Origin of the sequence: Planifilum fimeticola (assembly GCF_003001905.1) — a bacterium.
GTDB lineage: Bacteria > Bacillota > Bacilli > Thermoactinomycetales > DSM-44946 > Planifilum > Planifilum fimeticola.
This window is the reverse complement of record NZ_PVNE01000008.1, coordinates 1-57,671: the sequence shown is the minus strand read 5'-3', so window position 1 is coordinate 57,671 and position 57,671 is coordinate 1. Positions and strand designations below refer to the sequence as shown.

The following is a 57,671-nucleotide window of genomic DNA, read 5'->3' as shown; positions in this document are numbered from 1 at the left end:
GTCCGCCGATCAGGCGGTCGAGTGGGACATGGCCGACCGCATCGTCCCCTCCGAAAACGAGGTGCTTCCGGCGATCGGGCTGGGGGATGCGGAAGTGATCGAGGTGGAGCTGACGCCCGCCGAGAAGTTTGCCCGCTGGGTGACCAGTCCCTATGTGGTTCCCATCCTGCTTCTGCTGGGCCTGGGCGGAATCGCCCTGGAGCTGCTCACCCCGGGCTTCGGAGTTCCGGGAGCTGTCGGACTTTTATCCTTTGGTCTTTATTTCTTCGGACACTATCTGGCCGGTCTGGCCGGAATGGAGACGGTGCTGCTCTTTGTCGCCGGGCTCATCCTGATGGTGGTCGAGTTGTTTGTTCCCGGATGGGGGATCTTCGGAATATTGGGCCTGATCTCCCTGGGAAGCGCCGTGGTGCTGGCGGCTTATGATCCCGCCTTCGGCATCGTCTCCCTGCTGGTGGCGCTCGCCATCACGCTGGTCGGGGTGTGGATTGCCGTCAAGGTCTTTGGCATGAAGGGCGTTTGGGCCAAAATGATCCTGAAGGAGTCCCAAAAAAACGAATCGGGTTATACATCCTCCAGGGACTGGAAAGACTTGGTCGGGAAGAAGGGAATGACGCTGACGCCGCTCCGGCCTGCGGGATGGGTTGAGGTGGACGGCGAGAAATACGACGTGGTCAGCGAAGGGGGCATGATTCCCGCCAAAACGGCGGTCAAAGTGATTCACGTGGAAGGATCCCGCATCGTCGTTCGTCGAATAGATACCACCGAAGAAAAAACATCCGAGGAGGAAATGTGATATGGAAGCAGCAGGTTTGCTGACGGTGATCATCCTCGTGGTCGTAGCCATCGTCTTTCTTGCTGTTCTGTTTTCGTTTGTTCCCGTTATGCTGTGGATCAGCGCGATGGCTTCCGGCGTCTATGTCGGTCTGACCACCCTTGTGGGGATGCGCCTGAGACGGATTGCTCCGGCGCGGATCATCAACCCCCTGATCAAGGCGCGCAAGGCGGGATTGGACGTCACCATCGAACAGCTGGAAACCCACTACCTGGCGGGTGGGAACGTCGATCGGGTTGTGGACGCGCTGATCGCCGCCCAGCGGGCGAACATCGATCTCGTGTTCTCCCGGGCAGCGGCGATCGATCTGGCCGGACGGGATGTGCTGGAAGCGGTGCAGATGAGCGTGAACCCGAAGGTGATTGAAACGCCGATGGTTTCCGCAGTGGCCAAGGACGGAATTGAAGTGAAGGTCCGGGCCCGGGTGACCGTGCGGGCCAACATCGACCGCCTGGTCGGTGGTGCCGGGGAGGAAACGATCATCGCCCGGGTGGGTGAGGGGATCGTTACCACCAACGGTTCCGCCGACAGCCACAAGGATGTGCTGGAAAACCCGGACATGATCTCCCAAACGGTCTTGGACAAAGGGCTGGATGCAGGGACCGCCTTTGAAATCCTGTCCATCGACATCGCCGACGTGGACGTGGGGAAAAACATCGGGGCGGAACTGCAGACCGACCAAGCCGAGGCGGATAAGCGGATCGCCCAGGCCAAGGCCGAGGAGCGGCGGGCGATGGCCGTCGCCAAGGAGCAGGAGATGCGCGCCCGCGTGGAGGAGATGCGCGCCAAGGTGGTGGAGGCGGAAGCCCAAGTGCCTCTGGCCCTTGCCGAAGCCCTTCGTTCGGGCAAAATGGGTGTGATGGATTATTATCAGTTGCAAAACCTGCTGGCGGATACCGATATGAGGAAATCGATCGGGGAATTGACGAAAGACGAGGATGCCGACCAATGATTTTCCATCCCGATGCTGTTCGGCGGGAGAGGTGACGGCAGATGGAATTGCTCATTCTCATCGTGGCATTTGTGCTCTGGATCCTGCAAAAGGCGCTTTCGTCCCCGAATAAGGAGGCGGCCAAAAAACGGAAGAAGCGCCCTCCTGCGCCTACTCCCTGGAGAGATCCGTGGGGGGAGCGGACGGACACCATCCCCTTTCCGGATTTATCCGAGGAGGACGCTTTGGGGGAGCCGGTGCGCCCCCCCTCTCCCTCCGCAACCGGATCGGTCAAGGAGATCATCCAAAATCTCCCGGAGGAAATTCGGGACGCGGCAGAACAGGTGAAGACGGATGTTCAGGGGGCGATCTCCGAGGCGGAAAAACGGGTGGAAACCCTGAAGGAGGTACAACCTCCGATTCCTTCTTTGAAAAGAAAAAAGACAATCGGGCTCGAGAAGGGGCTGTTTACAAAAAACAGTCTGGTCCGGGGCATCATATTGCAGGAAGTGCTCGGGCCGCCGCCTTCCCGCCGCTATTGGCAGAGGACGCATCGCCGCGCTCCGTAAGTGACGGATCCCATTGGATCTGTCGCTTTTTTTCTTGGTCAACTTTACGGGAAAAGGTGTGAGGTATGGGCAAGGCTCTGCAAAAGCTGTTTCGACAGCCCCGATTTGTGAAGCTTTGGTTTTCTCAAATCCTTCAATCCCTCGCCAACGTTCTGCTGAATGTGAGCGTGATGGTAAAAGTTTACCAGCAGACGGATTCCGTATTCAGTTCATCTCTGGTATTGGCCGTCATGGCATTGGGATCGTTTTTCGGAGGAATCCTCGGGTCGAAGTACATCCATCGGTTTCCGCTGACCCGTCTGTTGACCGGGATCGAATGGTCTCGGGCGGGACTGACGGTTCTTTTGGGCCTTATACTGCTCCATGTTTATTCGATACAGCTGTTTCTGACGAGTGTCGTCCTCTTTGTCATCGCGCTGATCGGTGCGTGGTATCAACCCGCCCGCTTTGCGCTGCTTCCCCTGGTCGTGTCCAAAAAAGAGTACATGAAGGCCAACGGAATGCTCAACATGATTCATCAGCTGTTTTTGGTTGCCGGCTGGGGGCTGGGGGGGATCATTGCCGCCGTCCTTCCCTTTTATTCCGTCATCCTGCTGATTTTCATCTCTTTTTCGCTATCCGGTGAGTGCATTCGAAGGATCCAGCTGCAGGCCTCCCTGATCGCGGCGGAGACATCGAAACCGGAGCCGGCATGGCGAAGGATGATCCAGGTTCCCGTGATCCGCAATATAACATCGATGGACCTTTTGGAAAGCTTGGCCAATGTAGTGTGGGCCAGCGCGTTCATTTTGGCGTTTACACACGATATTTTGGGAAAAGGGAGCGAATGGTGGGGGTTTATCAATGCTTCCTATTGGGTCGGGGGAATCGTCGGAAGCTGGATGGCAGTGATGATTACCCCATTTTTGGAGAAGCGTGTAGGATATATGATCGGTCTGAGCGCCTTGTCGATGTCCCTTTTGACTTTTTTCTTTGCGCTCAATTCCAATGCCGTCTTGGCGCTCGTAATTTGCATGTTCATGGGGCCCCTTTATCAGGTCAGGGAAATATGCCAGGAAACCGTCTTGCAGGACGTGATCTCCCCGCAGGAAAGAGCCAATGTCATGGCGGCAAGAAATGCGGTGTTGACTCCCTGGTCGGCAATGACTCACCTGATGATGGGCTGGTTGGCGGATCGGATGGATATTCAGTCCGCATACATACTCGCTGCGATATTGTACGGGCTTACATTTTTGTTCGTCGCATTTCAGCCGCAGCTGAAAAATTATCAATATGATGTGGGGGAAAGAAAAACCGTCTGAAAGTCCCTTCGACCGGCAGTGGCACGGAGGATGTACGGAAGTGGAGAGCCGCGCGGCATTGATGCCATAGAAGGATTCCCCGTGATCGGCTGGCTTGGCTCCTCTGCCCGGAACCAATCGGTCGCATGGAAATGATTCACCGGAAGGAAATCCGGCCATCCACCCATACTAACACCAAAGGAGGTGAACCAAATGCCGCGTCAGAGCAATCGCCTTCTGGTTCCGGGGGCTGCCCAAATTTTGAACCAGTTCAAGGAAGAAATCGCCGCCGAATTCGGTGTCACTCTCGGTCCCGATACGACGTCCCGAGGAAATGGATCGGTCGGTGGGGAAATCACCAAACGCCTGGTGCAGCAGGCGCAACAGGGTCAATCGCAATGATCCGAGGGATGATTCCTTCCCAACCGGACCCCGGAAGGTTCAGGGGTCCGGTTTTGCAGTTTCAGGAGAAAAATGCTAACGACTTACCCCTTATTTTGGTCGCCGGGGAAGAAAACATTCCCTACAGCGGGGAGGCATGTCCATCATAATTGAAGTGATCGACGCATAAGGGTTAAAAAGAAGATGGAGGGCTTGTTCCATGCGCAAAGGGACCGTCAATTTTCATCGCCACCTCGCCCGATGGCTGGACCTTCCCCCCGATGTGACCGCCGATGTTCCCCGGATACAGATGGTCGGATCCTATCAGGTGATGGTGGAAAACCATCGGGGTGTGGACTTCTTCAGCGATTCCGAGATTCTTCTGAAGGTCGACGGCGGAAAAATTCAAATTCGCGGGGAGAAGTTGACGATTCGCTCGATTTTTCCGGAGGAGATCCGGATTGAGGGTCATATTGTCGAAATGAGGTTCACGGAGTAGGGGGAGAGGAACGTTGCTCGAATTCATCAAGGGAAAAGTAACCGTCGAATTGTCCGGCTCCCGGCTTACCCCGATCATCAATGAGGCCATCCAAAAGGAGATCATTCTGGGCGACATCCGTTTTTTGGACGAGGAACGGATACGGCTGACGGTTCTTCTCCCCGATTTTTTCCGTTTGGTGCAAATCGTTCGTCCGAGCGGCGTTCGGATGCGTATTTTGTCCAAGCAGGGCCTCCCCTTTTTGCTCTCCAAAATGTACAAGCGTAAGTTTTTTGCGGCGGGAATTGTCCTCTTCGTCTTTTTGCTGACGACGATGAGTTCCTTCGTCTGGAAGGTGGAGGTGGAGGGAAACGAGCGGATCCCCGAGGAGGAAATCCTGGCGTATGCCCGGGAGGCGGGGGTGTTTCCCGGGCAGCTGAAGTTTCGTGTGCCGGAAAGCGAGGAAATTCAGCACCGTTTGTCCATGCGCCTGCCTCAGGCGACCTGGGTGGGATTTCGCATGGAGGGAACCCGGGCGGTGATCACCGTTGTCGAGAAGCAGGAGCCGAAGGAAAAGAACGAACGTTCTCCGGGGCCGGTACACCTGGTGGCGCGACGGAACGCGCTGATTTATGACATGCGGGTGGAGCAGGGAAAGCCCGTGGTTCAGGTGAACGACATGGTGAAAAAAGGTCAGCTGCTGGTATCCGGAGTCTACGGGGATTCCGGTTCGGAACGGGTGGTCGGCGCCAAGGGAAAGGTGTGGGGGGAGGTTTGGTACGACTCCGATGTGGTGGTTCCCCTGGAACAGAAGCGGAAGGTTTATACCGGCAATCGCGACAGGGGCTATTATCCCTACGTGGCATCACGGGTCATCCGGTTGCCCTTTTTGTATCCCGTTCCCTTCAAGAATTATGAAACGGTCGAACGGGTGCATGTTCTCCGCCTGTTCAAGTGGCGCCTCCCCATCGGATGGGTGGAGGAGGAGCGGTTGGAAATGAAATGGGTCAAGCGCAGGATGACCCCTGAGGAGGCGATTCGTCTGGGGAAAGAGCGGGCCCGGGCGGACGTGAGGGAGCGGATCGGTCGGGACGGGCGCATTTTGATGGAAAAGGTTTTGCAACCCCGCGTAGATAATGGTAAAGTTTATATGAAAGTACACTTCGACGTTATTGAAAATATTGCGGTATCTCAACCGATTCTGCAAGGAGAATGAGTCCTTTGTCCGAAACGATCAAAATCGTGTTGCGTGATGCGGCGGAGGCCCTTTCCCTCTTTGGACCTCATGATGTTTTTCTCAAGCGGATTGAAGCCGAAACCTCCGCAAAAATCGTGACCCGTGGAGAGGAAATGGTGATCAGCGGTTCCCCGGAGGAACGGGAGATTTTGCACCAGCTGTTTCGCGTTCTTCTCGCCCTGGTTCGCAAAGGGGTTCATCTGAGCGAACGGGACGTGGTCTATGCCCACCGGCTGGCCAAGCAGGGTCTGGCGGAGGAACTCCTGGAGTTGTACAACGAGGAGATCGGCGTCACCTACAAAGGGAAGACCGTCCGGGCGAAAACCCTCGGGCAGCGCCATTATGTGTCGGCCATCAAAAAGGCGGACATCGTGTTCGGCATCGGCCCCGCAGGGACGGGAAAGACGTTCCTGGCCGTCGCCATGGGAGTGACCGCCCTGAAAGCCCACCGGACCAAACGGATCGTCCTGACCCGTCCGGCGGTGGAAGCCGGGGAAAACCTCGGTTTTCTTCCCGGGGATCTGCAGGAAAAGGTGGATCCGTACCTCCGCCCCTTGTATGACGCTCTGTATCACATGCTCGGTGTAGAGCAAGTGTCGAAAATGATGGAGAAAGGGATCATCGAGGTGGCTCCATTGGCCTACATGCGGGGGAGGACGCTGGAGGATGCTTTCGTGATCCTGGACGAGGCCCAAAACACCACGCCGGAACAGATGAAGATGTTCCTGACCCGATTGGGTTTCGGCTCGAAAATGGTGGTTACGGGAGACGTCACCCAGGTGGACCTTCCGAAAGGGAAGAAGTCGGGTCTTGTGGAAGCGGAGCGCATCCTTCGCGATATCGATGGAATCCGCTTTATTCACCTGACCCAGGAAGATGTGGTGCGACACACCCTTGTCCAGAAAATCATCGACGCTTATGCACGGAACGGCTGAGGCGTTTCCCCAAGGAGTCGGTCCTGGATGAAACCAAAGGTCAAGCAGATCTCCGCCAGCCGGAAGCAATCGCCCATGGCGTCCGGCTGGCGTTCAAGCACATGGGTGCGGTTTGCCTTTTATGCGTTGATCGGGATTGTCAGCTATTTTTTATTGCTCAATCCGGTCCTGCCGAAGCAATACGATCTCAAGCCCGGCTCGGTCAGCCCGGAAACGATCGTGGCGCCGGTGACAAAGATCGATCAGAAGGCGACGGAACAGGTCCGCCAGGAGGCGGCCCAGTCCGTTCCCTTGCAATATCGCAAAGACGAGCAGATCACCAGCCGTCAGATGGATCGGCTGGAACGGATTTATGATCAAATCCGGGGAAAAGCGACTGAATCCGTCTCCGAGAAGGAGAAAATCGAACAGCTCCGCGCGCTGATCCCCGCCATGTCCGACGATTTCTACAAGACCATGGTGCGGATCCCGGAAAAGGAGATCCCCGAACTGCGTTCCGTCAGCCGGGACGTTCTCCAGCAGGTGTTGTCGGAGGGCGTTCGCCCCGCCCAACTGGTTCAGAAACGGGAGCAGGCCGGCCGGCTGCTGGAGGAGTCCTATTCCCGGGGAAAGGCCCGTGATGCGGCTGGGGAACTGGTGCGCGCCCTGATCGTCCCCAACGTGGTCGTCGACAAGACGTTGACCGATGCCCTGCGGGAGACGGCCCGGGAGAGCGTCAAACCCGTGATCATTCAGAAGGGCGACGTGATTGTCGCCGCCGGAGAAGTGGTGACCGAAGAGAAGATCCGGGAATTGAAGGAATTGGGTCTGCTCAGGCACAATCTCAATTATAGGTTTTACTCGGGTCTGAGCCTTTTTCTGCTGATCTGGCTCGCCCTGCTTTACGTTTGCGTCCAGCGTTTTCATCCGGAGCTTCACGCCGACAACAGCAAAGTGTTGATGATGGCGGCGGTGTTCGTCCTCAACCTGCTGGCGATGAAGGTCGTTTCCCTGGGTCAGGATCTGGAATGGAGCACGGTGGGCTATTGCGCCCCCTTTGCCTTCGGGACGATGTTGATCGCCCTGCTTTTGGACACTCGTCTGGCCATATGGTTCGGCGTTCTGTTCAGCTTGGCGGCAGGGATTTTCTTCAACGATGAACGGCTCCTGCTTTTCGATTACCGATACGGTTTGGTCGCCTTGGTCAGCGGAACAGCAGGCGCCTTGGCCTTGGCTGGGGTGCGCAACCGACCCTCCATTCTCCGGGCGGGCCTGTTCGCGTCATTTGCCGCAACGGCGGCCATCGTGGCGCTGCACTTGCTCGTGCCGGCGGAGGGAGATCTGAGGGTGTTCCTCCAATCCGTCGGTTTTGGTCTTCTCTCCGGCGTGATATCGGCCGTGTTGACCATCGGTTTCCTGTCGCTGTTTGAAACAATCTTCGACATTCTCTCGCCGCTGCGCCTGTTGGAGCTTTCCAATCCCAACCACCCCCTTTTGCGCAAGCTGCTGGTGGAGGCGCCGGGAACCTATCACCATTCCGTCATGGTGGCCAACCTGGCGGAATCGGCGGCGGAGGCGATCGGGGCCGACGGCCTTTTGGCCCGGGTGGGTTCGTATTACCATGATATCGGCAAGCTCAAAAGGCCGCAGTTTTACATCGAAAACCAGATGCAGATGGAAAATCCCCACGATAAAATTTCCCCCCACCTGAGCAAGACGATTATCCTGTCCCATCCCAGGGATGGAGTGGAGATGCTGGAAGCGTATCGCATTCCCAAGCCGATCCGGGATATCGCCGCCCAGCATCACGGCACGACGCTGCTCAAGTATTTCTACCTCAAGGCGAAGGAGATAAGCGGCGACAGTCAGGTGTTGGAGGAGGATTTCCGCTATCCCGGTCCGAAGGCGCAGTTCAAGGAGGCGGCCATCGTGGGGATTGCCGATTCCATCGAAGCGGCGGTGCGCTCCCTGTCCCGTCCTACGCCGGGGCGGATTGAATCCATCGTCCGCAAAGTGATTCAGGATCGCCTGGAGGACGGTCAATTCAATGAGTGCGACTTGACGCTGAAGGAATTGGAAATGATCGGCCGTTCCATGTGTGAAACCCTTCAGGGAATTTTTCACGCACGGATCGAGTATCCCGAGGAGGTATCGGGGAAAGGAAAGGATGTCAAAAATGGGGTTGTCGGTTGATGTTCAGGTGGAGATCCCTTTGACGGAAGAGGAGCGGACCGTGCTCCGTTGGATCGATGCGAGCCTGCAGGAGGCGGCCTTGGTGGAGGGGTTGCCGCCGGCGGAGGTTTCGGTCACGATCGTGGATGATGAGGGCATCCGCAGGTTGAACCGGGACTTTCGCCATGTGGACCGGCCCACCGATGTCCTCTCCTTTCCCCAGTGGGAGCCGGGAGAACCGATGGAGGGCGCCGGAGATGGTCCCATCCCTCTCGGGGATATCGTCATCTCTTTTCCGCGCGCCCGGGAGCAGGCGGACGCCTACGGCCATTCCCTGGATAGGGAAATCGGCTTTCTGGCGGTTCACGGCTTTTTGCACCTGCTCGGATATAATCACGAAACGGAAGAGGAAGAACGCCGCATGTTTGCCCGTCAGGAGGAGATATTGGGGCGTGTCGGCCTCGAAAGGTAGGAGTGGTGGCCCATGTGGCTGACCAAACTGCTACATAGTTTCCGGTTCGCGCTGGAAGGATTAAAATATACCCTGGTGACCCAGCGCAACATGCGGATTCATTTTCTGACCGCGCTGGGGGTTCTTCTGCTGAGCCTTTATCTTCCCCTCAGCAAAATCGAGGTACTCCTGCTGTTCATCACGATCGTTCTGGTGTTGGTGGCCGAACTGTTCAACACCGTGGTGGAAGCCGTGGTCGACATGATCACAAAGGATTTTCATCCCTTGGCCAAGGTGGCCAAGGATGTGGCCGCCGGTGCGGTTCTTCTCTGCGCCGGTCTGGCGGTCGTGGTCGGCGTGAGCATTTTTTATCCCTATCTCGATCTGTTGAGGTTTCCCTACTTTGAAGAGGGTCCGGTGCCTCCCAATATCGGAATGGTGGCCATTTTGGTCTCCGACTTTTTCCTGACCCTGCTTCTCAAGAGCTGGTTTCACCGCTTGGGCCGTCCCCAGTGGGAACCCAGCATGACCACGTCCATCGCCTTCTGCATCGCCACTTCCGTCGCCCTGATGATTCACCATCTGATCATTGCTCTCCTGGTGTATCTGCTCACCGCTCTTCTCGTGGGAACGCGGCTGCGCATCAAGACGCGCAGGAGCCCCGTCGTCATCGGCTCCCTTCTGGGAACGGCCGTCGCACTCATCGGATTTGTTCTGCTGTGATTGAACCCGAAAGGAGAACCCAATCGCACATGTTCAAAGCAATCCGCAACTATCTCATCATCGGAACATTGGCTTTGCTTCCCGCCGTGGCCACCCTTTACGTGCTGAAGCTCCTCTTCCAGTTCATCGATCCCACTCTGGGGATCACCGTGGCCCGGATATTGGATTGGGTTGGTTTGGTGGAATTTCCCCTCCAGTTGGGCGGGCTCCGGTTTGAAACCCACATCCCCGGTGTCGGTCTGCTCCTCACCCTGGGGCTGCTCATCCTGGTGGGGATGCTGGCCAAAAGCTTTTTCGGCCGGCAGATGATCCTTTTCACGGAACGGATCTTCTCGCGGATTCCCATCGTCCGGGGAATTTACTCCACCGTCAAGCAGATCACCAACGCCTTCGGCCATGATGCCACTTCCTTCAAGCGGGTGGTGATGGTGGAATATCCGAGAAAGGGTTTGTATACCTTGGGGTTTTACACCGGTGTGAGCAATGACGAGATCTGCCGGCAGGCGGGGAAGAAAGTTCTCAACATTTTCCTTCCCACCACCCCCAATCCCACGTCGGGGTGGCTCGTGCTGATCCCTGAAAAGGACGTCATCTTTCTGGACATTACGGTGGAGGACGGATTAAAATACATCATCTCGGGGGGAGTGGTGGTCCCGCCGGCGAACGGACGCGGGGAACCGACGGGGGTCCCTGCCCTCCAACCGGGAGATTCGTCGGATGTGCGGATCCGCATCAAAGGACAAGGAGAGGTGAGGCCGTGAAAGACACGTTGCTCGCCGAAGCGCGAAGGGCGAGGGAGCACGCATATGTTCCCTACTCCCGCTTTCCGGTGGGGGCGGCCCTTTTGACCGACGACGGCGTGGTGTTCAGGGGGTGCAATGTGGAGAACGCCTCCTACGGGTTGACCAACTGTGCGGAGAGAACCGCCCTGTTCAAGGCCATTTCCGAGGGAAAACGCCGTTTTGTCGCCCTTGCGGTCATCGCCGACACATCCGGTCCCGTCGCTCCCTGCGGGGCTTGTCGCCAGGTGCTGGCGGAATTGTGCCCTCCGGACATGAAGGTGTACCTCGCCAATCTGAAGGGGGATTTGAAGGAAACCACCGTGGAAGAGCTGTTGCCCGACTCCTTTGGCAGGGAGGAACTCCGTTATGAGCCATAAATCGGGATTTGTTGCGCTGATCGGCCGGCCCAACGTGGGAAAATCCACCCTGATGAACCATGTGGTCGGCAAAAAAGTGGCGATCATGTCGGATAAGCCGCAGACGACGCGAAACAGGATCCGGGGCATCTTTACCGATGAGCGGGGGCAGATCGTTTTTCTGGACACCCCCGGCATCCACAAACCCAAATCAAAGCTGGGAGAACATCTGGTTCAAACGGCCCGGGCCACCCTGGAAGAGGTGGATTTGATCCTCCTTCTGGTGGACGCCGAGGAGGGGATGGGGCCGGGGGATCGCTTCATCATCGAGCATCTGAAGCAGGTGGAAACGCCCGTTTTTTTGGTGGTGAACAAGATCGACCGGGTGCATCCCGACGCCCTGCTTCCGCTGATCGATTCCTACCGCCGCCTCTATTCCTTCAAGGAAGTGGTTCCCATTTCCGCGCTGCAGGGGAACAACACGGGCACCCTCGTCGATCTGATCTTCAGGGAATTGCCCGAAGGCCCCGCCTATTACCCGGCGGACCAGGTGACCGATTCCCCGGAACACTTCATCATCGGGGAGCTGATCCGGGAAAAGGTGCTCTTCCTCACCCGGGAAGAGATTCCCCATTCGGTGGCGGTGATCGTGGAGGAGATGGTCCCCCGGGAGGATGGGGAGACGGTCTACATCCGGGCGACGATCTATGCGGAGCGTCCTTCCCAAAAGGGGATTCTGATTGGGAAGCGGGGGGCCATGTTGAAGGAAGTGGGCCGCCTGGCCCGGGAGGAGATCGAACGTTTGCTCGGCAACAAGGTGTTTCTCGACCTGTGGGTGAAGGTGAAAAAGGATTGGCGAAACGAGGAAGCCTATCTGCGCCGGTTCGGCTACGGGGAAGTGGACTAGAGAGGGCGGACGGATAGCAATATTTCCAAGTCATACTCCTGGGGCACCCGGTCATCCTAAGCGTATAGAAAGACAACCGACGTCAGGGAAAGGATGGGTGCTGGTTGCGCAATTTCTATTGGAATGTCTTTGCGGTAACTGGCAGTATCGATGCGTACCTGATGTATAAGGAAGTCGACGGGAACGAGAACGATTCCGCCGACGAGGACCGGGAGGAGCACGCCCAGGAGGAAGTCCATTAGGGGAAGGGCTTGGCCATGTTGATCAAAACCGAGGGAATCGTCATTCGGACCCGGGATTACGGGGAGAGCCACAAGGTGGTCGTCCTGTTCACGGCGGAACGGGGAAAGCTGCCCGTCATGGCCCGGGGGGCGAAAAAGCCGAGAAGCCGCCTGGGGGCGGTCACGCAACTTTTCACTCGGGGCCAATACCTCTGCTTTTTGGGCGGCTCGGGGATGGGCACCCTTTCCCAGGGGGAGCTGCTTTCCTCCCATCATGCGATCCGCTCCGATCTCCTGTTGACGGCGACCGCCGCTTACCTGGTGGAGCTGTTGGACCGGTTGACGGAGGAAATGGATCCATTGCCCGCTTTGTACCGCCTGCTTTCCTCCACCCTGGATCAGCTGGAGGAGGGCACCGATCCGGATATACTGGCGCGGATCTTCGAATTGAGGGTTTTGGAAGCTGCGGGGTACCGGCCTGTTCTCGACAAATGCGCCTTTTGCGGATCAAGAGACCGTCCCGTACGCTTCAGCGTCCGGCAGGGCGGTTTTTTGTGCTCCGACTGCCTTCATCGGGATCCGCATACCCTTCCCCTGTCGGAAAACGCCGTCCGCATATTGCGGCTTTTGCAGCGCATGACGCCGGAGCGCCTCGGGGAAGTGCACGTGAAGGAGGAGACCAAGGCGCAGTTGGAGCGGGTGCTCAGAGCCTTTATCGACGAGTATACCGGCATCGCGTTCAAGTCCCGCCCCTTTTTGGACCAATTGCGCAAAGATTGGTCCAAGTCTCCGGATCGTTGACAATTTGTGCTCTCGTTTGATATATATAAGACTACATATGAGGCGCGATTTGAAAGTGCAAACGAATATGGCCGCGCGATGACGGAAAGGAGTAACCGGCTCCTCCGTGATCAGCGAGTCGGGGAAGGTGGGAGCCCGGCCACGGAACCGGTGAAGGGCGTTCCTGAGTGCGATGGCAAAATGAGGGGGTCGGTCGTTGCCGACCAAATAGGGTGGAACCGCGGGAAAGCTCCCGTCCCTATGGCATGGGTCCATAGGGCGGGGGTTTTTTTAACGGAATCAGACAGGAGGTGCAGCAGGATGCATTTTCAGGAGATGATTCTAAGACTCCAGTCCTTCTGGGCGAAACAGGGATGTGTCCTCGTTCAGCCCTACGATGTGGAGAAGGGGGCGGGAACCCTCAACCCGATGACCTTTTTGCGCTCCCTCGGCCCGGAACCCTGGAAGGTGGCTTACGTGGAGCCCTCCCGCCGGCCGGCGGACGGACGTTACGGGGAAAACCCCAACCGGGTCTATCAGCACCACCAATTTCAGGTGATTCTCAAACCCTCTCCCGAGGATGTCCAGGAAGTGTATCTGGACAGCCTCCGGGCGCTGGGGGTGGATCCCCGCCGCCACGATATCCGCTTCGTGGAGGATAACTGGGAGCATCCCATGCTGGGAGCCGCCGGACTGGGATGGGAAGTGTGGATCGACGGGATGGAGATCACCCAGTTCACCTACTTCCAGCAGGTGGGCGGATTGGAGGCGGATCCCGTGTCCGTGGAGCTCACGTACGGTTTGGAGCGCTTGGCCCTTTACCTGCAGGACAAGGAGAGCGTCTACGATCTTCAGTGGGTGGACGGAGTGACTTACGGAGATGTGTTCCGCCAGGCGGAATATGAGCACTCCAAATATTCCTTTGAGGTGGCCGACACGGATTTCTTGTTCCGCCTCTTCGACGACTGCGAGCGGGAAGCCCTCCGCGCCCTGGAGGCGAAGCTGGTGCTGCCCGCCTACGACTGGGTGCTGAAGTGCTCCCATACTTTCAACCTGCTGGAAGCCCGGAGTGCGATCAGCGTGACCCAGCGGACGGGTTACATCGGCCGGGTGCGGAATCTGGCGAGAAGGTGTGCCAAGGCTTATGTGGAGGAGCGGGAACGGTTGGGTTATCCTCTGTTGAAAGGGGGAGAAAATCGTGGCTGAAAGGGAATTGCTGTTGGAGATCGGCTGTGAGGAGATACCGGCCCGGTTCGTCGGCGAAGCGGCAAAGCAATTGAAAGAACGGGTTGAAAACTGGCTCGAGGAGAATCGGATCGACTACCGAACCAGTCATACATATGCCACTCCCCGGCGGCTCGCCCTTCGGGTTGAAGGGGTGGCCGAACGCCAGCGGGATGTGCAGGAGGAGGTGCGAGGCCCCGCCAAGCGGATTGCCGTCAGGGAAGACGGAAGCTGGAGCCCCGCCGCGGAGGGATTTGCCCGGAAGCAGGGCGTTACCCTGGATGACCTCTATTTCGACGAATACAAAGGGGAAGAATACCTGTTTGCCCGGAAAGGGATGAAGGGGAAAGCCACCAGCGAATGCTTGCCGGAGGGACTCCCCGTCGTCCTGTCGTCCATCCACCTGCCGGGGGCGATGCGCTGGGGGAGCGGCCGGACCCGGTTTATCCGTCCGGTGCGGTGGTTGGTTTGCCTCTTCGGCGGAGAAACGATTCCCTTCACGTGGGCAGGCGTCACCGCCGGCAACCGGACGCGCGGCCACCGGTTTCTGGGGGAAGAGGTGGAGCTTTCTTCGCCGGAGGAGTATCCGGAAATTCTCCGAAACCAATGGGTGATCGCCGATGTGGAGGAGCGCAGGCGACGGATTCTCGATCAGCTGCACCGGCTGGAGGAGGAAAAGGGTTGGCGCATTCCCGTCGATGAGGGATTGCTGGAGGAAGTGACCCATCTGGTGGAATATCCGACGGTTCTCTCCGGTTCCTTCGATGAGAAATTCCTCGAATTGCCCTCCGCGGTTCTGATCACGACGATGAGGGAGCACCAGCGTTACTTTCCGGTGACGGACGAGGACGGGAGGCTGCTGCCTTATTTCGTCACGGTGCGGAACGGGGACGATGTCGCCCTGGACGTGGTGGCCCGGGGGAACCAAAAGGTGCTGAGGGCCCGTTTGGCCGATGCCCGCTTCTTCTTCGAGGAGGATTTGAAGCTTCCCGTCGACGAGGCGGTTTCCCGGCTCGACCAGATCGTTTTCCATGAGAAACTGGGGAGCATCGGGGACAAGGTGCGCCGCGTCCGTGCGCTCGCCCTCTCCATCGCGGGTTGGCTCGGGCTGGATGAGGATGCGGTCAAAAAAATCGACCGGGCCGCGCGAATCTGCAAATTCGACCTGTCGACGCAGATGGTTTACGAATTCCCCGAGCTGGAGGGAGTCATGGGCGAAGAATACGCCCGGAGGGCCGGAGAAGACCCGGAGGTTTCCCGGGCGGTTTTCGAACACCACTTGCCCCGCCATGCGGGGGACGAACTTCCCGGCTCCATTGCGGGAACCGTCCTCGCCCTGGCTGACAAGATCGATGCCCAGGCCGCCTTCCTCGGAATCGGCATCCAGCCCTCCGGATCCCAGGATCCCTACGGGTTGCGCCGCAGGGCCGCCGGGTTGATCCAGATCCTTCTGCACCGCGATTGGCCGGCGGTGACGTTGAATCGGCTGTGGGACCTCGCCCTCGACCTCTTGAAGGAGAAGGGGCTCGTCACCCAATCCGTGGAAGAAGTGAAGAAACAGCTGGAGGAATTCTTCGCTCTCCGCCTTCGGACGGTCCTTCAGGAGGCGGATATCCGTCACGACGTCATCGATGCCGTGTTGGCGGCCGGGGTGGGAGATCCCCGGTTGACGGTGGATAAGGCCCGTTTTCTGACAGAGCGGGTGAAGGAGGAAGACGAATTCAAACCGGTGGTGGAGGCATTCAACCGGGCCGCCAACCTGGGAAGGAAGGGAGATCCCGGGAAGGCGGTGGATCCGTCGCTGATGGAGGAGAAAGCGGAACGCCTTCTCTGGGATGCTTACCGGCAAGCGGCGGACCGCTTCGAAGCCGCCCTGTCCCGTCGGGACGTCTCCGGGATGTACCGGGCCCTGGCGGAGATGGCCCCCGCGATCCATCGCTTCTTCGACGATGTTTTCGTGATGGCCGAGGACGAAGCCGTCCGGGCCAACCGCCTGGCGCTTCTCCGACAGGTGACCGATCAGGTGAAGCGGTTTGCCCATTTTGACCGCTTGGTCGGGTGAGGGACAAAAAACCCTCACGCGCTTTTCATCCCGAAGGGCACTGCCTTCGGCAAAGGCAAGGTTCGAGGGCATTGAGACGGAATCGGCTCCGCAGGGCCGCGTTGGGGAATATCCCCCAACGCGGCCTTGCCGTTTAAACCCTTCCCTTATACGACGATCCCTAAATTTCTTATAAATGGGGCATTGATCTTTTTAACGAAATTCACTATAATGATAACCATTCACCAATTGCATGCTTGCATTGGTCTCCTAATTGCCCGCCGGGCTTTTTTCATTTTCCTTGGATATTTTCGGTGAAGGGGGGTAGGGATGTCCGCGCCCAAGCTTTGGGTTTCGATCTGGTTCAGTCCCCGAAAAGCCGCAAAGGCGATCATGAAAAGGGAGCAGGTTCCCCTTTTGCTGGTCATGATCAAAGGGTTGGTATTTAACCTGGATATTTCGGCCAGCAATTTTTTGGGAAGGTATTACGGCCTTTTGTGGATCCTGGGAGGATCATTGATCGGAGCTGTGGTTACGGGACTGATCCTGGTTGGGATTTGGAGTCAGATTTTGGCATGGGTTGGGAAATGGTTCGGAGGAATCGGCGATGTCGAAGATGTCCGGAAGATCTTTACATGGTCGGCTGTATTCGATGCGATCACTCTCCTGTTGTATGCGGTGTTGACGGTGCGCATGGGAAACGGGTTTTTTCAGATGGATGCCGTTGACATCACGTTCTTCGACTTCAGCCTGTTTATGCTGGGGACGGTGGTGAAATTCTGGTTTTACGCTTATCTCATCGTGGCCCTTAGTGAGGTTCACGCCTTTTCCAAATGGAGAAGCTTTTTCACCATCCTGTGCTTCCTCGTTCCCCTTGCGCTGTTGGGATTGAGTTGATTGGAAGAAAGGGAGTGGAGAAAATGAGTGACATCAGCGTCTTGATCGGACCGGGAATAGGTGGAATGCTGGCGTACTTAATCACGGACTACTATTTCAGCAAGGTCGCCACTTTGGGGGAGTACGAAACGGATTTCGCCACACAGCACGGGGAATACCGCGTACATATCGTCCGGATGGGTTCCATAAGGCCCTACATCAAGGTGAAGATCCAGGATAAAACGAGGAGTCGTCAACGCTCCAAGGCCTTCCGGCAAAAGGACCTCATCGAACGATACGATGCCGAGAAACTGGATGAAGTGGTCGATGAAGTCTTGCGGTGGTATGAGAATACCGCATTGAAAAAGTTGAATCGCTGAGGGGTGGGTGAAGGAAATGTTCCTGGTTAAGATAATTCTGTGGGGATTGATCGCCGTCATTTTTTATGTTCTGCTCGACAAGATATTCATCAAGGGGGAGTATGAATCGGATTGGAAAACGGAACACGGGGAATACAAAGTCCGAATTGAAAGGGTACGCACCTTCCGCGCCCCTTTCTGCAAGCCAAAATCACGGATTCCACAAGGAACAAAATGTTCGCCAAACGAATCGAGGATGCCGAGTTGGTCCGGAGCTTTGATGGTGGAAAGAGAGAGGAAGTCGCGGAGGAACTGGTAAGGCGTTATGAGGCGAGAGTCCTCCACTCAAAGGCATCTTAATCGACAGGAGTGGAATCTTCTTTTCCCGAGGCTGTTGACCTTTCCGGGTCAACAGCTTTTTCTTTTCCTGAAACAGACAACCCCGGGCCGAAATGACCCGGGGCAAAATGCCGACGACACGCGTGTTGACTCTAGAACATTGAATCGGGTTTTGAGGCGGCGCGACTGTGGGCCGTTTCACGATTCCACCACATACAGATCCGGCGACACATCGGAAAGGAAAGGGGTCGCTTTGCCCGCGCAATAAAGGTGGAGTTCGTGCATCGCCCGGGTGCAGACCGTGTAGAAGAGTTTCCGTTCATTTTCCCGGCCGTAACGCGCCTCTTGGGCGTCGAAAACGATCACCGCGTCAAATTCCAATCCTTTGGCCAGATACGAGGGGATGACCAGGGGGCCGGCTTCAAAGGAGGCCGTCTCCTTATCCATGAGCCGAAGCGCGGGACAGTGCTTTTTTAGTCCTTCATAGGCTTCCCGGCTTTCCCGGCCGGATTTGCAGATGATCGCGATGGTTCGGTGGCCGGCGGCCTGAAGGGACCGGATGCGCCCGGAGATTTTTTCATAAAGTTTCTCCCGGTCCTCCACCTGCGTCCACGTCGGCTTGGGGCCGTCGCGGTCAAAGGGTTCGATTCGGTCTCCGCCCTCGATCAGTTCCCGGGTGAACAGGACGATTTGCCGCGTGGAACGGTAGCTCCGCGTCAGGATGAAGGTGTCGGTTTCATCGGAGCCGAACAGGCCGGTCAGGAAATCAAAGCCCGATTCGGCGGAGATGAAGATCGCCTGGTTGAAGTCGCCGAGAACGGTCATGCTGGCCCTCGGGAACAGATGCTTGAGAAAAGCGAATTGAAAAGGGGAGTAGTCCTGGGCCTCATCGACAAACACGTGTCGGATGTGGGGGTTGGTGTGAAACCCTTCGATTTTCTCCGTCAGATACAGAAACGGGGTTGCATCTTCATAAGCCAATTCCTTCCGGTCGAGACGCTCCGCCGTCTGGGCGCAGATGGCCTCCCAACCTTGCGGCAGGCGGATATTCGGCATCATGCGCGGTACGAAATCGGGATCCGAAAACAGTCGCCGGTACAGGGCGGGAATGTCGACAAATTGGTATCGTCTGACGGATCTCTTCAGGGGACGGAACCGCTCCTTCACCACGAAGGAAGCCAGCCACTCCCGTTCCCTTTTGAAGTCATCGGCACAGTTTCCGGAGGATCCTTTTTGGCGCTGAAGCTCCTTGTAAGCGCGCTGATAGGTTTCGGCGTCGAGCAGCTCGATCTCATCCTCCACCCACGGTCGATCTTTCTCTTCATCCGCCAGTTCGTCCAGCCGATCCAGAAGCTGTTCGGCGAGCCGTTCCAATCTGCCGGGAATCGACCGCGAGGGATCGAGGGCATAAAACAGCCTTTCGATTTCTTCGGCGGAGATGAGAACCCGGTCGTTAAAGGTTATATTCCTGAAGATCAACCCTTCCCGTCTCAGCCGTTCGAGATATTGATCGATCACTTCCATGAAACGGGTCGAGGTCTTAAACCGGATGCCCTGAAGCCGCTCTTCATATCCCGGTTCCTTCAACCCCTGTAGCACGTACTCCATTTGATCGTAGGGATCCTCCAGGCGGAACCGTTTTCCCAGCCGGTGCTCCAGCATTTCTTGGAAAGTGGTCTGTTGCATGTTTTCCTCGCCCAACCCGGGAAGAACCGTCGAAACGTAGCTGTTGAACATCGGGTTGGGGGAGAACAGCACCACCTGCTTCGCCGTCAGCGATTTCCGGTAGCGGTACAGTAGCCAGGCCACCCGCTGCAGGGCCGTCGAGGTTTTTCCGCTGCCCGCCGCTCCCGATACCACCAGGAGCCGCTTCCCTTCGCTGCGGATGATGCGGTTCTGTTCCTTTTGGATGGTAGCCACGATGTTTTTCATCTGCGTGCCCGAATGGCGGCCGAGGACCTCCTGAAGCAGTTCGTCGCCAATCGTGACGCTGGTGTCGAACATGCTCCGGATCCGGCCGTCGCGGATGATAAACTGGCGTTTCCGCTTCAGGTTTCCCGAGATCTCGCCCGCGGGGGTTTTATACCGCACCGGTCCGGGAGAGCCTTCGTAATACAGACTGGCGATCGGGGCCCGCCAATCATAGACCAGAGGCAGTTCGTCCCCCTCATCGCGGACCGTGGCGATTCCCAGATAGATGGCCTCGGCCTTCGATTCCCCGTCTTCGACGAAATCGATCCTTCCGAAGTAGGGGGAGTCCTTCATCCGGACCAGCGTCGTCAGGCGCCTCCGGGCGTGTCGGAAGCTTCGCTCCCGTTCCGCCATCACCCTCGCTTGTTGATTGATGCTGGCGATGGTTTCGAGGGTGTCGTGGGGGTCGCTGAAGTTGAGGGTCACATCATCCCAAAAATTCCTGCTTATTTCCAGAATGTTTTCTTTGATCCCTTCCGTTTGTCGGCGAAGTGCTTCGATTTGGCGGTCGATCTTCCGGACGACGGCATCGACCCGCTTTTGTTCCTGTTCCCATTCTCGATCCATCGCCATGGGTTACCTCTCCTTTTTTTAGGGATAGGGTGTTGACAAAAGGCAAGCGATGTAGTATTATATAATTGGATACTTGTTTGTTTTTGTATTATTTGAGGGATGCACTTTATTAATTTATCATGGAAATCGTTCGCAAGTCAACTGTACATTGAATCGGGCACGGAGGATTCGTATGCGGTCCAAGGCGGGCCCTTTTTTATTGCCATTTTTTCTTATGGACGGCCCAAATAAAAAGGCTTGCAGAAATAGAATGGCCAATATAGTATATACTATATGAGATATCTGTTTATACAGTATGACACAATCTACCTTCGCCCGTTGGAGGGGGTGTGGGGCGATCGAACTGACCAAACGACAGGAGATGATTTTGCAGATCGTCAAGGATGAGGGGCCGATCACGGGCGAGCAGATTGCCGAAAAGCTGAACCTGACGCGCGCAACGCTTCGTCCCGATCTCGCCATCTTGACGATGGCCGGCTTTTTGGATGCCCGTCCCCGGGTTGGATATTTTTATGTCGGAAAGACGGCCAACCAACTCTTCGTGGAACATGTCCGCAAGCTGAAGGTGAAGGATTACAAATCGAGGCCCGTCGTCGTGACGGAGGAACTTTCCGTGTACGACGCCATTTGCACCATGTTTCTGGAGGATGTGGGGACGCTGTTTGTGGTGAAGGATGGAGGACGGCTGGCGGGGGTGGTTTCCCGGAAGGATCTTTTGAAAATCGCTCTGGGCAAGCAGGATTTGCAGGCGATTCCCGTCAGTGTGGTGATGACCCGAATGCCCAACATCATCACGTGCAGTCAGGAGGATACCCTGTACGAAGCCGCATCCAAACTGATGCGCAATCAGGTGGACGCATTGCCGGTCGTTCGCCCCATGGAAGATGGTGAAGGCCTGGAAGTGGTGGGCCGCATCACCAAAACGACCATTACAAAGGCTTTTGTCGAGTTGGGGCAGGAATCCGTCTTATAAGACGCTTGTCGGGTTGAGGGGAGGGGAAGTACCATTACGAACGATACGCATCATCCGGTGGTATATGTTGTTTCCGATTCCGTGGGGGAGACCGCCGAATTTGTCGTGCGGGCGGCTTCCAGCCAGTTTAACGGGGATCAGGTGGAGATTCGCCGGGTTCCCTACGTGGATGACCAGGAGACGATCGCCGAAACGGTTCAGGCGGCGAAGGAAGTCCGGGGGATGATCGCCTTTACCCTGGTCATTCCCGAACTGCAGACCTTTTTGATCGAAGAGGCCAGGCGCCACCAGGTGCCCGTCGTCGACATCATGGGCCCGATGATCGATGAGCTGGCCAGGCTGTTCCGGCGCAATCCGAAGCGGGAGCCGGGCCTTGTGCGCAAAATGGACGAGGAGTATTTTCGGCGGGTTGAGGCGATCGAGTTTGCCGTCAAATACGACGACGGCCGGGATCCCAGGGGGATTCTCCGGGCGGATGTCGTGTTGATCGGGGTTTCCCGCACTTCCAAAACCCCCTTGTCCATGTATTTGGCGCACAAGAGGCTGAAGGTGGCCAACGTTCCGCTGGTGCCGGAAGTGGAGCCGCCTGAGGAGCTGTTCCGCATCCCGGCGCACAAATGCATCGGTTTGACGATCGAGCCGGAGTATCTGAACACCATTCGCCGGGAGCGACTCAAATCCCTGGGGCTGACGTCTCAGGCCAGCTATGCCAGCATGGAACGCATCCTCGAGGAGCTGGAATACGCCGAGGGGATCATGAAAAAAGTGGGCTGTCCCGTCATCGACGTGTCCCGCAAGGCGGTCGAAGAGACGGCCAATATCGTGCTGGACATTCTTCGCAGGGGAGGTCGTCAATCTTGAGCAAAAAGGTGGTTTACCGGTTTGATGAGGGTCGCGGCGATATGAAGCGGCTTTTGGGCGGAAAAGGGGCCAATCTTGCGGAGATGACCCGGCATGGCCTGCCGGTCCCCCCGGGTTTCACCATCACGACGGAGGCTTGCCTCGACTATTATGCGGCCGGACGCCGGCTGACCCAAGAGGTGCTCGACCAGATGGAGCAGGCGGTTGCGGACCTGGAACAGCGGACCGGCAAGGGGCTCGGGGATCCGGAACGGCCGTTGCTCGTCTCCGTCCGTTCGGGAGCGGTCATTTCCATGCCGGGAATGATGGATACGGTGCTCAACCTGGGTCTGAACGACGAGACGGTGGAGGGGCTTGCCCGCATGACGGGAAATCCCCGCTTCGCCTACGATTCCTACCGCCGATTCATCCAGATGTTCGGCGATGTGGTTCTGGGCATCGATCATTATCTCTTTGAACGGATCATCGACGAGCGGAAAGAGGAGAGGGGTCTCAAGCAGGATCCGGAGCTTGCGGCGGAAGATTGGCAGTGGGTGATCGAGCGTTACAAGGCCCTGGTCAAAAGGGAAACGAAGGAATCCTTCCCTCAGGATCCCAAGGAGCAGCTGCGACGGGCGGTCATCGCGGTCTTTGACTCCTGGAACAACCAGCGGGCCGTCATCTACCGAAAGATTCACAAGATCCCGGACCACCTGGGTACGGCGGTCAATGTGCAGATGATGGTTTTCGGCAATATGGGGGAAGATTCGGGGACGGGAGTGGCGTTCACCCGAAATCCCTCCACCGGTGAGAAGGTCCTGTACGGGGAGTTTCTGACCAATGCCCAGGGAGAAGACGTGGTGGCCGGCCTCCGCACCCCCGAGCCGATATCCGCCCTGAAGCGGCGGATGCCCGGCATCTACGAGCAATTCCGGGAGATTACCGATCGATTGGAACGCCATTACCGGGACATGCAGGATATCGAGTTCACCGTGGAGCGGGGAACGCTGTACATTTTGCAAACCCGCTCGGGGAAACGGACTGCCCACGCCGCCGTCAAGATCGCGGTGGATCTGACGAAGGAGGGCATCATCGACAGGGAGACGGCTCTCCTGAGGGTGGACCCCGATCAGCTGAACCAGCTCCTCCACCGGCGCATCGATCCCGAAGCGCAGCTGGATGTGTTGACCAAGGGATTGCCCGCCTCGCCGGGAGCGGCGTCGGGAAAAGTGGTGTTTGATGCGGATACGGCGGAGCAGCTCGCCCGGGACGGGGAAAAGGTGATCCTCGTCCGTCCGGAAACCACGCCGGAGGACATTCACGGCATCCTGGCCTCCCAGGGGATTCTCACCAGCCGGGGAGGCATGACCAGCCATGCGGCGGTGGTGGCCCGGGGGATGGGGAAACCGTGCATCTGCGGCTGCGAGGAACTTCGCATCGACCTGCGCAAGAAGGAGTTCCGAGTCGGGGAAACGGTGGTTCGGGAAGGGGATCTTCTCTCCATCGACGGCGGAACCGGGCAGGTGATACGCGGGGAGGTGCCCCTGATCGATCCGGAACTTTCCGGGGAGTTTCAAGAGATCCTTGCCTGGGCCGACGAAATCCGCACCCTGAAGGTCCGGGCGAATGCGGACAATCCCGAAGACGCGGCCAAGGCTCGCCGGTTCGGCGCCGAGGGGATCGGGCTGTGCCGGACGGAGCACATGTTCATGGAGGCGAGCCGCGTTCCCATCGTCCAGGAGATGATCCTGGCGGAAACGCCGGAACAGCGGCAGGAGGCCCTGGACAAGCTGCTGCCGATGCAGTTGGAGGACTTTAAGGGCATCTTCAGGGAAATGGCGGGACTGCCGGTCACGATCCGCCTTCTGGATCCGCCCCTTCACGAGTTCCTCCCCAACCTCGAGGATCTGCTGGCCGAAGTGACCCGGCTGCGGTTGGATCCCGAATCGGATCCGCAGGAGTTGAAAAGCAAGGAAACTCTGCTCGGCAAAGTGAAAGCCCTTCATGAATTCAATCCGATGATGGGGCATCGCGGTTGCCGCCTGGGTTTGAGCCACCCGGAGATTTACGCGATGCAAGCGGAAGCCATTTTCCGGGCCGCGGCCGAACTGATCAAGGAAGGGGTCTCCGTTCAGCCGGAGGTGATGATCCCTCTCGTCGGCCATGTCAACGAGCTGAAGGAGCTTCGCCGCCTGGTGGAGGAGACGGCCCGCCGGGTGATGGAGGAGACCGGGTGCCAGATTTCCTATACCGTCGGCACCATGATCGAAGTGCCCCGGGCCGCGCTCACGGCGGATGCCATCGCCGAGGAAGCCGAGTTCTTCTCCTTCGGAACCAACGACTTGACCCAGATGACCTTCGCCTTCAGCCGGGACGACGCCGAAGGCAAGTTCCTGCACTCCTATCTCGACCGAAAGCTTCTGCCGGACAATCCCTTTATGACCCTGGATACCGAGGGTGTGGGCAAGTTGGTGCGGATGGGCGTCGAATTGGGCCGAAGGGTCAAACCGGAGTTGAAGGCGGGAATCTGCGGTGAGCACGGCGGTGACGCGCGTTCGATCGCTTTCTGCCATGAGGTGGGGCTTGATTATGTCAGCTGCTCCCCCTTCCGCATCCCGCCGGCCCGCCTGGCGGCGGCGCAGATCGCCGTTCAATCGTCCAGGAAGGCGCAACAAGGGTAAGGGGACGGCATGAAAATTGTCGACCGTTCGCGGACCGAAGCGACCGGGGAACCGGCGTTTCGGTCCCGCGCGTTTTTGACCGCCTGCGGGGCTGGAGCATAAAAATGGATTTTGTCAAGGGAACGAAGAGGATTTTTTTGGTTTAGACGCGTATAATACTACAGAATCGGGAAATAAACCAACGGGATAGTCCAAAATAACCAGTTTTCAACGGATTTCAGATCTGGAAGGAAAACCACTTTCCATTGTAGAATAGATAGAATGAAGAGAGCTTCGGATGGTTTTTCCCTTTTCCACCTCTCTCCGTTTTTTCCTCTAAAAAACTCTGTCCTTCGGCAGGAGTTTGACGAATTTTGGCGAATAACATCAAGATGATGGGGCAACTGCCCGGTTTGATTTTCCCATAGGTCCAGGTTTGCGGAAAGCGGTGGTATCGGTGAAGGGGGGGCCGATTCCCGAAGAAGTCATCGATCGCGTGCGGGAGCATTACGACATCGTGGATGTCGTGGGTCGATACGTGCAGCTCAAGAAAAGCGGCCGAAACTTTTTCGGCCTGTGCCCCTTTCATTCCGAGAAAACCCCTTCCTTTTCCGTTTCCCCGGAGAAGCAGATGTACTATTGCTTCGGATGCGGGGCGGGAGGAAATGTCATCAAATTCGTGATGGAGATGGAACAGTTGTCCTTTGTGGAAGCTGTTCGCCGCCTTGCGGAAGAAGCCTCCATTCCCCTTCCCCGGTCGGGAATGCTCTCCGATCCCGAGGACGGGCCGAGGAAGCGGATGCGTGAAGCCCTCGACTGGGCCTGCCGGTTGTACCATCACATCCTGCTGAACACGGATCAGGGCCGCGCCGCCTTCCGGTATCTCCAGGATCGCGGGGTGTCGATGGAAACGATCAAGGAATTCCGGCTGGGTTTCGCACCTTCTTCCGGCAATGTTCTCCTCCGCTTTTTAAGGCGAAAGGGCTTTTCGGAAAAGCTTCTGGAAGAGGCGGGTCTGGTGAGCTCCTCCGATTCTGACCCCCCGCGGTTTTTTGACCGCTTCCGCGGACGCGTCATGTTTCCCATCCACGATTCCCAGGGCAGAGTGATCGCCTTCGGCGGTCGCATCCTCGGCGACGGACAGCCCAAATATCTGAACAGCCCCGAAACGCCGCTCTTTCACAAAGGGCAGCACCTGTTCAATCTGCACCGGGCCCGCAGGGCGATCCGGAAGGAACGGCAGGCGGTGCTGTTCGAGGGGTACATGGATGTCATCGCGGCATGGCAGGCCGGCATTCAAACCGGGGTCGCCTCCTTGGGAACCTCCCTTTCCGAAGGCCAGGCTCGGGCGATTCGGCTGTGCGCCGAAAACGTGGTGATCTGCTATGACGCCGACGATGCCGGTCAAGCGGCGGCCGACCGGGGGCTGGAAATGTTGAAGGGGCAGGGTTGTCTCGTCAAGGTGGCTCAGATGCCCCCCGGGATGGATCCGGACGACTTCCTCCGCAAGCGCGGAGCGGAGGCCTTCCGGGAGGAAGTTCTTGCCGAGGCTCTTCCCCTTCCCGCCTTCAAGCTGGAATACCTGAAGAAGGGCTTCAACCTGCAGGATGAAGGGGAACGGATGAAGTATCTGACCCGCGCGCTCGAGGTGATCAGCGATCTTTCCCTCGCCATCGAGCGGGATCACTACCTCCGCCGCCTCGCCGACGAGTTTCGGTTGTCCCTTGATGCGCTGAAACAGGAGCAACAGCGCATATGGCGGCGCAAAAAGGAAAAAAAGAGGGATAAAGGGGGGGCGAAGTGGAATACTGAATATCACGATGCCAAACACATGGTCGCACAACGGCGCAGGCCGTCCGCCCACGAGGAGGCGGAAAGACAGCTGGTGGCCTTGATGATGCGCGATCGAAACGTGGCCGAACGGGTTCGCGAAACCGTCGGCGCCGAATTTCACGTTGAAGAGTATGCGGCGATTGTGGCATACCTGTACGCCTATTACGCCGAAGGCCATCCGGCCGATCCGTCCCGTTTCATTCATTATGTGAAAGACGAGCGTCTGATGAGTTGCATCAGCCAACTGGCGATGATGGATTTCCCGGATTCCTTGTCGGATGAAGGGGTCGAAGACTGCATCCGGACCGTGCGCAATTATCCTCTTTATATGGAGATGGAATCCGTTAAGCGCCAGATCGAGCAGGCAGAACGTGCCGGAGACATCGCGAAGGCCGTCCGGCTTGGTGCGGAGCTGTACCGGTTGAAAAAAAGAGTACAGGTGCGGCCTTGAAGCGGTGCAACGAGGAAGGAGGGAAAGAATTTGGCCAACGAACAATATATGGACGCTGAACCGGATCTTTCGCTGGAGCAGGTGCAGGAGCAGCTGATCGATCTCGGAAAGAAGCGGGGCGTTTTAACCTATAAAGAGATCATGGAGAAGATGTCTTCCTTCGAACAGGATTCGCAGCAGATCGATGAATTCTTCGAGCGTCTCGGCGAGCAAGGGGTCGAAGTGATCAACGAGAACGAAGTGGATGATGACGAGGATATTCTCTTCTCCCATGAGGAGGAATCCACCGGGGAAGATAGCGAGCTGTTGGACGATGACCTCAGCGTGCCGCCCGGGGTGAAGATCAACGACCCGGTTCGCATGTACCTCAAAGAAATCGGCCGTGTTCCTCTGCTCACCGCCGAGGAGGAAGTGGAGCTGGCGAAGCGGATCGAACAGGGCGACGAGGAAGCGAAGCGCCGTCTGGCAGAGGCCAACCTGCGTTTGGTGGTGAGCATCGCCAAGCGGTATGTCGGTCGGGGCATGCTGTTTTTGGACCTGATCCAGGAAGGGAATATGGGCCTGATCAAAGCGGTGGAGAAATTCGATTACCGCAAAGGGTACAAATTCAGCACCTATGCCACGTGGTGGATTCGCCAGGCGATTACCCGGGCGATTGCCGATCAGGCTCGGACCATTCGCATCCCCGTCCACATGGTGGAGACCATCAACAAATTGATCCGCGTTTCCCGCCAGCTGCTGCAGGAGCTGGGGCGGGAACCCACTCCGGAAGAGATCGCCAAGGAGATGAATCTCAGCCCCGAGAAGGTGCGGGAAATCATGAAGATCGCCCAGGAGCCGGTCTCCCTGGAGACCCCGATCGGGGAAGAGGACGATTCGCATCTCGGGGATTTCATCCCGGACGACGACATTCAGGCGCCTGCCGATGCCGCTGCCTACGAGCTGTTGAAGGAACAGCTGAAGGAAGTCTTGGACACCCTGTCTGACCGCGAGGAGAACGTCCTTCGCCTCCGGTTCGGGTTGGACGACGGGCGCACCCGCACGCTGGAGGAAGTGGGCAAGGTGTTCGGCGTCACCCGGGAGCGGATTCGCCAGATCGAAGCCAAGGCCCTGCGCAAATTGCGCCACCCCAGTCGCAGCAAGCGCCTGAAAGATTTTCTGGAGTGAGTAATGTTTGAAAAGCATCCTTTCGATGGGTGCTTTTCTTTTTTGTTGAAAAAATGGGCAGGGTTGACTGGGGTGATCTTCCTCTTACTTGACAGTGTACACGAAAATTTATGTCAATACAAATGTGGACAAGCTGCATTTTTCAGGGAACGGACCTTCAGGGGTCGAAAGGCGACGCGGGGACCGGCGACGGTTCGGGCGCTTTAACCGGGTCGCTTGAAGGATGAGGTTTTTTCCGCCTATAATGGGAGTGTAAGCGCAATCATGCGGGTTCCTTGGGAGGGAGTGGAGGGTAAATGAATTTCGACCTTACAGAAGAGCAAAACATGATTCGCAAATTGATGCGGGATTTTGCCGAGGGGGAAGTGGCTCCCGGTGCCGATGAGCGGGACCGGAAGAAGGAGTTCCCCCTGGAAGTGATAAAAAAGATGGCGAAGCTGAACCTGATGGGTTTGCCTTTTCCGGAGGAGTACGGCGGCGCCGGAGCTGACACGGTCAGTTTCGCCATCGCCGTCGAGGAGCTTTCCCGGGTGGACGCTTCGGTGGGGATCACCTATTCCGCCCACATTTCCCTGGGTTGCGCTCCCATCTACCTTTTCGGGACGGAAGAGCAGAAGCGGAGATACCTGGTACCGCTCTGCCGGGGAGAGACCCTGGGCGCCTTCGGCCTGACGGAGCCGAACGCCGGGTCGGATGCCGGGGGCACGCGGACGAAGGCGGAAAAAGACGGGGACGAGTGGGTGATCAACGGAACCAAATGCTTTATCACCAACGCGAGTTACGCCGATTTCGTCTCCCTGACGGCGGTGACGGGGCGGAATGGGGACAAGCGTGAAATCACGGCCTTCATCGTCCCCACCGACGCGGAAGGATTCACCGTCAACGCCAACTATGTGAAAATGGGACTTCACAGTTCCAACACGACGGAACTGGTTTTGGAAAACGTTCGGGTTCCCTATGAAAATGTGCTGGGGAAAATCGGCGAGGGCTTCAAGCAGTTCCTGGTCACCCTGGACGGGGGAAGAATCGGCATCGGCGCCATGGCGGTCGGCATCGCCCAGGGAGCCTATGAGGCCGCCCTCCGCTACGCCAAGGAACGGGTGCAATTCGGCCGGTCTCTGTCCAAATTCCAGGCGATTCAACACAAACTGGCGGACATGGCGATGAACATCGAAGTGGCCCGCAACATGGTATATAAGGCCGCATGGCTGAAAGACCAGGGGCGACGCTTCACCAAGGAGGCGTCCATGTGCAAATTGTTCGCCTCGGAGATGGCGATGCGCGTCTGCGACCAGGCGGTGCAGATCCACGGCGGGTGGGGATACATGCACGACTTCAAGGTGGAACGCTTTTTCCGGGACGCCAAACTGACCGAGATCGGGGAAGGGACCTCGGAAATCCAGCGCAACATCATCGCCCGGGAAATCGGGTGTTGACGATAAATGGGGGAATCGGACAGGGAGCGCTTTTGGCCCCGTCTCGCCCCTTTCTCCATTAAAATGACCGAATATTGGGGAGGTTTTGGATATGGCCCGGCTGATTCACAAGACCGTGGGAGATTTGCTGGACGAGACCGCCGAGCGATACGGGGAACGGGACGCCGTCGTGTATTCCGAACTGGGCATTCGCTGGAGCTGGTTGGAGTTTCAGAAGCAGTGCGATCGCGCGGCCAAGGGATTGATGCGTCTCGGTCTCGAGAAGGGGCATCACCTGTCGATCTGGGCGACCAATTTGCCGGAGTGGCTGGTCACCCAGTTTGCCACGGGGAAGATGGGGGCGGTCATGATCACCGTCAACACCCAGTATCAAACCCGCGAGCTGGAATATCTGCTCCGGCAGTCGGACACGGAGACGCTGATCCTGATGGAAGGGTTTCGGGGGAACAGCTATTTGGACATGATCTACGAAATCTGTCCCGAATTGCACGAGTCGAAGCCCGGAGAGCTCCGCTCCGCAAGGCTCCCCCGTCTGAAGAATGTCATCTTTATCGGTAACGAGCGGAAGCCGGGGATGTTTTTGTGGGAGGACATCCTGGCGTTGGGGGACGAGGTGAGCGACGAAGAACTTCGTCGTCGTCAAGCATCCCTCCATCCCGACGACGTGATCAACATGCAGTACACGTCCGGGACCACCGGCTTTCCCAAGGGAGTCATGCTGACCCATTACAACATCGTCAACAATGCCCGCAACATCGCCGAATGCATGAAACTGTCCCATGAAGACCGCATGTGCATCCCCGTCCCCTTCTTCCATTGCTTCGGATGCGTTCTGGGCACTCTGGCGTGCGTCAACGTGGGTGCGACGATGGTCCCGATCATCGCCTTCGATCCCCTGAAGGTGCTGCAGGCGGTGGAACAGGAGCGTTGTACGGCTCTTCACGGGGTTCCCACCATGTTCATCGCGGAGCTGAATCATCCCGATTTTCACAAATACGATTTGAGCTCCCTTCGCACGGGCATCATGGCCGGGTCCAACTGTCCCATCGAGGTGATGAAACGGGTGGTCGGCGAGATGGGAGCGAGGGAGATCACCATCGCTTACGGACAGACGGAATCCTCCCCGGTGATCACCCAGACCCGGACCGACGATCCCATTGAACTGCGCGTTTCGACGGTGGGGAGGGTGCTTCCCAACGTGGAGGCGAAAATCGTGGATCCGGCGACGGGGGAGGAGGTCCCGCCGGGCGTCCAGGGGGAGCTGTGCACCCGAGGCTATCATGTCATGAAGGGATACTACAACATGCCCGAAGCCACCAAGGAGGCCATCGACGATGAGGGATGGCTCCACACCGGCGATCTGGCGGTGATGGACGAAAACGGCTACTTCCGGATCACGGGGCGGCTGAAGGATATGATCATCCGGGGAGGCGAAAACATCTACCCCCGGGAGATCGAGGAATTTCTTTATACGCATCCGAAAATTCTGGATGTGCAGATCGTCGGCGTTCCCGACGAGAAGTACGGGGAGCAGGTGGCCGCATTCATCCGGGTCAAGGAGGGGGAAACCCTCACCTTTGAAGAAGTGCGCGCCTTCTGCGAAGGGAAGATCGCCCGGTACAAGATTCCGCGCTATGTCTTCTTCGTGGAGGAATATCCGATGACGGCCAGCGGCAAAATCCAGAAATTCCGATTGCGGGAGATGGCTGCCAGGGAGTTGGGCATGGTTGAGAAGTCGGAAGAATCCGTCTGATTCGTGTCCTCCTGCGAAAGGAGCGTTTCCGAAGGATGGGAAGGCCCCGATTCCCCGCCGACGACCTCCCATGGAGCCGGTGGGAAAATCGCCTCCCGTTTCCGGGATTTGAGGTTTGTCAGCGGCCTCGAGCGTTTCCGAAAATACGGGAACGCTCTTTTTTCGTGCCAATTGCCGGAGCGACGCCTCCGTCCATCATGAATTCACCCCTGATTGGAAACCCTAGGATCGGAAGGAATTCAGAAAGGAGAAATGGGTGAATGGATGGATGAGACGCGCCATGGTGGAGCTCCGCTTTTGGGTTTGCCTGGGTTTTTGCCTGATTTTGGCCCTGATCGCTTTGATGGGACAGCTGGATCGGCAGCAGGCATCGGGGGCGCATGCCCGTTTGTCGATGGGGAAAGCGGCTGTCCAATCCGTATCCCGCCCCGTGTACCGGATATGGGCCGATTACGATGACGAAGCCCGCACGGTCTCCGGACGGATGGAAGTGACGCTGCCGGCGGATCGCCCGGAAACATGGAAAGAGGTTTATTTTCACCTTTATCCCAATGCCTTTCGCCGGTGGCAGTGGGGGGAGCATACCAAGCCGAAGGAGCCGGGCTATCTGGATGTATCGGATATCAAGGTGAACGGTCGGAAGGCGACGTCGCACATCGACGGAACCGTCATGAGGGTGAAACTGCCCGAACCCCTTGCGCCGGGACAGTCCGCCCGGATCAAGATGACTTACCGGCTGAAACTGCCCAAGGGAGGAAGCCGGCTGAACGCCTTCGGTCAAACCGCCTTCCTCGCCCAATGGTATCCGATGCTGGCCGTGAAGGATGAGGACGGATGGCATACGGAACCCTACACCACCGTGGGGGACCCCTTCTATTCCCAGATGTCGGATTTTGAGGTGACGTTCCGGGTGCCGGAAGGTTACCGGGTGATCACCAGCGCCGATGATGATCTTTCGCATCCGGTGAAGGGGGCTGTGACCCTCCGCCAGGAAAACATGCGGGATTTTGCCGCCGTCATCACCAAGGATTACGAGGTGATCCAAGGTGCGGCGGGAGATGTGGAGGTCAACCTCTGGTATCAGAAGGGGATGGAAAGGGAGGCGAAAAAGCTGCATCAAGCCGCCGTTTCCGGCATGCAGTTCTTCGGAAACTTGTTCGGCCCCTATCCCTATCGCGAAGTGGACGTGGTGCTGGGAGAGACGGGATACGGAATCGCGGGCATGGAGTATCCCGGTCTCGTCACTTCCATTCCCAAATATCCCACCCGGGAGGGGGAACGTCCCGCAGTCAACGTCGTGGTGCACGAGCTGGCCCACCAGTGGTGGTACGCCGTGGTCGGCAACAATCAGGTGAAGGAACCCTGGCTGGATGAGGGCTTGACCACCTTTTCCGAGCTGCTGTACATGCATGACAAGATGGGGGAAGATCAGCGGGACCTGCTGGCGAGGGCCGCGGAAGTGAGCGATGAGATCCACGAGAAGCAGGGCGTGACCTCCGTGGAGCCCTTGTACAAGTACTCCGACTCGATTTACGGGTTGATGGTTTACACCCGGCCCGCCGCCATGTTGTGGGAGCTGATGGATGAGATCGGAAAAGAGAAGGTTCTGGAGATCCTCCAAACCTATTATGACCGGTACAAATTTCAGGTGGCCACGACAAGGGATTTCATTCGGGTGGCCAATGAGGTGGCCGGCAAGGATCTCACATCCTTCTTCGATCGCTGGCTCTTTTTCAAGGAGAATATAAAGAAAGCGGGCTAGCATAACATGATGCCGGAGGTTTCTCCTCCGGCTTTTCTGTTTATCGACCTTGAACCCGCACACAATCTGCGGAGGTGGGTCCGGTGCTGGTGATGTCGTACAACATCCGCCACGGGTTGGGCTGTGACGGGGTGTTGGATCTGGAGCGGATCGCCGCGGTGATCGAATCGGTCTCTCCCGATGTAGTGGGTTTGAACGAGGTGGATGTTCGCTTTCATCGGCGCAGCGGTTGGGAGGACCAGCTCGGATGGTTGTCCCGCCGTCTGGGGATGGCGTGTTGTTTTGGCCCCACCCTCCGGAGGCGGCGGCCCGGGGCTTTCCCCGCGGGAGGATACGGAAACGGCCTGTTGACGAAGGATCCGATCCTCAGCCACCACCATCTCACCTTTTCCATAACAGGCGGTGAGCCCCGCGGGATTCTGGTGGCCGACCTGGAGCGGGAAGGGAGGCCGGTGCGCCTGGTCGTGACCCATCTGGGATTGACATCCGTGATGCGTATGCGGCAGGTGGAAGCCCTTCGCGAGCTATGTCAAAAGTGGACGGGTCCGATGGTGGTGATGGGGGATTGGAACGTAACGCCGGAACAACCGGAGGTGACCCTTCTCCGCCCCTGGCTGACCGATGCCCTCTCCTTTTGCGGCGTGACCGGGGGAACCTATCCGTGCCTGCGTCCCCGCAAGCGGATCGACTACATCTTTTGCACCTCCCATTTTCGGGTCCTGGAGGCGTCCGTAGTGGCGGTGGAGGACTGCGCTTCCGATCATCTGCCCGTAAGATGCCTGTTGGACTGGTCGAAAGATGAGGCCGGTTCCGGTATAATGGGTACGAACCGGCGTGCGGAACGGGATTGAGGGGGAAAGGTCCCGGCGTCGGCCCTTCTTCGGATTGATCTCGTTGCTCATGGGAGGGAAATCGATTGTCCCTAAGACCGATCCCTTCGGGGGGTGTGAAATGTTCTGAGCGGCTTCAGGCCGTTGCCCGCTGGGTTCCTGCGGGAGCGACCGTGGCGGATATCGGAGCGGATCACGCGCATCTGCTGATCCATCTGGTTCTCCGGGAGCGGATCAAGAAGGGAGTCGCCGGAGAATTGAACAAGGGTCCTTACGAAAACGCCCGATCCCAGGTGGAGCGCTCCGGCCTTTCGGAACGGATTGAGGTGCGCCGGGGAGACGGGCTCTCCGTTCTGAAAGAGGGAGAAGCGGATGTGATTGTCATCGCCGGGATGGGCGGGGCCCTCATCGCGAGTATTTTGGATAGGGGAAGGAAGAAGCTTTCCGGTGTTCGTCGGCTCGTCCTTCAACCCAACACCGGAGGAGAGAGGGTGCGCCAGTGGCTCAGGCAAAACGGCTGGGTGCCGGTGGGGGAGAGCCTGGTGGAAGAGGGGGGAACCCTGTATGAAATCATCGCGGCTGAGCGGGGGGAGAACGAGGCGCTGTACCGACAACCGCCCGCAACGGAGGAACAATTGCTCCTCCTGGGTCCCCTCCTCTGGAAGGAGAAACACCCCTTGCTGACCAAAAGATGGCTTCAGGAACTCGCCGCCCGCGAACGCATTTTGGATCGGGTCCGGGCGGGACGGACGGAGGAGGCGGCCCGGCGGGCGGCGCAGCTGGAACAAGAAATCGCCCAATGGAGGAGGTTGAGAAAGTGGCTGTTCGAGGAGAATCCCTGATCCGCGCCCTGGAGGAATGGGCACCTCCTGCCCTGGCGGTAGAAAAGGATCCGATCGGCCTTCAGGTGGGGGATCCCGGGGCGGAAGTCACCGGGGTGCTGGTCACGCTGGATGTGACGGAGGAAGTGGTTGACGAAGCCTTGCGCCTCGGGGCCAACTGGATCGTCAGCCATCACGCGTTCATCTATCGCCCCTTCCGCCATCTGCGCGGGGACCGGCCGAACGGTCGGCTGGCGGCGAAACTCCTGAGCAACGGCATCAACGTGTATGTGGCCCACACCAACCTGGACACCGCGGTCGGAGGGGTCAACGACGTCCTGGCGGAAAAGTTGGGACTGGAACATGCGGAGGTGCTGGCTCCCCATGTCCGGGAGCGGTTGAAAAAGATCGTCGTGTTCGTCCCCGAGGATCACCACATGCAGGTTTTGAATGCTATGTGCGAAGCGGGGGCGGGATGGATCGGCAACTACAGCCACTGCACCTTCAATCTGAGGGGAACGGGCACTTTCCTTCCCGGAGAGGGAACGAATCCCTACATCGGGCAACAGGGCAAACTGGAGCAGGTGGAGGAAGTGCGGCTGGAGACCGTCGTTCCCGAGTCCGCCCAAACCCGGGTGGTGCAGGCCATGTTGAAGGCGCACCCCTACGAGGAAGTGGCCTATGACATCTATCCCCTGGAACTTCCCGGTCGATCCTTCGGGCTGGGACGGATCGGGCGCTTGCCGGAGAGAACCCGCTTGAAAGTCCTGGCGGAAAGGGTAAAGGAGGCTTACGGAATTCCCGCCCTTCGCCTGGTCGGAGATCCGGACCGTCTCGTATCCACCGTGGCGGTCCTGGGCGGGTCGGGCGGCCGCTACGCCTGGACGGCCCTGGAGCGCGGGGCGGATGTTTTCATCACCGGCGACATCGACTACCATACGGCCCTGGATTCCCTGGCCGCCGGACTTGCGCTGATCGATCCGGGCCACCATGTGGAGCGGCTGGTCCTGGAGCGGGTGTGCCGGGTCCTGCGGGAAAAGTGGGCTCCTCCGGAGGTGAAGGTTGTCCCGACGACCGTTCATCGGGATCCCTTTCAGTTCCTTTGAAGAAATCCCAACATGTTCCTCTTGTGTTTGGCCGCAAACTTTGTTACAATACAAAGTCCGTAGATGAGGAAAGTAAACCAGGCAACCGCCGGTGGAGCGCCGCAAGGCCCCACGGGAGGAAAGTCCGAGCTCCACAGGGCAGGGTGCCGGCTAACGGCCGGTGGGGGCGACCCTAAGGCTAGTGCCACAGAAATGCAGACCGCCGATGGAAGCGCTTGGCGCTTCACAGGCAAGGGTGCAACGGTGCGGTAAGAGCGCACCAGCAGCATGGAGACATGCTGGCTAGGTAAACCCCACCCGGAGCAAGACCTAGTAGGGGATCGGCACGTCGTCGAACGTGCAGCTGTGGCCCGCAGCGATCCCGGGTAGGTCGCTGGAGCCGTGCAGCAATGCACGGCCTAGATAGATGGTTGCCACTCCAAGGGGTGGGAGGCGGGGCAAGCCGCCGCGATACCACTCGGAGTACAGAACTCGGCTTACGGTTTGCTTTCCTCACGAGCTTGCCGAAAGACGCGTAAAGGCGCGTCTTTTTTGTTTTGTTGCAGTTTCCATTATAAGGAATAAACAACTGTAATCATAACAAAATAGAGGTGTAATATGTGTTCGGTACGATAAGGATGAATGGTTAAAACCATTGGGGTGAGTGTCGTGAACAAACGCAGGGTGATTGCGATCGGGACCTGTCTGCTGGTGGCGGCGGTCTTCATTGTCCTGTGGGTTCCGGTGCACAATCCGCCGAAACCTTCGAGCACCGAGCAGGAGGGAGGATTCCTTCAGGCGTTGAGAAGGATCGCGTCCGAGGACGGCAGGCTGGATTATCTGGTCCTCGGCGATTCGGTCGCCTTGGGGAAGGGTTCGAAAAAGGAGGCGGGTTACGGTTACTGGGTTGCGGAATATCTGAAGGGCGAAGGGATTGATGTCCATCTGGACAACCGGGCCGTTTCCGGACAGACTTCGGACCAACTGCTGAAATCCCTTGACGATCGCGATCTCTTGGCAAGCGTTCGGCAGTCGGATCTGATCTCCATCACCATCGGAGGGAACGATCTGCTGAAGGAAGTGCTCCGAAGCGGCAATCCCGTCAAAGCCCTGAGGAATTTTTGGCACATCCAAAAGCGGTATACGGATAACCTGGAGGCCATCCTGGATAAGATCCGGAGGAATAATCCCCATGCACCGGTATTGATCACTTCCCTCTATAATCCGGTGGAGCCTGAAGAACCCTATTTTCAGACGGCCCGGAGACTGCTGGATCGATGGAATGAGGAGATGAAGAAAGTGGCCAGCACTCACCCCGCCACGGAAGTGATTGACGTCGACCGCCTTCTGCTCCCCGATGAGCGCGACTGGTTGGCCGACGAGATTCATCCCAACGACCGGGGTTACCAGCTGATGGCGGAGGGCTTGCTGGAAATCATCCGCGGAAAGGTATCCGGGGCTGTCCAGGTGCGGTGAAGATGGAAAAACACGAGGCGGATAGGCGGCGGCGGTTTGCGGAAAGCTAAAGGAAAAGTCCTTCTCGGGAGATGAAGGCATGATTAAAGATTTTTCCTCTTACGAAGCCTATCTGGAACGCTACAGGATGTTTTGGTCGGAGGAAGGGGACGGCCGCCCGCCGATGCTGTCCCCGGAGGAGTTCCGGGAGAAGTTCCAACTGCTTCGGGAATGTTACCGGACCTATCGGGAGATGGTTCAGGACGGTCGGGAGGACAAAGCGGCCGATTATTACGTCAACGTAATCAATTCCCTGGAAAACGAGCTGGCCATCGCGGACGGTTCCGACAACTTCCTTTTCGAGGATCGCAAACTTTGATTCAAAAAAGCGGTCATCCTCTTCTTTTCGGGGAACGGAATCCGCGGAGTTTTGTTTCGCCCATTGACAAATCCGACGGGGGGCGATATCTTTTAAATAGACCGGTCGTCATAATTGCGCGGAGGAAATTCCCTTGATGAAGAATACAATGACTGCCCGAGAACGATTGATTCAAGCGACGTTTGAGTTGCTGGAAAGACAGGGATATCACGGAACCGGATTGAACCAGATCATTAAGGAGAGCGGTGCTCCGAAAGGCTCCTTGTACTATTATTTTCCAAACGGGAAAGAAGAGCTTGTCTCCAGAGCGATCGGTGAACAGGGAAAAGCTTTGGCTGATCGGATTCGCCGGGCATTGGAAGGGGCGCAAGATCCGGCCGAGGCCGTCTACTCCATGATGCTCCATCTTGCAGAGAAGTTGGAACAATCCAAATGTACGAAAGCTGGATCCTTTGCGGCTGTCGCTTTGGAGACCTCCAACACCAGCGAAATGCTCAGGGAGACGATCAACAAAACCTATGACGCATTTATAAGCGCTATTCAAGGGATGTTGCTGGCCCACGGATTTTCCGAAGCCCGTGCCGTGCAAATCGCCACTCTGATCACTGCTTCCATGGAAGGTGCGGTGGTCCTGTGCCGGACAAAGAAAAGCACTGAACCATTGAGACACATCGCACAGGAGATGAAACATTTGTTGCGCTCGGCGATTGCAGAAAATGACGCGGGAAGTTAGAGGAGCCTGTTCTTGTTGACCGATATGAGGGTATACACCGGCGAAAGCCGCTCCTTCTTTTTGGTCTTCTATATCGACCGGTCTAAATAATGGGGATGTTTGTTTTCGAATGACCGGCAACGCCGGAGGAAAATTTGTGAAGGAGGAATGAAAAAAAGATGGTCAGTCGGCCGCAGGATGAAAAATTGATCCGTGAATTGTTTGAGGCTCTTTGCACCGCGTGGAACCACGCCGATGGGGAGTCCTACGGAGCTTGTTTTTCAGAGGATGCCGATTATGTCACTTTTAATGGGCAGCATTTAAAAGGACGGAATGCCATTGCCGAAAGCCATCAGGAACTGTTTCAGGGGGTTTTGAAAGGATCAAGCCTGAGTGGTGAAATCGTTAATCTCCGTTTTTTGACGCCGGAAGTGGCCGTCTTTCAAGCGGTTGGTGCCGTCAAATTGAGATGGCAAAAGAAGGTGCCCGAAAGCAGAAAATCCATCAACACCAATGTGGTGGTCAAGCAAAACGGGGAATGGAAGATTGCCTCTTTCCACAATTGCCGTATTCAAAAGCCCGGCATCCTTATGAAACTGTTTTCCCGGTTCATGGGATTGAACAAAACAGCGGGTTGATGAAAAAAACCGTTTTTCCGCATGCGTACGCACGGAAAAACGGTTTAACGGTTTTCGGCTGTTTGTGTTTGATTGGAGGCGGGGGGCCATGACATCCCCCGCTTTCTCAGAGCAACCCGCGGGTCTTGTCCGTCGCGGAGTCGTCTTTTTCGGGCGCCATAAACAGCCCTTTATACCGGCTGTACACATACGAGACGCCGATCAGAATCAAGCCCAGCACGATGAAGGAGATGATGCGGTAAAGCGTCTCGAGAAAAGACAGATCGAAGAGAAAGAGTTTCAGGATGGTCAAGCCGAACAGTCCGAAGGCCATCATCCGGGCCCCTTGTTTTCTCCGCCAGATTCCCACGGCCATCAGCGCGAGGGAGTAGAGAATCCACACCATGGATAAAGTCAGTTGTAGCCGGTTTGACAGGCGGATGAGTTCCTCCCGGGGCGCCCCCTGTTCCTCCAGCAAGTATACCGCCTGGCGGTAGTAGTCAAGGGTTTCGGCCGTCAGCATCTGGAACAGGATGAAACCGATCACGAAGGAGATGACGATGGGCAGCCCCTTGAAATGGAATTTCTTCTCTCCGCGCAACCAGCGACCCATGAGATAGACGGCCAGGGCGCTGAGTCCCAATAGGAAGAAACGGACATTGAACAGCGGCGTGTAAAGGGCGATGGGGTAGAAGAACCAGCCGAGGATCAAACCGGCTCCGAGAGCAAGCATCATCGCGCCGAATCCGACGAAGACGAGGGGGGAATTCTTTTTTCGCAAACCGATCCGGGTGAGAAGAAGGGCGTAAACCAGCCAGGCCCCCACGATGCTCCAGATCTGCCGAATCTCGAAAAGTTGCCGGTCGATTCCCGTTTTTTCCAGCATCAACATTTCGAAAAACTGATGGACTTCCCCCGTGAGCCAGACGAAGAGCACGATGCACCAAATCAGATGGAGGATGCTCGGGACTACCGCCCATGTTCCCTTCAGCCGCCGGTAAATATAGGCGCCTGCGCCGAGCGCTCCCGCCGTCGCCGCCGAGGCGAGCGCCCTTCCGTTGAGCAGCGGGGTAAAGTCGGCGGGGGGAATCGGTTTGACTGCGGCGCTGTAGGCAAGTTGCAGCGGGATCAGCCCGAACAGCCCCAACGCCGTGAGCCACAGGGAACGCTGTTTCTTGTAAATGCCCCAAAAGGCCATGAGACAGGCTTCCAACCCCCAGAGGACCGTCAGGGTGTACCCGGAAAATTGGTCCAGGGTGGCGAGGACGACCAGGGCGGCGGCGATGAACAGACACTGGGAAAGCTGCCCCCGGATCGGTTTGGGGAAGGGTTTCATCCGTTCCGTCATCAGGAAGGAGCCCCCGTATGCCATGCCGATGAGCAAAAGGGCTGCGGCCGTCCAGTCGCTCGCCTGAAAGTTCATCAGGTCGTAAACAATGATGGTGAAGAACAGGGCGTTGAAAAAGCTGACGACACGTCGAATCACCGCGTGGGATGTCACCCTTTTCAGCCAGCACCAAAGATCCAGTCCGTGAAAAAGTCCCCAATAGATCGCGATAAAGGCGAGCGCAATTCCGGTCTCTTCCGCGGAGAACATCTCTGAGCGCCAGAAGGTGAATACCAGGTACGTGGCGATAAAGGTCAGGGGCAAAAGGACGATCCACTGTTCCCTTTTGCGGATGACCAGCAGCAGTCCCGCCGTCAGCAGGGCGAGATAGGTGAGAAGTCCCAGCGACTGGGCTTCTCCCGTGCTGAGGAGAAAGGGCGTCAGGTAACCTCCGGTCCAGCCCAGCAGAGAAACGGCCAGGGAGTGGTGACGCATCGCCTGTTGAAAGGCGAGGACGGTGACTCCCGACATGCCCAGCAGGGCGACCGTTTGCGGGACCAAGTGGTAAAAGTTGAAGGATGCGTATACGGACAGATATAAAATGGCGATCCCCGCACCCACCAGCCCTTGGGCGAAGATAGGCAATCCCCTTTTTGAAAAGCGGCCACCGGCGCCCAGCAGGGCGGCTCCGACGAGAAAACCGATCAGCACGCGCATCCATTCCGGTATCAGGTTGTTGTCAAAGGCGTATTTGAGGAAAAATCCGATGCCCAGAATCAGGGCGAAAGCCCCGATCCGGTTCAGCCATTTCCCCCCGATCAACTGTTCCCACTCGGACCGGGAGCGGCGGGGGGCAGGGGCAGGTGCGGATTTTCCGCCGACCGGGGCGGGTCGAAGGGGCGCCGCCGGTTCGGATTTTTTGACCGGATCGGGGGATGGGGAAGTTTTCTTCGCCTGCGTCTCCAGGGAACCCGAAACCGGATGGGGAGGCTTGGCCGCGTTTCCGGCGGTCCGTTGCCGTCCGCCCTCCGGAAGGTTTTCGGCGTGAACGCCGGGATCCGACTGATGCCTGTAAGCGGCGAGCTCCCGCTTCAACTCCTCTATTTCGCGTTCCATGCGGTCGGTTTTACGCCTGTCGTGGATTAAATAAAAAATGAGTCCGATGATGACCAGCCATTCCAACTTCCGGTCCCTCCATTTGTTCATGTTCAATGGCCGATTCCCTGTTATGGCCCGGGGTCTTCTTTCAATACGCCATCGAGGCGCGATTTCCCTCCTTTTACCATGTTACAAGATGCGCGCGGTCCCTGCCAGTTCGGTAAAACAAATAACCGTTTTTCCCGATTCGGGAAAAGTTTTTCCCGATTCGGGAAAACGGTTCGATTTTTGTGTCGCGTTCAACGGGGAGCGCCGATGGAAGATCCGGAATCCCTCGAAGTCGGCGGGGAGGATTCTTCCGCCTTTCGCGGGGGACGGACGATGCGGGGGAGGATGACCGCCGCGGCCATGACGGCGGCGATGACGTACAGGGCGATGGTGTAGGTGCCTGTGAGCTCCCGGATGCGCGCGATCATCAGGGGGCTGGGCACGGCGGCCAATCCCCAGGCCAGGAGCATCCAGCCGTATATGCCACCGACGTTTTTCGTGCCGAAGTAGTCGGCGCAGAAGGAGGGCATGGTGCCAAAACCCCCGCCGTAGCAGAGGGCGATCAGCGCGGTGGTGGCGACGAACAGACCCACCGTGTTCAGATTGGGAAGGAACAGGAACAGAAGCGCCTGGAGCAGGAACATGATGATGAAAACCCCGCGCCTGCCGATCCAGTCGGACACCGCCGCCCAAAAGATTCGGCCGAAGGCGTTGAACAGCGATATGATCCCCACCACCAGGGCCGCCGATTCCACCGCATCCAGATTGATGATCTCCTGTCCCATCGGCGAGGCCTGGGAAATGATCATAATTCCGGCGGAGACGTTGAGGAACAGCATGAAGAAGAGCATCCAGAACTGACGGGTCCGAAGCGCTTCCCGAACGCCGAAATCCCGGGCGGCACGGCTTTCCATCTGCTTTTCCGTGGGAGTCCATCCCGGCGGGCTCCATCCCTCCGGAGGGTTGCGGTAAAACTGAGCCGCGCCCGTCACCATGATCAGGTAGGCGACGCCCAACAGGGCGAAGGTGGCGGACAGGCCGTAGGTTTCGATCATCCATGCGGCGATCGGGCTCATCAGGAGGGCTCCCGCTCCGTATCCGCATACGGCCAGCCCGGTGATCAGCCCCCGTTTATCCGGGAACCACTTGACCAGGACGGCCACGGGGACGATGTACCCCATCCCCATCGCCACGCCGCCGATCACCCCGTAGGTCAGGTAGAGCACCGGCAGGGAGGTCGCCAGGGCTGTCAGGATGTAACTCAAGCCGTAGAAGATGCCGGCGATGGTGGCCACCAGGCGCGGCCCCTTGCGATCCTGCAACAGTCCTCCCAAAATGGTTCCGAAGCCGAGGAAGAGGATGGCCAGGGTGAAGGCCAGCGTCACTTCCGAGCGGCTCCAACCGTATTGTTCCATGAGCGGATTGACGAAGACGCTCCATCCGTAAACGGCGCCGAGGGCGATTTGCATCAGGATTGCCGCTGCCACGATCGCCCAGCGATTGGGCAGCTCTTGCTTTCCTGTGGTCACGTTTTTTCCCCCTTTTTGTCGGCGGAGGACCTTTCCTGTGTCCCCCGCCGATGTTCGAGGTGATCAGCTTCCCGTCGCGGAAGCGGGAGCGTCGTCGGCTTCGGTTTCGCCTCCGGTTTCTTCGTTGCGAAGGGGTATCGCTTCCACCACCGCGTTGTAGTCCGGTTCGCCGCTGTCGGGATCGAACCGCTCGTAGGGGATGAGCACGTTCCCCTCCGGCCAATGCACCTGCAGATTTCCGGGGCGGATGCGGGCGATCTTGACCCTGCCCCGGTATTCTCCGGATTCGGACCGGAGAAGGACCGGATCCCCTTCCTTCAGGCCCAGCCGATTTGCATCCTGCCGGGAGAAGAAGATCTCGTCGCGCTTGGCGCCGGTCAGGGAATCGTGTTCTCCCCACACGATGCTGTTAAACTGTTTGCCGCGCCGCGTGCTGAGGATGAACCGGCCTTCCGGGAGGGACTCCTCCGGCAGCCGGGCGATGTGGAAGCGGGCCCGGCCGTCCGGCGTGTTGAACTTGTATCCTTCGCAGAGCAGGGGGCCTCCCCACTGGAAGTTGTCCCCTTTTTCCCTGAGGCGTTGAATGCCGTCATAGGCCGGAACGGTCCGGCTGATGTCCTCGCGGATCTGTGCGGTGTTGTCGAAGTGGATCAAGTGGGCCCGGTCGGGATGGACCCGCTCGGCGATCTGCATGGGGATCTCCCATTCCGTCCGGGTTTCGCCGATGCGCGGACCGGGGATTTCCGGGCTGAAGATCACCCGCCGTTCGGTGGTCGTCTCCGTGACGCCTCCCGGCGTTTCGTAGCGGGTCCTTCCGGGAAGCAGGAGGACCAGCCCTTCCGGATCCCCGGGTTCCACCAGCATCTGCGGGTTTAAGACGATGTCCTGGTGGATGCGCAGGGGCACGCGGGCGATCGCTTCGCGGACATATTGCGGATCGGGAAGCGTTTCCAAAAAGTTGCCGCCGATGGAGTAGAGGACGTCCAGCTTTCCGCCATGGGCCGCCTGGATCATCGAGGACGCTTTCATTCCCGGTTTGTCGGGCACCGGGAAGCCCCACAGCTTCCCGATCGCTTTCGCCGTCTCCTCATTGACCGGACGGTCCATGCCGTAACTGTCGGGAGCCGCCCCCATTTCGGCCCCTCCCTGAACACCGGAATGGCCGCGGATGGGGCAAAGGCCCGAATGGGGCTTGCCGATCCGCCCGAGGGCCAAGGCGAGGTTGGCGATGGACAGCACGTTGTTGGTCCCGTTTCGGTGCTGGGTGACGCCCATGCTCCATACGGTGACGGAGCTGTTCGCATCGGCGTAGATTTCGGCGAATCGGCGCATCTCTTCCCGGGTGGTTCCCGACGATTTCTCCAGTTCCTCCCAAGGGAGCTCCGACACGAAACGCCGCACCTCTTCAAATCCGGCGGTGTGCTCGCGGATGAAGGAATCGTTCAATTTTCCCGTCTCCACGAGATGTTTCAGCGCGCCGTTGAAAAAGGCCGCGTCCCCGCCGGTGCCGATTTGGAAAAATTCGTCCATGATCCGGGTGCCGAACAAGGCGCTTTCCGTGACCGAGGGAATCCAGTACCGCTCCAACCCTTCTTCCTTGTAGGGGTTGACCACGATCACCCGAGTGCCTGCCTTTTTCGCGTAGTAAATGTATTTGGTGGCCACGGGCTGGTTGTTGGCAAGGTTGGTTCCGACGAGAATCAGCAGATCGGTTCCGATCCAGTCGGAGTAGGAAATGGTGGTCGCCCCGTAGCCGATCGCCTTTTTCAGGGCTACGGTGCTGGGTGCGTGACACAGGCGGGCGGCGTTGTCGATGTGGTTGGTCCCCAGGAAGCGGGCCACTTTATTGGCGACAAAGTAGACTTCGTTGGTCAGACCCCGGGAGGTGAGATAGAAGGCGATCCGTTCCGGATCGGTCCGGCGGATTCGCTCCGCCGCCAGATCCAGGGCCTCATCCCAGGTGATGCGGCGAAATCCCTTTTCCCCTTTGCGGCGGACCATCGGATAGGGCAGGCGTCCAAGATTCCTAAGTTCCCGTCCCGATTTTCCCTCGAGGCGGGAGATGTCCTCTAGCAGGGTGTGGTCCAGCGCCGGCATGGTGTTCATCCGCAGCAGGTTGAGGCGAATCATGCACAGATGGGTGCCGGGCATGGTCCAGTCCTTCATCCCCGTGGTGCCGAGGGCGCAACCGTCACAGCAACCGTCCCGAAGGATCCGCCAGGCGTAGCCCAACTGATCCCGGTTTTCCCAGGCGGCTCGAAACATTTCGCGAAAGTGATGGGGTTTCACTTCGCCCAGCCCGGTGGGGACGAGATTGACCCAGTGCTTTGGATTCCAACCTCCGGGAACCGATTTGGCCATGTGGTTTCCTCCTCCGTTCAGCGTATTTTCGAGGATACCGCTTTTCCGGACGGGGGCGGGGAGATTTGGATCCGCTCCGTGCCCGTGTAGATATTGAAGCGGTTGTCGCGGGCGAAGCCGATCAAGGTGATCCCGAATTCCCGGGCGACTTCCCGGGCCAAACTGGAGGGGGCGGAAACGGCGACAACCATGGGAACGCCGGCTACCGCCGCCTTTTGCATAATTTCGAAGCTCGCCCGGCCGCTCACCATGAGGATTCCGTCGGAAAGGGGGCATTTCCGCTCCAGAAAAGCGTATCCCAGCAGTTTGTCCACGGCGTTGTGTCTCCCCACGTCCTCCCGGATTGCCAACAGCTCACCCCTGGGAGTGAACCAGCCGGCGGCGTGAAGGCCTCCCGTCTTCTCAAACACATCCTGTTCAGCGCGAAGGCGTTCCCCCATCCCGTGGATGACGGAAGCGGGCACCGTCCAATCGGCACGGATTTTGGGAACATTTCGGACGCGGATCGCCTCCAGGGAGGCCTTGCCGCAGACTCCGCAGCTGGAGGTGGTGTAAAAGTGCCGCTTGAGCTGTGCGGGGTCAAAGTCGGTTTCCGAACGAAGAAACACGTTGACGATGTTGTACCGTTGCTCGCCGTCCACCTCGGGATCGGTGCAATAGGTGATCCGGTGAATCGCTTCCGGCGTCTTCAGGATTCCTTCGGTAAAGAGAAAGCCGGCGGCCAGCTCAAAATCGTTGCCGGGCGTACGCATGGTGACCGAGATGGAGACAGGCTCCTCCATGCGGGGAAGGACCAGGCGAATTTCCATCGGCTCCTCCACCGCCAATAAATCCTGGCGGTAGCGGAAGGTATCCCCTTTCACCGATTGCACCCGTAACCGGGATGCCCTCGACCGTACGGATCCGTCCACGGCGATCGCCTCCGGGGAACCAAATCAGAATAAAATATATAATTCTACAATTAACAATATATGTGGTTGAGAAAATGATCAATACAACCCGGGGTGTATTATTCTTCGGCGGGGAGATGGGACGAGCGGGGCGGGGGAGAAATGGATACAGCGGAATCCGCCGGAGACCGGTGCGTCCGGAGGATTTTCATTTTTGCCAATCGAGAGACCTTTCCGGTCGGATCGAGGAACCTCTTTCGGGAGAAACGCCGTTTTTTACATCGAGGGGGGATTTCCGTTGAAGGATGCCTTGCAGCTGATCAATCGGCACGGGGGGAAGATTTGGCTGTTCGCCTCATTGGGGGAAGGGTTTCTTGCGGTGCTTTGGGCAATGGGACTCATCGCCGTCTGGTTGATTGTGACTCCTTCTCCGGAAATGGTACATAAGGTATTTGCCGCCGTCTATTTTCCGGATCATCCCGAAAGCCTGCTTGGCCAGATCCGGTCGGATATCCTGGGAGCCTCGCCGAGGACGGCATTCCTTCTAGCGACGATGGCCCTTTTTTTTGCCGGTATTATCCTCTTCTCGGTCACGGGCATGATGGGGCTGATCCGGCAGGCAGCCGTGGAGGATCGCCTGTCCTTCGGGGACTTTTTCTCCTTCGGTTTCCGTTATCTCATCCGGGTGTTCGGGCTGGTCCTGATTCTGATCGGGACGGCTCTGTCGCTCGGTTGGTTATTCCTGCGGCTGGATACCCTGGTGGAGTCCCGCAATGTCTATCGGATCGCGCTTTGGGGGATGGGGGGACTGGTCGGTCTCTATCTCCTTGCCTATTTTTCCTTCGCACCGATGGTGATGTTGGTGGAACGGACGGGGATTGTCCGAACCCTGGGCTACGCGTTCCGCCTCCTTTGGAAGTGGCCCGCGAAAACGGTTTTCACCCTGCTCAACGCCTTGATGTCCGCAGTTTTGGGCGTTGTCCTGCTCGGGTTCATCTCCGCTTTTCCGTGGCTGGTTCTGCAGTTTTTTCAAAACGGGATCATCGCGACGATGGTGGGTTCTTTCTTCGGCCTGTTGATGATCTTCACCTTTCACGCTTTTCCCGTAACGCTCTACTTGGGCACCCTGATCCTCGCGTATGTGGAGATGAGGGAGGAGCTTTTTCCCGAGGATGCGGAAGAAGAATCTCTCCTTACCGGTAGCCGGGTGATCTGAGCAGGGGGCGACGATGACGGGGCTTGTGAGGGCGGGGGATTTTACCGAATCCAAGGCAATCGGGCCCCGGATGTTTCCGCGGCCCTGAAGCAGCAGAAGGAATGGCTCAGTGCACGGCCGATCCCCGACGGCGGGCCGGCGATCGGGACCTCATTGGACGGAGGAAGGTTGAACCTTGGCCACCTGCGAATGAAGATCCATCGGCTGGTCGAGCCGATCATCGATGGTGATCTGGGTGATCACCCGATCCGCCCCGCTTTGGAGCGATGTTCGGTGGATTTCAGCCGCCACGTTCATCAATTGATCGATATCTCCTTCAATCACCGTGGCCGTGGGCGTCACCTGGTAGTTGAGCCCGCGCTGATCGATGACGCGGCACACTTCCTTGATCGCGTTGCTGAAACTGGATGTTTTCGTCCCTACGGGGACGATGCTGATTTCCATCAAAGGCATGGCTTCCCCTCCTTTCTCCCGTAGTTTGAATGGATATGAATCGAAATATGTAAGGATTCACGGGTCGACATCCGGGCTGCCGGGGTCGATTTTTTTGTATGAAGAAAACGGACGGACCCTCATGAAGCCGCCCCAAGTCACCCATACTAGGTCTGGGGCAGAGTTTTTTCACAGGTGGGTGAGACGATGTCCGATATGGAACTGCTCAAGGAACTGACCCTTGCCTGGGGGGTTTCCGGCTACGAATGGGAAGTGCGGCACATCATGATGCGGGAACTGAAGCGGACGACCGCGAAAATCGTGACGGATCGCATCGGCAGCATCTTCGGGGAAAAGGAGGGAACGGCGTCCTCACCCCGCATCCTGTTGGCCGGCCACATGGATGAGGTCGGATTTATGGTGAAGGAGATCACGAAGAACGGATATCTGCGGTTTGCCACGCTGGGCGGCTGGTGGGACCAGGTGCTTTTGTCCCAGCGGGTGTCCGTGGTGACGGAAAAGCGGACCTTCACCGGGGTGATCGGTTCCAAACCGCCCCATATCCTGACGGCGGAGGAGAGGAATAAAGTATATCCCATCCGGGAGATGTTCGTAGACATCGGGGCGAAAAGCGACGAGCAGGTCAAGGAATGGGGAGTCCGCGTCGGCGATCCGATCGTGCCCGTCTGTCCCTTTGAAATTCTTCCGGACGGGGACACCATTCTGGCGAAAGCCCTGGACAACCGGGTCGGTTGTTACATGGCGCTTCAGGTCCTGAAAGAACTGGGGAAAGCGGATCATCCCAACACGGTGATTGCAGGGGCGACGGTTCAGGAGGAAGTGGGCCTGCGGGGAGCGACCACGTCACCCCACGCAGTGGAGCCGGACATCGCCTTTGTACTCGACGTGGGGATCGCCGAAGACGGTCCGGGCAGCGAGGGAGGCAGCAAACCGCGCCTCGGCGGCGGACCGCTCATCACCTTTCTCGATGCCACGATGATCCCCCATCTGCGCCTTCGTGACCGGGTGATGGAGATCGCGGAAGACCTGAATATCCCGATTCAGGCGGACACGACGCCCGGTGGCGGGACCGATGCGGGCAAGATCCACCTGTTTCGGAGGGGGGTTCCTTCCCTCGTGGTGGGGGTCGCCGCCCGCTACATTCACAGCCATGTTTCCATGGTCTCCAAAAGCGATGTCGATCAGGCGGTGAGGCTCTTGGTGGAGGTGATCCGGCGGATGGACCGTCAGGCCGTGGAAAACCTGGTCCGGTATGCCGAAGGGGGATGACGGCGGAAACGGTGCGGGACGCGGTGAAGCGCCGCGAGTTTACCGGGAAAGGAGCCGGGTGGCTCCTTTCTTTTTCTTTGAAGACATATTATAATAGCAACGAAGGTTTCGGCCGGTTCTCTAAGGGTGCCGGGTTTCCAAGAGGGGGAGGAAGCGATGAAGCGAAGGGAGCGGTTCTTCAATCATGTGGAAAAGCAGCTGGCCGCCTTGCCGGCAGAAACGGTTTCATCGCTGATCGATCAATCCGGCGGCCCCGAGCGGGTTGTCTTGGTGTTCGTGGATATATTAAAGGGTTTCTGCGAAAAAGGGCCCTTGGCCAGTGAACGGGTTGCCGGGATGGTCGCGCCGGTCAAGGATTTGGCCGAGGCCTTGTTGAAGAGGGGAACGCCCGACGGAAACCTGGTTTTCCTCAACGACGCCCATCCGGAGGATGCCGTGGAATTTTCCGCCTTTCCCCCGCATTGCGTCCGAGGCACGGCCGAAGCGGAAGTAGTGGATGAACTTCAGCCGCTCCTCGAGCGGGGCGGTGTTCGGGTGTTCCGCAAAAATGCGACCAACGGTCTGTTTGGCAGGGACGAGGGAGGGGAGCGCTTCTACGAGTATCTCGAGAAGCGCTTTGCCGAAGGGCCGGTTACCTTTGTCGTCGTGGGGGATTGTACGGATCTGTGCATCTACCAAAACGCCATGGGCATTCGCCTTCTGGCCAACGAGCACAACGCCCGGGTCCGGGTGATCGTTCCCCTGGAGCACGTCCGAACCTACGACGTACCGGTGGAGGTTTCCGAGAAAACGGGAGCGCCTGCCCACGACGGGGATGTGATGGACCTGCTGTTTGCCTACCACATGATGATCAACGGTATCGAGGTCGTCCGAACGGTGGAAGACCGGTAGAACACGGCTTTGGAAATCGACGAAGGATGGTGTTTGGATGCGGACCGAAGAGATGCTCCTCAATGTGGGACCCCAACACCCCAGCACTCACGGTGTGTTCCGGATCTTGCTCAAGATTGACGGGGAGATCATCCGCGAGGCCACTCCGGTGATCGGATACCTGCACCGGGGAACGGAAAAACTGGCGGAAAACCTGAACTATACGCAGATCATCCCCTATACGGACCGGATGGACTACCTGTCGGCGATGATCAACAATTACGCCGTGGTCCACGCCGTTGAAACCCTGATGGAGCTGGAGATTCCCGAACGCGCCGAATATTTGAGGGTCATCGTAATGGAACTGAACCGGATCGCCAGCCATCTGGTCTGGTTCGGCACTTATCTTCTGGATATCGGGGCGATGAGTCCCTTCTTGTATGCCTTCCAGGATCGGGAGAAGATCATTGATCTGTTCAACGAAATATCCGGCGCCCGCCTCACATACAATTACATGAGGGTGGGAGGCGTCAAATGGGATGCTCCCGAGGGCTGGCTCGACAAGGTGCGCAACCTGGTTTCCTACCTGCGGGAGCGCCATGAAGAATATCTTGATCTGGTGGCGGGCAACGAAATCTTTGTCAACCGGACCAAGGGGGTTGGCAAATACGATGCGAAAACCGCCGTCCGGTACGGGCTGTCCGGTCCATGTCTCCGATGCACGGGGATTCAACGGGATCTGAGAAAGGATCAGCCCTATTCGATCTATGACCGGTTTGATTTTGACGTCCCCATTTCCACCGAGGGGGATTGTTACGATCGCTTCCAGATTCGGATGGAGGAAATCCGCCAATCTCTGCGGATCATTGAACAGGCGGTGGAACAAATTCCCGAAGGGCCGATCATGGCCAAGGTGCCGAGGCTGATCCGTCCGCCGGAGGGAGAAGTGTATACGGCGGTGGAAAACCCCCGGGGAGAACTGGGCGTTCACCTGATCAGCAAAGGGAAAGCTTCTCCCTGGCGGATTCATTGGCGCCGGCCGTCCTTCCACAACCTGCAGATTTTGCCCCAGCTGTTGGAGGGGGAAAACATCGCCAATTTGATCGCCATCCTCGGTGCGGTGGATATTGTGCTCGGTGACGTTGACGGTTGAGAAACGAAAGCGGTTCCCGTCCCCTTTATGAGACTGGAACCGCTTTTCACAAGCGGCGGAATGGTCATCGAATCGAATCAAAAAACGGGGTTAAATGAATGGAACAAACATTGGCCGAGTTTTTGTCACAGTACGGATATATCGGGATCATCCTCTTCCTAATCCTGGGGATTGCCGGCATTCCCCTTCCCGACGAGATCTTTATGACTTTTATCGGCTATCTTTCGTCGGAAGGGCAATTGAATCTGTATCTGACTTATATCAGCGCCCTTACCGGCTCGATCGGCGGGATCACCCTGAGCTACGTATTGGGAACGCGTTTCGGCTACCCCCTCCTGAAGCGATACGGAAGCAAGCTCTTCATCACGCGGAGAAGACTCCGGATCACCCAGTTTCTGTTCCGGAAGTACGGCAATTGGGTGTTGTTTTTCGGCTATTTTATCCCGGGAGTCCGCCATTTGACCGCATATTTGGCCGGCATATCCAAACTCTCTTACACCCGGTTCGGCATGTACGCATACTGCGGGGCGGTGGTCTGGTGCGCCACCTTCATCGGGTTGGGGTATGCGTTGGGTTCCAGCTGGGAACTGGTATTTCATTTCCTTCATCGCCTGGGGCCGGTGGTTTTCCTTGTCTTGATTTTAGCAGCGGGTTTTGCGGCTTGGTACTGGTGGGCGATGAATCAAAATCGGGCAGGCTCTGGTCCCAAGTAGGAGGCGGATATGCGGGAAGCAACCGTAACCTTCATCATGCCGCGGGGAAAGTACCGTTTCAAGGTGAAGGAGGGGACGCCGCTCTTTTGGAAGCGATTGCGGCAGGGGTTCTGATTCCCTTTCGTTGCACAACCGGTCGGTGCGGCGACTGTATCGTCCGCGTTCTCGGTGGAGGGGAAAACATTCCTCCACTTAGCGCACAGGAGTCGTACCGATCGGGGGACCGGGTCATTTCCGGTTTCCGGCTGCCTGTCGCCGTTTCGTCTGCGGCGATGTGAGGAGAAGTTCCCAACCGCGTTTAGATCTTTCAGAAATGCGGAGGGTGTGGCCCGGATCCCGGACGGAAGTGTCGCATCATGCGGACAACGGGTCGACAAATCGCTTTTGAAGCGTTTGACGCCCTTTGCAGGAGATTGCTAAAATAATAGAAAATTGACTGCGAAAGGAGTCCACTGGGGGTGCACCGTACGGTGCTGAGAGGGGTTCGCGCCCCAACCCTTTGAACTTGACCTGGGTCATACCAGCGTAAGGAATGTGGCGGTTGCTTGCGTTGCCGGTATCCTCCAGGATACCGGTTTTTTGCAGGAAAGGAGGAGGCGAAAATCGGAGGCAGACTCCACCTCGTTACCGGGGACCATCATTCATCGGATCATATCGTTGCCGTTGTCGAGAAGGTCCGTCCCTGGGTGGACCAGGTCCACCTGCGGTGGAAAGGGCGGTCTGCGCGGGAGATTTATCATCTGGGGAGCAGGCTTTTGGAGCGCGGGCTCCTGCGTCCCGGGCAGTTGGCCGTTCATGACCGGTTGGATGTGGCCCTGGCGCTGGGGTGCGGCATCCATTTGCCGGAAGCGGGCCTGCCGGTGGATCGGGTGCGGGAGATCGTCGGTTCCCGGCATCGGGTGGGAGTTTCGGTTCATTCCGTCGAGGCCGCGGGACGGGCGGCCGCGTCGGGGGCGGACTACCTGATGTTCGGCCATGTGTTTTCCACTTTGTCCAAGCCGGGCGTTCACCCGCGGGGGCTCGAACAACTTTCCCGCGTGGTTCAGGCCGTCAACGTTCCTGTCCTGGCTATCGGGGGGATCACGGCGCGGCGGATCCCCCGAGTGATGGAGACGGGGTGTGCGGGTGTGGCCGTCCTATCCGCCCTGATGGACTGTCCGGAACCCGAACGGACGGCCCGGCAAATGAGGACCTGTCTGGATCGCCGTGTGTGATCGATAGCCGGAGAGGAGAAAAAAGGGGGGCTATGTTTTGCATGAGCGGGATGTGGTGGTTGTCGGAGGGGGTGTGATCGGGTGCTCGATCGCGTACTATCTCGCCAAACGGGGAGCGCGGGTCACCGTTCTGGAGCGGGACCTGATCGGCGCCCACGCTTCGTCCGCCGCCGCGGGGATGTTGGGGGCCCAGGTGGAGATGGCTGCGCCGGGGCCCATGAGTGAGCTGTGCATGAAGAGCCGATCCATGTTTCCCGATTTGGCCTCGGAATTGTATCGTCTGACCGGAATCGATATCGAATTGATCCGGGCGGGCATATTGCGGATCGCTTGGAATGAAGAGGAGGCCGAGATGCTTCGGAAGCGGGGAGCTTGGCAGCGGGACCGCGGCGAGACGGCGGACTGGTGGGACAAGGATCGGGTTCGGAGCGTGGAACCGGAGGTGTCCGATCAGATCGAGGGGGCCCTTTACATTCCCGGGGATTCCCACGTCTCCTCCTCCCGATTGACCCGGGCCTTTTCCTATGCGGCGGAACTGCTCGGGGCCGAATTGATCGAGCGGTGTGAAGTGACTGCCTTTCGCGCCGGGAAGGACCGCATCGAGAGGGTGGAGTCGGATCGGGGAACCTTTCAGGCGGAGCATGTGGTGTTGGCGGCGGGGGCGTGGAGCGCTTCGCTGGCCGGGAAATTGGGGTTGCGTTTGCCGGTCGTTCCGATCAAGGGGGAATCCCTGGCGGTTTATCCGCGTAAAGAGCTCTTTGAAAGGACGCTGTTTGCGGAGGGATGTTACCTGGTCCCCAAAGCGGACGGCAAGGTGATCGTGGGAGCGACGGAGCGGGCCGGTGATTTTACCGAATGGGTGACGATGGACGCGATTCGACAACTGACGTCGGAAGCGGTCCGGTTGGTTCCGGAATTGGCAAACAGCACGTTTATCCGTGCCTGGTCCAGCATCCGTCCCGGGTCCCCCGACGGACTCCCTTATATCGGCAGGTTCGGCCGATTCCGGAACCTTTTCGTCGCCACCGGTCATTTCCGCAACGGAATACTGCTCAGTCCCATCACCGGCCAGCGGATCGCGGAATTGATCGCAGGAGAGGAGGTTCCGGATCTGAAACCCTTTTCGCCCGACCGCCTGTCGACTTAAAAACAGGGGGTACTTCCCATGAAAGGGGGAGAAGGTTATTCGCATCCGAGTGAATGGAGAAGAGATGGATCTGCCCCGGGATGTCCGCACCGTTTCCCAGCTGTTGGAACATTTGGGGGTGGAAAAGCGAATCGTCGTGGTGGAGCAAAATCGCAGGATTCTGGAGAGGGAAGAGCATGATTCAACTCCCCTTGCCGAAGGGGATTCCATCGAAATCGTTCATTTTGTCGGAGGGGGTTGACACGTGCTGAAGATCGGAAAATACACCTTCCGTTCCCGCCTGTTTTTGGGAACCGGGAAGTTTTCATCGCTGGATATTCAGCAGGCCGCGGTGGATGCTTCGGGGGCGGAGGTTCTCACCTTCGCCGTTCGCCGGTTAAACATCAGCGATCCAAATCAACCCAATTTTTTGGAACGCCTGGATCTCGGAAAATACACCCTGCTTCCCAACACGGCGGGAGCCACCAGCGTGGAGGAGGCCTTGCGAATCGCCCGATTGGCCCGGGCCTCCAAGTTGTGCGACATGATCAAGGTGGAGATTATCGGGGATCCCAAAACCCTGCTGCCCGATCCCGTCGCCACCCTGGAGGCGACCCGGATCCTGGTGGAGGAGGGATTCACCGTTTTGCCCTATACCTCCGACGATCCGATATTGGCCAAGCGCTTGGAGGAAGCGGGAGCCCACGCCATCATGCCCGGCGGTTCTCCGATCGGATCCGGGCTGGGACTCCTCAATCCCCACTACTTGAGCCTGATTATCGAACAGGCCGAGGTTCCCGTCATCGTCGACGCGGGGATCGGATCTCCGGCCGATGTGGTTCAGGCGATGGAACTGGGAGCGGACGGGGTGCTGCTCAACACCGCCGTGTCCCAGGCGAAGGATCCGGTGAGGATGGCCAGGGCGATGAAATTGGCCGTGGAGGCGGGGAGGCTGGGTTTCGAGGCGGGAAGGATTCCCCGGAAGCGTTATGCTTCGGCCAGCAGTCCCCAGGAGGGTTTGGTCGGCTCCTGAGGGGTTTCTAGTCCGGTAATCGGCAAGATTCAAGGGGGGTTCCCGGGAGCTACCTGCACGAATCGAGGCGGGAAATCGTCCTTTCCCGGCTGGCTTTTCCAGCGTTCTCGGGGCGCCCTGTGGCGCCCCTTTTTCGTTTAGGAGGTTATGATTGTGAGCCGTCTTTTCGGCTGGGGTCCGGACGGTAGCGGGAAATGTTGAGAAGGATTCCCAGGGAGGCCATGTTGATGAGCAGTGACGATCCGCCGTAACTGACCAGGGGGAGGGGAACGCCCGTCACGGGAAGAATTGCCGTGACCACGGCCAGGTTGAACAGCGCTTGGATGGCGATCGTGGTGATCAGTCCGATGCCGAGCAGGGTTCCAAATTGGTCCGGTACGATCAGGGAGGCCCGAATGCCCCGCAGGATCAGAGCCACGAACAGGAGGATCAGGAAGACGCCGCCAAAAAAGCCCAGTTCCTCGGCAATGACGGCAAAGATGAAGTCGGTATGGGCCTCGGGAAGATAGGCCAGCTTTTGGATCCCGTTTCCGAGGCCGCGGCCGGACAAGCCGCCGGGTCCGATGGCATAAAGGGATTGGATAATTTGGTATCCCGTGTCGTTGGGATCCTTCCAGGGATCGTAGGCCGCCTCCAGGCGTTCGATCCGGTAATCCGCCAGATAGAGGACCATGATTAACACGGGAACGGCTACCAGCCCCAACATCAGCAAGTGGCGGATCCGCGCTCCCGCGCAGAAAATCACCACCATGCAGGAGATCAGAATGATGATCGTGGCGCTGTAATGGGGCTCGATCATGATCAGAGAACAGACCAGCCCGATCACGATCAGAGGGGGGAGCAAGCCCCGTGTGAAGTTGTCCAGATAGGGTTGTTTTTTCGTCATGATCGAGGCGGTGTATATGAGCAGGGCGAGTTTTGCCAGCTCCGAGGGCTGAATCGTCAGGGGGCCGATTTGAATCCACCGGGAAGCGCCGTTGGCCTCGACGCCGATGACGGGTACGAACACCAGCACCAGCAGGATCACGCAGCCCAACAAAATCCAACCGACATGGCGCCGATAAAGGGTGAACGGTATATTGGCGAACGTGAAAAAGAGGATCAGGCCGAGGCCGGCCCGCGCCAGCTGGCGCTTAAAAAAATAGTAACTGTCGTTGAACTCGGTCCATCCCTCATAGTAGCTGGCGCTGAACACCATCACCAGCCCGAAACCCAAGAGGAGAAACGTGAAGAACATCAGCCAGAAATCCGGTTTGCCGCGAACCATTTCCCATCCCCTCAACCGTCCGTAATGCAATTCATCTCACATGATAACACATGTCTCTTCGGAATCATCCATGAAATTCCTCCGACTTCGCCCACTCTCCATTTTCACCACTTCCGTCTCCGGCCACACCCGCCCCTAGGTGAACTTCTAGTAAATTCTGTAACGGCCTCACCTTTTCCTTTTTCCATTTGGACGATGAAGTGTTGTCCGGGGTATGGTATAATACCACAGACAAATTCGGGAGGGTGAATGTTTTGAAGGTCACACGGATCCATTTGAACATCCACGAAGAGGATTTTGAACCCTATGAGGAGGAATTGGTGCGGCAGGGCTGGAAAAAGATAGGGAACCAGCCGGTGTTTCGCAAAACATACGGAGATACGGAAGTGGAAGTGAAGGAATACATCCCCGCCTTCAGCGGCGAGGTTTATTTTGTGGTGTCCGCCCGGAACGAAAACGGCATCTCCTTCGAGTCGATTTCCGCCATCCTGGAAGAGCTGCGGCAGGCGGACAGAACCAAGGATTAAAATTTCCACTGATACCTTCCTCCTGGCTCGAGAATACTTAAGCCAGGAGGTGATCCGTTTTGCCTGAAGTCAAATGCAGTGTGGCAAACTGCTACTTTTGGGCCGAAGGGAACAACTGTACTGCGGATGCGATCATGGTGGAGATCGATCCGCATGCCGACCGCCGGTTCGATGAGGAAATCGGGGGAGAAATGGTGGGGACGGGCCATCAGGATCATTCGGCCCGTCAGGCCGCCGACACCTGTTGCCACACCTTTCGGCCCAGGGAGAAGCACCAGTGAAAAGGAAAAGCACCCCGCGGGGTGCTTGAGGCTGTTGACAAAGAAGGGTCAACAGCCTTTTTTGTTGAATTCGGAATAAAACAATTCCGAAGGAAGGTTTTTATATGTTCAGGACGAACCCA

Annotated in this window: 54 protein-coding genes, 1 other RNA gene and 1 riboswitch (1 of these 56 running past the window's edge); of the genes, 48 read left to right on the top strand and 7 right to left on the bottom strand. The window is 57.9% G+C overall.

What is annotated here, in order from left to right:
• The 20 genes from CLV97_RS06730 to CLV97_RS06635 form a co-directional block, all read left to right on the top strand.
• Positions 1-796: the 3' portion of an NfeD family protein gene (locus tag CLV97_RS06730; RefSeq protein ID WP_106344765.1), read on the top strand. Its footprint begins 551 nt before the window's first position; only the last 796 of its 1,347 coding nucleotides appear in the window; its start codon lies beyond the left edge, outside the window; the stop codon is at positions 794-796.
• Between the two features lies 1 nt (position 797).
• Positions 798-1,787: a flotillin-like protein FloA gene (floA, locus tag CLV97_RS06725; RefSeq protein ID WP_106344764.1), complete on the top strand. Its 990-nt coding sequence runs from the start codon at positions 798-800 to the stop codon at positions 1,785-1,787.
• Between the two features lie 41 nt (positions 1,788-1,828).
• Complete coding sequence (locus CLV97_RS06720; RefSeq protein WP_106344763.1) at positions 1,829-2,335, top strand: hypothetical protein; 507 nt, start codon at positions 1,829-1,831, stop codon at positions 2,333-2,335.
• Between the two features lie 65 nt (positions 2,336-2,400).
• Positions 2,401-3,636: an MFS transporter gene (locus tag CLV97_RS06715; RefSeq protein ID WP_106344762.1), complete on the top strand. Its 1,236-nt coding sequence runs from the start codon at positions 2,401-2,403 to the stop codon at positions 3,634-3,636.
• Positions 3,637-3,828: 192 nt separating this feature from the next.
• Positions 3,829-4,017: an alpha/beta-type small acid-soluble spore protein gene (locus CLV97_RS06710; protein WP_106344761.1), complete on the top strand. Its 189-nt coding sequence runs from the start codon at positions 3,829-3,831 to the stop codon at positions 4,015-4,017.
• A gap of 199 nt (positions 4,018-4,216) precedes the next feature.
• Entirely contained in the window at positions 4,217-4,495 is a 279-nt protein-coding gene (gene yqfC / locus CLV97_RS06705; RefSeq protein WP_106344760.1) for a sporulation protein YqfC, read from the top strand.
• 13 nt (positions 4,496-4,508) lie between these two features.
• Complete coding sequence (gene yqfD / locus CLV97_RS06700) at positions 4,509-5,690, top strand: sporulation protein YqfD (RefSeq protein ID WP_106344759.1); 1,182 nt, start codon at positions 4,509-4,511, stop codon at positions 5,688-5,690.
• Positions 5,687-6,646, top strand: coding sequence for a PhoH family protein (locus CLV97_RS06695; RefSeq protein WP_106344758.1), 960 nt, complete (start codon positions 5,687-5,689; stop codon positions 6,644-6,646). Before yqfD ends, CLV97_RS06695 begins: the two co-directional genes overlap by 4 nt.
• Before the next feature lie 27 nt (positions 6,647-6,673).
• Positions 6,674-8,818: an HD family phosphohydrolase gene (locus CLV97_RS06690; protein WP_106344757.1), complete on the top strand. Its 2,145-nt coding sequence runs from the start codon at positions 6,674-6,676 to the stop codon at positions 8,816-8,818.
• Positions 8,802-9,269, top strand: coding sequence for an rRNA maturation RNase YbeY (ybeY, locus tag CLV97_RS06685; RefSeq protein WP_106344756.1), 468 nt, complete (start codon positions 8,802-8,804; stop codon positions 9,267-9,269). The genes CLV97_RS06690 and ybeY overlap by 17 nt, the downstream gene beginning before the upstream one ends.
• A gap of 12 nt (positions 9,270-9,281) precedes the next feature.
• Entirely contained in the window at positions 9,282-9,971 is a 690-nt protein-coding gene (locus tag CLV97_RS06680; RefSeq protein ID WP_106344755.1) for a diacylglycerol kinase, read from the top strand.
• A gap of 29 nt (positions 9,972-10,000) precedes the next feature.
• Complete coding sequence (locus tag CLV97_RS06675; protein WP_106344754.1) at positions 10,001-10,732, top strand: DUF502 domain-containing protein; 732 nt, start codon at positions 10,001-10,003, stop codon at positions 10,730-10,732.
• A complete protein-coding gene (locus CLV97_RS06670) occupies positions 10,729-11,130 on the top strand; it encodes a cytidine deaminase (protein WP_106344753.1) in 402 nt (133 codons plus the stop codon). Before CLV97_RS06675 ends, CLV97_RS06670 begins: the two co-directional genes overlap by 4 nt.
• A complete protein-coding gene (gene era / locus CLV97_RS06665; RefSeq protein ID WP_106344752.1) occupies positions 11,120-12,016 on the top strand; it encodes a GTPase Era in 897 nt (298 codons plus the stop codon). Before CLV97_RS06670 ends, era begins: the two co-directional genes overlap by 11 nt.
• A 104-nt stretch (positions 12,017-12,120) precedes the next feature.
• The gene (locus CLV97_RS06660) at positions 12,121-12,258 is read left to right on the top strand and encodes a YqzL family protein (protein WP_106344751.1); all 138 of its coding nucleotides are present in this window, start codon (positions 12,121-12,123) and stop codon (positions 12,256-12,258) included.
• 15 nt (positions 12,259-12,273) lie between these two features.
• Positions 12,274-13,038, top strand: a complete 765-nt coding sequence (recO, locus tag CLV97_RS06655) for a DNA repair protein RecO (protein WP_106344750.1) — start codon at positions 12,274-12,276, stop codon at positions 13,036-13,038.
• A 300-nt stretch (positions 13,039-13,338) separates the two neighbouring features.
• Positions 13,339-14,223, top strand: coding sequence for a glycine--tRNA ligase subunit alpha (gene glyQ / locus CLV97_RS06650; protein ID WP_106344749.1), 885 nt, complete (start codon positions 13,339-13,341; stop codon positions 14,221-14,223).
• Positions 14,216-16,303: a glycine--tRNA ligase subunit beta gene (glyS, locus tag CLV97_RS06645; protein WP_106344748.1), complete on the top strand. Its 2,088-nt coding sequence runs from the start codon at positions 14,216-14,218 to the stop codon at positions 16,301-16,303. Before glyQ ends, glyS begins: the two co-directional genes overlap by 8 nt.
• Before the next feature lie 309 nt (positions 16,304-16,612).
• Complete coding sequence (locus tag CLV97_RS06640) at positions 16,613-17,179, top strand: YIP1 family protein (protein WP_106344747.1); 567 nt, start codon at positions 16,613-16,615, stop codon at positions 17,177-17,179.
• A 23-nt stretch (positions 17,180-17,202) separates the two neighbouring features.
• Complete coding sequence (locus CLV97_RS06635; protein ID WP_106344746.1) at positions 17,203-17,538, top strand: hypothetical protein; 336 nt, start codon at positions 17,203-17,205, stop codon at positions 17,536-17,538.
• A gap of 516 nt (positions 17,539-18,054) precedes the next feature.
• Here the strand turns inward: CLV97_RS06635 and helD are convergent.
• Positions 18,055-20,394, bottom strand: coding sequence for an RNA polymerase recycling motor HelD (helD, locus tag CLV97_RS06625; RefSeq protein WP_106344831.1), 2,340 nt, complete (start codon positions 20,392-20,394; stop codon positions 18,055-18,057).
• Positions 20,395-20,695: 301 nt separating this feature from the next.
• Between helD and ccpN the strand changes: the two genes are divergently transcribed.
• The 16 genes from ccpN (at position 20,696) to CLV97_RS06550 (ending at position 39,195) form a co-directional block, all read left to right on the top strand.
• Positions 20,696-21,373, top strand: a complete 678-nt coding sequence (gene ccpN / locus CLV97_RS06620; protein ID WP_245891410.1) for a transcriptional regulator CcpN — start codon at positions 20,696-20,698, stop codon at positions 21,371-21,373.
• 57 nt (positions 21,374-21,430) lie between these two features.
• Positions 21,431-22,234 (top strand): pyruvate, water dikinase regulatory protein, encoded by an 804-nt coding sequence (locus CLV97_RS18335; protein ID WP_245891409.1) that lies wholly within the window; start codon positions 21,431-21,433, stop codon positions 22,232-22,234.
• Positions 22,231-24,894, top strand: coding sequence for a pyruvate, phosphate dikinase (gene ppdK / locus CLV97_RS06615; RefSeq protein WP_211295694.1), 2,664 nt, complete (start codon positions 22,231-22,233; stop codon positions 24,892-24,894). Before CLV97_RS18335 ends, ppdK begins: the two co-directional genes overlap by 4 nt.
• Before the next feature lie 427 nt (positions 24,895-25,321).
• Positions 25,322-27,157, top strand: coding sequence for a DNA primase (gene dnaG / locus CLV97_RS06610; RefSeq protein WP_245891408.1), 1,836 nt, complete (start codon positions 25,322-25,324; stop codon positions 27,155-27,157).
• A 48-nt stretch (positions 27,158-27,205) separates the two neighbouring features.
• The gene (gene rpoD / locus CLV97_RS06605) at positions 27,206-28,324 is read left to right on the top strand and encodes an RNA polymerase sigma factor RpoD (RefSeq protein WP_211295698.1); all 1,119 of its coding nucleotides are present in this window, start codon (positions 27,206-27,208) and stop codon (positions 28,322-28,324) included.
• A gap of 296 nt (positions 28,325-28,620) precedes the next feature.
• Positions 28,621-29,760, top strand: coding sequence for an acyl-CoA dehydrogenase (locus CLV97_RS06600; protein ID WP_106344740.1), 1,140 nt, complete (start codon positions 28,621-28,623; stop codon positions 29,758-29,760).
• Between the two features lie 100 nt (positions 29,761-29,860).
• Positions 29,861-31,513: an AMP-binding protein gene (locus CLV97_RS06595; RefSeq protein WP_106344830.1), complete on the top strand. Its 1,653-nt coding sequence runs from the start codon at positions 29,861-29,863 to the stop codon at positions 31,511-31,513.
• Positions 31,514-31,769: 256 nt separating this feature from the next.
• Positions 31,770-33,275, top strand: a complete 1,506-nt coding sequence (locus CLV97_RS06590; RefSeq protein WP_146130425.1) for a M1 family metallopeptidase — start codon at positions 31,770-31,772, stop codon at positions 33,273-33,275.
• A 92-nt stretch (positions 33,276-33,367) separates the two neighbouring features.
• A complete protein-coding gene (locus CLV97_RS06585) occupies positions 33,368-34,126 on the top strand; it encodes an endonuclease/exonuclease/phosphatase family protein (RefSeq protein ID WP_245891418.1) in 759 nt (252 codons plus the stop codon).
• Positions 34,127-34,221: 95 nt separating this feature from the next.
• Complete coding sequence (locus tag CLV97_RS06580; protein ID WP_170070388.1) at positions 34,222-34,947, top strand: tRNA (adenine(22)-N(1))-methyltransferase; 726 nt, start codon at positions 34,222-34,224, stop codon at positions 34,945-34,947.
• Positions 34,923-36,032 carry a Nif3-like dinuclear metal center hexameric protein gene (locus CLV97_RS06575; RefSeq protein WP_106344736.1) on the top strand — a complete coding sequence of 370 codons (1,110 nt, stop codon included), beginning with the start codon at positions 34,923-34,925 and terminating at the stop codon, positions 36,030-36,032. Before CLV97_RS06580 ends, CLV97_RS06575 begins: the two co-directional genes overlap by 25 nt.
• Before the next feature lie 69 nt (positions 36,033-36,101).
• An RNA gene (rnpB, locus tag CLV97_RS06570) (RNase P RNA component class A) lies at positions 36,102-36,526 on the top strand.
• A gap of 154 nt (positions 36,527-36,680) precedes the next feature.
• Entirely contained in the window at positions 36,681-37,487 is an 807-nt protein-coding gene (locus CLV97_RS06565) for a GDSL-type esterase/lipase family protein (protein ID WP_170070387.1), read from the top strand.
• A 79-nt stretch (positions 37,488-37,566) separates the two neighbouring features.
• Positions 37,567-37,845 (top strand): hypothetical protein, encoded by a 279-nt coding sequence (locus tag CLV97_RS06560; RefSeq protein WP_106344734.1) that lies wholly within the window; start codon positions 37,567-37,569, stop codon positions 37,843-37,845.
• A gap of 136 nt (positions 37,846-37,981) precedes the next feature.
• Complete coding sequence (locus tag CLV97_RS06555) at positions 37,982-38,578, top strand: TetR/AcrR family transcriptional regulator (protein WP_106344733.1); 597 nt, start codon at positions 37,982-37,984, stop codon at positions 38,576-38,578.
• Positions 38,579-38,736: 158 nt separating this feature from the next.
• Positions 38,737-39,195, top strand: a complete 459-nt coding sequence (locus CLV97_RS06550) for an SgcJ/EcaC family oxidoreductase (protein WP_106344732.1) — start codon at positions 38,737-38,739, stop codon at positions 39,193-39,195.
• A gap of 106 nt (positions 39,196-39,301) precedes the next feature.
• Here CLV97_RS06550 and CLV97_RS06545 read toward each other — a convergent pair whose 3' ends face one another.
• The 4 genes from CLV97_RS06545 to fdhD all read right to left on the bottom strand — a co-directional run bounded on the left by CLV97_RS06545 (position 39,302) and on the right by fdhD (position 46,448).
• Positions 39,302-41,683 (bottom strand): DUF2339 domain-containing protein, encoded by a 2,382-nt coding sequence (locus CLV97_RS06545; protein ID WP_170070386.1) that lies wholly within the window; start codon positions 41,681-41,683, stop codon positions 39,302-39,304.
• A gap of 215 nt (positions 41,684-41,898) precedes the next feature.
• Positions 41,899-43,176, bottom strand: coding sequence for an L-lactate MFS transporter (locus tag CLV97_RS06540; RefSeq protein ID WP_211295693.1), 1,278 nt, complete (start codon positions 43,174-43,176; stop codon positions 41,899-41,901).
• Positions 43,177-43,239: 63 nt separating this feature from the next.
• A complete protein-coding gene (locus CLV97_RS06535; protein WP_106344730.1) occupies positions 43,240-45,537 on the bottom strand; it encodes an FdhF/YdeP family oxidoreductase in 2,298 nt (765 codons plus the stop codon).
• A 17-nt stretch (positions 45,538-45,554) separates the two neighbouring features.
• Positions 45,555-46,448: a formate dehydrogenase accessory sulfurtransferase FdhD gene (gene fdhD, locus CLV97_RS06530; RefSeq protein ID WP_106344729.1), complete on the bottom strand. Its 894-nt coding sequence runs from the start codon at positions 46,446-46,448 to the stop codon at positions 45,555-45,557.
• A 277-nt stretch (positions 46,449-46,725) separates the two neighbouring features.
• Here fdhD and CLV97_RS06525 point away from each other — a divergent pair, with 277 nt between their 5' ends.
• Positions 46,726-47,643 carry a hypothetical protein gene (locus tag CLV97_RS06525; protein ID WP_146130423.1) on the top strand — a complete coding sequence of 306 codons (918 nt, stop codon included), beginning with the start codon at positions 46,726-46,728 and terminating at the stop codon, positions 47,641-47,643.
• Between the two features lie 150 nt (positions 47,644-47,793).
• On the opposite strand, the gene CLV97_RS06520 is transcribed toward CLV97_RS06525, so the two are convergent.
• A complete protein-coding gene (locus CLV97_RS06520) occupies positions 47,794-48,096 on the bottom strand; it encodes an MTH1187 family thiamine-binding protein (RefSeq protein WP_106344727.1) in 303 nt (100 codons plus the stop codon).
• A gap of 195 nt (positions 48,097-48,291) precedes the next feature.
• Here CLV97_RS06520 and CLV97_RS06515 point away from each other — a divergent pair, with 195 nt between their 5' ends.
• The 9 genes from CLV97_RS06515 (at position 48,292) to CLV97_RS06480 (ending at position 55,474) form a co-directional block, all read left to right on the top strand.
• On the top strand, positions 48,292-49,365 hold the full coding sequence (locus CLV97_RS06515; RefSeq protein ID WP_211295697.1) for a M42 family metallopeptidase: 1,074 nt from the start codon (positions 48,292-48,294) through the stop codon (positions 49,363-49,365).
• A 156-nt stretch (positions 49,366-49,521) separates the two neighbouring features.
• A complete protein-coding gene (locus tag CLV97_RS06510; RefSeq protein ID WP_106344725.1) occupies positions 49,522-50,256 on the top strand; it encodes a cysteine hydrolase family protein in 735 nt (244 codons plus the stop codon).
• 37 nt (positions 50,257-50,293) lie between these two features.
• Positions 50,294-51,388: an NADH-quinone oxidoreductase subunit D gene (locus CLV97_RS06505; protein WP_106344724.1), complete on the top strand. Its 1,095-nt coding sequence runs from the start codon at positions 50,294-50,296 to the stop codon at positions 51,386-51,388.
• A 98-nt stretch (positions 51,389-51,486) separates the two neighbouring features.
• Positions 51,487-52,101, top strand: a complete 615-nt coding sequence (locus tag CLV97_RS06500; protein ID WP_106344723.1) for a DedA family protein — start codon at positions 51,487-51,489, stop codon at positions 52,099-52,101.
• Between the two features lie 86 nt (positions 52,102-52,187).
• Positions 52,188-52,379 carry a 2Fe-2S iron-sulfur cluster-binding protein gene (locus CLV97_RS18925; RefSeq protein ID WP_170070385.1) on the top strand — a complete coding sequence of 64 codons (192 nt, stop codon included), beginning with the start codon at positions 52,188-52,190 and terminating at the stop codon, positions 52,377-52,379.
• A 166-nt stretch (positions 52,380-52,545) separates the two neighbouring features.
• Positions 52,546-52,651, top strand: a riboswitch (TPP riboswitch).
• Positions 52,647-53,315: a thiamine phosphate synthase gene (locus CLV97_RS06495; protein ID WP_106344722.1), complete on the top strand. Its 669-nt coding sequence runs from the start codon at positions 52,647-52,649 to the stop codon at positions 53,313-53,315. It overlaps the preceding riboswitch by 5 nt.
• Positions 53,316-53,352: 37 nt before the next feature.
• Positions 53,353-54,462: a glycine oxidase ThiO gene (gene thiO / locus CLV97_RS06490; RefSeq protein ID WP_106344721.1), complete on the top strand. Its 1,110-nt coding sequence runs from the start codon at positions 53,353-53,355 to the stop codon at positions 54,460-54,462.
• A gap of 49 nt (positions 54,463-54,511) precedes the next feature.
• On the top strand, positions 54,512-54,703 hold the full coding sequence (gene thiS / locus CLV97_RS06485; RefSeq protein WP_342749773.1) for a sulfur carrier protein ThiS: 192 nt from the start codon (positions 54,512-54,514) through the stop codon (positions 54,701-54,703).
• 3 nt (positions 54,704-54,706) lie between these two features.
• On the top strand, positions 54,707-55,474 hold the full coding sequence (locus CLV97_RS06480) for a thiazole synthase (protein WP_106344719.1): 768 nt from the start codon (positions 54,707-54,709) through the stop codon (positions 55,472-55,474).
• Between the two features lie 145 nt (positions 55,475-55,619).
• Here the strand turns inward: CLV97_RS06480 and ftsW are convergent, their stop codons facing one another.
• On the bottom strand, positions 55,620-56,741 hold the full coding sequence (gene ftsW, locus CLV97_RS06475) for a putative lipid II flippase FtsW (RefSeq protein ID WP_106344718.1): 1,122 nt from the start codon (positions 56,739-56,741) through the stop codon (positions 55,620-55,622).
• 254 nt (positions 56,742-56,995) lie between these two features.
• On the opposite strand from ftsW, the gene CLV97_RS06470 reads away from it, so the two are divergent.
• Complete coding sequence (locus tag CLV97_RS06470) at positions 56,996-57,268, top strand: hypothetical protein (protein ID WP_106344717.1); 273 nt, start codon at positions 56,996-56,998, stop codon at positions 57,266-57,268.
• A gap of 59 nt (positions 57,269-57,327) precedes the next feature.
• Entirely contained in the window at positions 57,328-57,549 is a 222-nt protein-coding gene (locus tag CLV97_RS06465; RefSeq protein ID WP_106344716.1) for a DUF1540 domain-containing protein, read from the top strand.
• The last annotated feature ends 122 nt before the right edge of the window (positions 57,550-57,671 follow it).

Excerpts from the sequence above, each read along its gene's own strand:
- floA (WP_106344764.1), top strand. The coding sequence starts at position 798 with ATGGAAGCAGCAGGTTTGCTGACGGTGATCATCCTCGTGGTCGTAGCC.
- CLV97_RS06720 (WP_106344763.1), top strand. The coding sequence starts at position 1,829 with ATGGAATTGCTCATTCTCATCGTGGCATTTGTGCTCTGGATCCTGCAA.
- CLV97_RS06715 (WP_106344762.1), top strand. The coding sequence starts at position 2,401 with ATGGGCAAGGCTCTGCAAAAGCTGTTTCGACAGCCCCGATTTGTGAAG.
- CLV97_RS06710 (WP_106344761.1), top strand. The coding sequence starts at position 3,829 with ATGCCGCGTCAGAGCAATCGCCTTCTGGTTCCGGGGGCTGCCCAAATT.
- yqfC (WP_106344760.1), top strand. The coding sequence starts at position 4,217 with ATGCGCAAAGGGACCGTCAATTTTCATCGCCACCTCGCCCGATGGCTG.
- CLV97_RS06695 (WP_106344758.1), top strand. The coding sequence starts at position 5,687 with ATGAGTCCTTTGTCCGAAACGATCAAAATCGTGTTGCGTGATGCGGCG.
- CLV97_RS06690 (WP_106344757.1), top strand. The coding sequence starts at position 6,674 with ATGAAACCAAAGGTCAAGCAGATCTCCGCCAGCCGGAAGCAATCGCCC.
- ybeY (WP_106344756.1), top strand. The coding sequence starts at position 8,802 with ATGGGGTTGTCGGTTGATGTTCAGGTGGAGATCCCTTTGACGGAAGAG.
- CLV97_RS06680 (WP_106344755.1), top strand. The coding sequence starts at position 9,282 with ATGTGGCTGACCAAACTGCTACATAGTTTCCGGTTCGCGCTGGAAGGA.
- CLV97_RS06675 (WP_106344754.1), top strand. The coding sequence starts at position 10,001 with ATGTTCAAAGCAATCCGCAACTATCTCATCATCGGAACATTGGCTTTG.
- era (WP_106344752.1), top strand. The coding sequence starts at position 11,120 with ATGAGCCATAAATCGGGATTTGTTGCGCTGATCGGCCGGCCCAACGTG.
- recO (WP_106344750.1), top strand. The coding sequence starts at position 12,274 with ATGTTGATCAAAACCGAGGGAATCGTCATTCGGACCCGGGATTACGGG.
- glyQ (WP_106344749.1), top strand. The coding sequence starts at position 13,339 with ATGCATTTTCAGGAGATGATTCTAAGACTCCAGTCCTTCTGGGCGAAA.
- CLV97_RS06640 (WP_106344747.1), top strand. The coding sequence starts at position 16,613 with ATGTCCGCGCCCAAGCTTTGGGTTTCGATCTGGTTCAGTCCCCGAAAA.
- CLV97_RS06635 (WP_106344746.1), top strand. The coding sequence starts at position 17,203 with ATGAGTGACATCAGCGTCTTGATCGGACCGGGAATAGGTGGAATGCTG.
- helD (WP_106344831.1), bottom strand. The coding sequence starts at position 20,394 with ATGGATCGAGAATGGGAACAGGAACAAAAGCGGGTCGATGCCGTCGTC.
- ccpN (WP_245891410.1), top strand. The coding sequence starts at position 20,696 with ATGACACAATCTACCTTCGCCCGTTGGAGGGGGTGTGGGGCGATCGAA.
- rpoD (WP_211295698.1), top strand. The coding sequence starts at position 27,206 with ATGGACGCTGAACCGGATCTTTCGCTGGAGCAGGTGCAGGAGCAGCTG.
- CLV97_RS06600 (WP_106344740.1), top strand. The coding sequence starts at position 28,621 with ATGAATTTCGACCTTACAGAAGAGCAAAACATGATTCGCAAATTGATG.
- CLV97_RS06585 (WP_245891418.1), top strand. The coding sequence starts at position 33,368 with ATGTCGTACAACATCCGCCACGGGTTGGGCTGTGACGGGGTGTTGGAT.
- CLV97_RS06560 (WP_106344734.1), top strand. The coding sequence starts at position 37,567 with ATGATTAAAGATTTTTCCTCTTACGAAGCCTATCTGGAACGCTACAGG.
- CLV97_RS06555 (WP_106344733.1), top strand. The coding sequence starts at position 37,982 with ATGAAGAATACAATGACTGCCCGAGAACGATTGATTCAAGCGACGTTT.
- CLV97_RS06550 (WP_106344732.1), top strand. The coding sequence starts at position 38,737 with ATGGTCAGTCGGCCGCAGGATGAAAAATTGATCCGTGAATTGTTTGAG.
- CLV97_RS06535 (WP_106344730.1), bottom strand. The coding sequence starts at position 45,537 with ATGGCCAAATCGGTTCCCGGAGGTTGGAATCCAAAGCACTGGGTCAAT.
- CLV97_RS06520 (WP_106344727.1), bottom strand. The coding sequence starts at position 48,096 with ATGCCTTTGATGGAAATCAGCATCGTCCCCGTAGGGACGAAAACATCC.
- CLV97_RS06515 (WP_211295697.1), top strand. The coding sequence starts at position 48,292 with ATGGAACTGCTCAAGGAACTGACCCTTGCCTGGGGGGTTTCCGGCTAC.
- CLV97_RS06510 (WP_106344725.1), top strand. The coding sequence starts at position 49,522 with ATGAAGCGAAGGGAGCGGTTCTTCAATCATGTGGAAAAGCAGCTGGCC.
- CLV97_RS06505 (WP_106344724.1), top strand. The coding sequence starts at position 50,294 with ATGCGGACCGAAGAGATGCTCCTCAATGTGGGACCCCAACACCCCAGC.
- CLV97_RS06500 (WP_106344723.1), top strand. The coding sequence starts at position 51,487 with ATGGAACAAACATTGGCCGAGTTTTTGTCACAGTACGGATATATCGGG.
- ftsW (WP_106344718.1), bottom strand. The coding sequence starts at position 56,741 with ATGGTTCGCGGCAAACCGGATTTCTGGCTGATGTTCTTCACGTTTCTC.